This is a genomic window from Sphingobium sp. DEHP117 (assembly GCF_030867385.1).
Taxonomy (GTDB): Bacteria; Pseudomonadota; Alphaproteobacteria; order Sphingomonadales; family Sphingomonadaceae; genus Sphingobium.
Window position 1 is genome coordinate 1,073,013 of record NZ_JAPFBJ010000002.1, and the last position, 42,990, is coordinate 1,116,002.

Here is a 42,990-nt window from a genome sequence, read left to right on the forward strand (position 1 = left end):
CCGGAAAGGACGAAGGCTAGATGGAGACGCGATCCAACCATGTGCTGGTGGGCAGCGTGGTGCTGATCCTGCTGCTGGCGGTGATGGTGGCGGCGTTCTGGTTCTCGCGCATCGCCGATGGCGAGGACGAGTTCTATGACATCTATTTCAAACAGTCCGTAACCGGGCTGGCCAAGGGGTCGGGCGTATCCTACTCGGGCGTGCCCTCAGGCCAGGTCAAGGAAATCGAGCTGTGGGACAAGGATCCCGGCTTCGTGCGCGTGCGCATCGCAGTGAAGGATGACACGCCCATTTTGCAGGGCACCACTGCAACCATTCAGGGCGTTGGGTTCACGGGCGTTTCGGAAATCGTGCTTGATGGCGCGGTCAAGGGTGCGCCGCCGATCGCCTGCCCTGAGGAGAACCCGCTCGCCTCCTGCCCCAATGGCGTGCCCGTGATCCCGACCAAGCCGGGCGCGCTGGGCGAACTGCTGACCAACGCGCCGCAGCTGATCGAGCGGCTCTCGACCCTGACCGAGCGGCTGACGGAGCTGCTCAACGATCAGAACCAGAAAAGCGTTTCCGGCATCCTCAGGAATGTCGACAGCCTGACCGGCACGCTGGCGGCGAGCGGGCCGGAAATCCGCGCGAGCATAGCCGAAACGCGCACCACCATGCAGAAGGCCGGGCTGGCGGCGGACGAGATCGCCAAGCTCGTCGGCACCACCAACACGCTGCTGGATGAGCAGGGGCGGCCGATGATTGCTGACCTGCGCAAGACGCTGCAGTCCGCGAACCGCAGCCTCGATTCTTTCGACAAGGCCGTGTCCGAGGCGCAGCCGGGCGTCCGCAGCTTCTCGCGCGATACGATGCCGGAACTCAACCTGCTGATCCGCGATTTGCGCGAAATGTCGCGCGCTTTGCGGGGGATTTCTGAAAAGCTCGACCAACAGGGGGGTGGGGCGCTGCTCGGCGCGCCTGCTCTGCCGGACTACAAGGGCAATTGACCATGAGAGCGCACCGCCGCACCACCGCCCGCCTCCTCCCCCTTCTCGCGCTGAGCCTTGCGCTTGGCGGGTGCGTGAAGTTTGGAGCCAAGCCCCCGCCGCAGCTGCTTACCATCGCCGCAACGACCGCGCCGACTGCGGGTCAGGTCATGAACAGCACAGGCAAGCCGGTGATCAGCGTTTTCGCGCCCGATGTGCCGCGCTCGCTCGAAAGCCTGCGTGTGGCGGTGCTTGAGGATGCCACCAGCATCGCCTATGTGAAGAAGGCGCAATGGGCGGAGACCCCCCGGCAGATGTTTCGCCGTGTGCTGGCTGAGACGATAGCGGCGGATGGCGCTGTGTTCGTCGCCGAAGGGGAGCAGGGCGTGGTGCTGGGAGCACGGCGCCTGTCCGGCACGCTTGTCGAGTTTGGGCTGGATGCGCGGACCAGGGAGGCGGTGGTCACCTTTGATGCGACGATGACGAGCGCGACCCCAGGCGAAGCGACCCGCCAACGCTTTACGGCGCGCGTGCCGGTGCGCAAGATCGAGGCGGATCGGGTTGCGGCACCAATCAACGAAGCGGCGAACAAGGTCGCTGCTGACGTGGCCGCCTGGGTGAAGAGCTAGTCTCGGGTCGCAGGCTTCACCGGCGCATCAGCGGGCCGATAGCGCGGCTCGGTTCATCTTTCGCTTCCCCTTTTGCGCCCGTCTCTCTATACACTCGCCATGAGTGACGAAGCCCCAGAAAACACCCCAAACACCAACGAATATGGCGCGGATAGCATCAAGGTCCTGAAGGGGCTGGATGCTGTGCGCAAGCGGCCCGGCATGTACATCGGCGATACCGATGACGGCTCGGGCCTGCACCACATGGTGTTTGAAGTTTCGGACAATGCGATCGACGAGGCGCTGGCCGGGCATTGCGACAAGATCGTCATCACGCTCAATCCCGATGGATCGGTTTCGGTTGAGGACAATGGCCGGGGCATCCCCACCGACATCCACAAGGAAGAGGGCGTTTCCGCCGCCGAGGTCATCATGACCCAGCTGCACGCGGGCGGAAAGTTCGAGAATACGTCGGATGACAATGCCTACAAGGTCTCCGGGGGTCTCCACGGGGTGGGCGTCTCGGTGGTGAACGCGCTATCGGAGTTTCTGGACCTCACGATCTGGCGCGAAGGCAAGGAGCATTATATGCGTTTTGCCCATGGCGACGCGGTTGCGCCCCTCAAAGTGATGGGTGATGCGCCTGCGGGCAAGAAGGGGACCAAGGTCACGTTCCTGCCCAGCCCCGCCACGTTCAAGATCACCGAGTTCGATTTCGAGAAGCTGGAGCACCGCTATCGCGAGCTGGCGTTCCTCAATTCCGGCGTGCGGCTGTTCCTCGTCGACGCGCGGCATGAGGAGAAAAAGGAGATCGAGCTGTTCTACGAGGGCGGCATCGCCGCGTTCGTCAGCTGGCTGGATCGCAACAAGACGCCGCTGATGCCCGCGCCTATCGCGATCAATGGCCAGCGGGATTCCATCGGCATCGACGTCGCGCTGGAATGGAACGACAGCTATTACGAGAATGTGCTGTGCTTCACCAACAACATCCCGCAGCGGGATGGCGGCACGCACCTGGCCGCGTTCCGCGCGGCGCTGACCCGCACGCTCAACAACTATGCCGAGAAGTCCGGTCAGCTCAAGAAAGAGAAGGTGGCGCTCACCGGCGAGGATATGCGCGAGGGGCTGACCGCGATCGTCTCGGTCAAACTGCCCGATCCGAAGTTCTCTTCACAGACCAAGGACAAGCTGGTCAGTTCCGAAGTTCGCCAGCCGCTGGAAAGCCTGATGGCGGACAAGATGGCCGAGTGGCTGGAGGAAAACCCCGCCAACGCCAAGATGATCGTGCAGAAGGTGATCGACGCCGCCGCCGCGCGCGAGGCGGCGAAACGGGCGCGCGAGCTGACCCGGCGCAAGGGCGCGATGGACATCGCCTCGCTGCCCGGCAAGCTCGCCGACTGCCAAGAGCGCGACCCCGCCAAGTCCGAGCTGTTTCTGGTCGAGGGTGACTCGGCAGGCGGTTCGGCCAAACAGGGGCGCGACCGGCATTTTCAGGCGATCCTGCCCCTGCGTGGCAAGATTCTGAATGTCGAGCGCGCCCGGTTCGACCGCATGCTCGGGAGCCGCGAGATCGGCACGCTGATCCAAGCGATGGGCACCGGTATCCGCGATGATTTCAATGTAGAAAAGCTGCGCTATCACAAGATCGTGATCATGACGGACGCGGACGTGGACGGCGCGCATATTCGCACGCTGTTGCTCACCTTCTTCTACCGTCAGATGCCGCAAATAATTGAAAACGGACATCTTTTTATCGCTCAGCCGCCGCTGTACAAGGCGACGCGCGGGCGCAGCGAGGTGTATCTGAAAGACGATGCCGCGCTCGACCAGTATCTTGTCGACAACGGCGTGGACACTATGGCGCTGGAGACGCATCAGGGCACGCGGCTGGGCGAGGACCTGCGCGGCCTGATCGATCATGCGCGCAGGATGCGCACGGTGATGCGCTATGTGCCCCGCCGCTATGACCCGCGCATCATCGAAGCGCTGGCGCTGAACGGGGCGCTCGATGTCGAGCTTACGGAAGCCGCGCGCACGGCTGCGCTGGCGGATGCCGTCCGCTGGATGGACACGCACGACGCGGAAGGCGCGTGGAGCGGCAGCATGAGCGAGGAAGGCGGCTATCATTTCCAGCGCAACTGGCGGGGCGTGACCGACCATATGGTGGTCGAGGCGGCATTCCTGGTAAGCGCGGAGGCGCGCAAGTTGCACGCCACCGTGGCGGAGCAGGTTGAGACCTATCGCCAGCCAAGCCGCCTGATCACCGCGAAGGCAATGGCAGCAGAAGATGCCGCTAATGCTGCCGCTGCGTCAGAGGATGGAGAAGATCTGCCTGCAGCGCCCGCAAAAGGTGTGACGGTTATCAGCCGCCCGAGCGAGCTGCTCGACGCGATTCTTGCCGCCGGGCGCAAGGGGCTGGCGATCCAGCGCTACAAAGGACTGGGCGAAATGAACGCGGAGCAGCTGTGGGAGACCACGCTGGACCCCGGAGCGCGGTCGATGCTGCGTGTGGGCATCGAGCAGGCGGACGTGGCGGACGAAATCTTCACGCGCCTGATGGGCGATGTAGTGGAGCCACGCCGCGAGTTCATTCAGGACAATGCGCTGAATGTCGCCAATCTGGATGTGTGATGGGCGAGGGCCGAGCTACTCGTAAATCGGCCCGCCTTCATATTGATCCAGAACCCAGCTTTCCGCTTTTGCGCCTTCGAACCATTCGACCATCCATGGGTGCGCGAGCATCGCGTCGACATAAGCCTGCGCCGTTTCGCTTACCGGCAGCTGATAGCCCTGAATTCGGAACACCACCGGCGCGAACATGATGTCAGCCGCGCCGAACTCTCCGAACAGATAAGGCCCCCCCGCGCCGAAGCGAGACCGCGCCTCGCTCCACAGCGCATCGATCCGCGCGATGTTTTCTGCCACGGCATCGCTCATGGGCTGGGCGTCGAAAACCTTGCGCACGTTCATGCTGCATGCCTTGCGCAGCGGCACATATCCGCTGTGCATCTCTGCCGCCATTGACCGCGCCAACGCCAGCGCCGCCTTGTCCTTCGGCCAGAAGCGCGTGCCGCCGGTGATATCGTTGAGGTAATCGACAATGGCTATGCTGTCCCACACCGCGATATCGCCATCCCACAGGGTAGGCACCTTGCCCGCAGACACCGCGAGATCAGCCTGCGTCTTGCGCTGAGGCCAGTCGGCATCATACATCGGCACCACCACCTCTTCGTAAGGCAGGCCGGTCTGCTTGACCGCAAGCCAGCCGCGCAGCGACCAGCTGGAATAGGCCTTGTTGCCGATGATGATTTTCAGCATGTTTGCTCCTTCACTCCACCGCCTCGATAACCGCCGCGCGCAGCTCCGCCAGCCCCATGCCCTTTTCCGATGAGGTGGCGATGATCTCCGGATGGGCGGCGGGGCGGGTGCGCGCTTCGGCCAGGGTGCGCGCGGTTACATCCGCCAGCGCCGACGCCTTGATCTTGTCCGCCTTGGTCAGCACGATGCGATAGCTGACTGCCGCATCGTCCAGCATTTTCATGATGTCGCGATCAACATCCTTGATGCCATGGCGCGCGTCGATCAGCAGCAGCGTGCGCTTCAGCACTGCCCGCCCGCGCAGGTAATCGTTCACGAGGAAGCGCCACTTTTTCACGACATCCTTGGGCGCTTTGGCATAGCCATAGCCGGGCATATCGACGAGGCGGAACAGCAATGGCTCGCCTACGTCGAAGAAATTGAGCTCCTGCGTGCGGCCCGGCGTGTTGGAGGTGCGCGCCAGGCCGTTGCGGTTGGTAAGTGCGTTCAGCAGCGAGGACTTGCCGACATTGGAGCGGCCCGCGAACGCGACCTCCCTGACATCAGGTTCGGGCAGAAAGTTCAGCGACGGGGCGGAACGCAGAAAGGCGATCGGCCCGGCGAAGATGCGCCGCGCCTGTTCTTTCCGGTCAGCCCCAGAGTCGTCAGTCATTATTCTTCCCCGTTCGCTTCGAGCCTGCCGAGGACACGTGTCGAGAAGCCAGTTCTCGACTTGCTTTCCCGGCTTCGCTCGAAAGCGGCTCGAACCGAACGGAGGGAAGAAACGCCATTACTGGGCCGGAGCCTGTTGCAGCTGTGGATGGCGGCTGTAGAGCCATTTCTGCTGCGCGATGGTGAGGATGTTGGAGGTGATCCAGTAGATCAGCAACCCGGCAGCAAACGGCGCCATGATGAACATCATCATCCACGGCATAAGCGCAAAGATCTGTTTTTGCACCTCGTCCATCGGAGCGGGGTTGAGCTTGAACTGGAGCCACATGGTGATGCCAAGGATGATCGCAAGCACGCCAACGCCAAGGAAGGCTGGAACCTCGAAAGGCAGCAGGCCGAACAGATTGAGTACATGCAGTGGATCGGGCGCGGAGAGATCCTTGATCCACAGCGCGAATGGCTGATGCCGCATCTCGATGGTCAGCTGGAGCACCTTGTAGAGCGCGAAGAAGATCGGGATCTGAAGGAAGATCGGCATACAGCCGGAGAACGGGTTGACCTTCTCCTTCTTGTAGAGGTCCATCAGTTCCTGCTGAAGCTTGGGCTTGTCGTCCTTGTGCTTCTCCTGCAGCGCCTTCATTTTGGGCTGGATCGCGCGCATCGCCGCCATCGAGGCGAACTGCTTTTGCGCAATGGGGAACATCAGCGCGCGCACGACGAACGTGAGGCAAATGATCGCCACGCCGAAGTTGCCGATCTGCGTGAAGAGCCAATGGAGCAGCGCGAAGATCGGCTTCTCGAACCAATAGAACCAGCCCCAGTCAATGGCACGGTCGAACAGCGTGACCCCGCTGTCCTGATAGGCTTCGAGGACCTTCACTTCCTTGGCGCCGACGAACAGACGGTTGGACTGGCTGAGCGACCTGCCGGGGGCGAGCACAACCGGCGGCAGGCTCATGTCGGCCTGATAGGTTTCGCCAGCGCCCTTGCGGAACTGCCCCTCGAACCGCGCCTTCTGGTCCGGCACCAGCGCGGAGAGCCAGTAATGATCGGTGAAGCCGATCCAGCCGCCGGAGGAGGGCAGGCGGGCGGAATCGCCGCTTTCGTCCAGATCCTTGAACTCGATGTCATAATTTGCCGCGCCGTCAAACACGCCGATCGGCCCGGTATGGATCGTCCAGGTCGAGGGATCCTTGGAGTGACCCACGCGGCTGATGAAACCATAGCTGCGCACCGCAACCGCGCCTGGCCCGCGATTGGTCACGCTCTGGCGCGCGGTGATCATGTAGTTCGCGTCCACCGAGAGCGCGATCTCGAACAGCTGGCCTGCACCATTGTCCCACCGCAAGGTGACAGGGGTCGTGGGCGTGAGCTTGCTGCCCGAGGCCTGCCATACTGTGTTGGCGTCCGGCCCCTTCAGGCCTTCGCCTGCCCAGCCGAAGCCCGCAAACTGCGCGTCCGTCGTTCCAGCCGGGGAGAAAAGGGTGATCGGCGGCGAATCCTTTTTGATCGTCTGGCGATAGGTCGGCAGCGTGATGTCGTCGATCCGCGCGCCTTTCAGCGCAATCGAACCGGTGAGCTTGGGCGTTTCGATGATGACGCGCGGGCTTTGGCGCAGGGCGCTGGCGCGGTCCTGCGGCGCGGCGGGCAGCGCGATGCCGGGCGTAGGCGCGCCGGGTGCGGAGGGCGCCGGCTGGGCGCTTTGCTGGGCCGATTGCGCAGGCTTCATCGAGCCGGGGAACAGCCGCTCCGCCACATACGGCCAACCAAACAGGATCAGACCCGTCAGCAACACGGCCAGTATCAGATTGCGCTTGTCGTCCACCTGTCAATGCTCCCCGCCGCTCGGCGTGTGTAGTTTGGTCCTTCAGGGGACGGGGTCATACCCCGATCCGCCCCACGGATGGCAGCGCAATAGCCGTTTCAGCGCCAGCCAGCTACCCTTGATTGGCCCATATTTTCGGATCGCTCCGACGGCGTAGTGAGAGCAGCTCGGGTGATATCGGCAGGTAGGCGGCATCAGCCGCGATGGCCCCCATTGCCACAGCCGCGCGATGCCGATGAGGAGACGGGAGATCATGCCTTGCGCACTTTGCGCAGCGCCTTCGCCAGCTCAGCCTCCAGCAGCGCGAAGTCCCGCTCTATCCCTCCCTCGCGGCCGATGAGCACGTGATCCGCGCCGGTGATTCCGCTCGTCGGCAGGATCGCGCGGGCGAGCGCGCGGAAGCGGCGCTTCATGCGGTTGCGCACCACGGCATTGCCGATTTTCTTGGTTACCGTGATGCCCAGCCGCATGGCGGGGTCTCCATCATGGCGTTCGCGCACCAGCAGGACGAAGCCGGGCATGGGCGCGCGCCTGCCCTTGTTGCACGCGAGAAAATCGGCGCGCTTGCGAATCGTGGAAACGGGCGGCACCCCCGTGGGGGCGTCGGCAGAGGCTTGGCTCAGGCCGAGAGGCTCTTGCGGCCGCGTGCACGGCGGGCGCGCAGCACCGCGCGGCCTCCGACGGTCGCCATGCGGGCGCGGAAGCCGTGCCGCCGCTTGCGGACCAGGTTGCTCGGCTGAAAGGTGCGCTTCATCGCTCATTCCTCAAAAATCGAATCATCAAAGGCGAAGCCGCCAGAACGGGGATTCCCGCCAGCCGCCGCCAAACAGACGCGTGCCGATAGGGAAAGCCGGGTGAAAAGTCAACGGGCGGGCGGCATGATTGACCCGAACGCGCTTTGGAGCGATGCAGTGCGGACAAGCCGGGGGGTGGGGGATGGAGCTCGCAAGTCAGTTCTTTGCGCTGATCATGGTTGCCGCGCCTTTGATTGCAGGCGCGGCGGCGATCGTCTGGCGCATGCACGGGCGCAGGCAAAAGATCTATCTGCTGGTGCTGGCGCTCTTTCCGCTGCTGTTGATGGCCGCCGTGCTGATGCTGGGAGCGATATTTTCGCCCAGCCATGATTCGGGTTTTGGCAATGTTGCCTTCGGGATAATGCTTATTGGCATGGTTGCAGTGCTGCCGTGGATGGCAGCATGTACTTTCGGGTTTTTCATAGGCGCGCTGCTGAGGCGCCGCTATCCGCCGCCAGAGCCTGTGCCGGTCGATACGGAGGTGGCTGCCGATGTTGCCGCGCTGCCACCGCCACAGACTGTCCTGTCCCGCCCGGCGCCTGCCCTCGTGCCGCCAGAGATGTCTCAACCAGCGCATCAGGAGTTTTCGCCGGACGGCGCCATCCGGGTCGACATTCAGCCGGTCGAGTGGGCGCAGAGCCAGTTTGCGGCGACTCCGCGCGTGGTACGGACGTCAGATGGGCAGGTGCTGTGCGATCTGCTGGGGTCGGACTGGGACGCGCATGTCGCCTATCCGCGCGATGCCTATGTCTGGCTCGGCCTGCGCCGCTATCGCGCGCCGGGGTATATGTTTGTGGAGTTCGATCTCGCGGCCGATCGCTACGCCATCGCGCTGGATGCGCTGGAGGAGCCGGATGAGGTGGGCCCGCTTCAGGACGTGAGCGGCCGGCTGGAAGTGTGGTGGGAGAAGGCGAGTGCGCGCGCGAGCACGCTTTATCGGGGGGACAAGGAGCATCCCGTTTCGGTGCAGGTTACGGGGAAGTTTGCCGCGTGGCGTTCGGCGCTCGTGATACTCATCGGGGCGATAGTGGCGATCGCGCTACTCACCTGGCTGTCGGTCACATATAATATCGACCCGCCGCACGTGCCGCTTGGGGTGCCGCATATCCCGCATGTGCCGCACTGAGGCAGCGGGGTTTAGCGCCTGTCCGTCACCTTGATCCCTGTGGTGATGCGGTTGCCGATGATCTGGGGGCGGTCATTGGTCCAGTTCGCCACGAAGGTGCTGGTGCGGCCGTAATCGCCGCCGAAGCTCGCCTGATTGTCACGGATCTGGAGGCTGTTGCTGTCCCACTCCCGCCCCTCGGGCGCAATGGTGATGAACGCGGAGTAATTGTCCTTGTCGCGCCCCTGCACCATGATGTTGTTGGCGATGAGGCCGGATGCGCCGTTCGAGAGGTCGATCATATAATTTGTGAGGTGGCCGGCGCGGTCATCGAACACGTTGCCGGTGATGGTGACGCGGGCGGCGCGGCTCTTTACGTAATGCCCGCCTTGCCCCGCCTCGAAGCGGGTCGCGGTGACGATGAGGTGGCCATAATGCCCCACATAGAGGCTGTGCGCGCAATCGAGATCGCGGTCGCAGCGGCCGAGCTTGCCGAAGATGCTGTGGTCGATGCGGATCGTCGACTGCGGGTCGTCATGGGTGAGGATGCCTTCCTCGCTGGTGCGAAACAGGCTGGCCGAGACGGTGAGGTTGCCGCGCTCCAGCCGGATTCCCGCGCCATTGCCATCGGGCACGCGCATGTTCTGGAAGATGATCGCCTCCACGCTGGCCGCGCGGCCGCGCAGCACCAGCGCCGCCTTGCCCTCGCAGGTGACGCCATCGAACACCACGCTGCCCGGCCGCTGCGCGCGGTAGGTGATGCTGCCCGCCTGCTGCACCGCGCACTGGCGATAGGTGCCCGGAGCTATGACGATGGTGCCGGAGCGATCCCCTACCGCCGCGACCGCGTCGGCCAGCGTGCGATAGGTGCGGCCCGTTTCCATGATCGAGAAGGGGTTGGGCTGGTTCGGTGCGGCGCCGAGCAAGGCGGGCACGGCGGCAAGCAGCAGAGCAGGGCGGATATGACGCATCGCTCGAGCGTAGCAGCTTGGCGGACCTGAATCATCCCAGCGTGAAATTTTTCTTCTGCACTTGCAAATCGGATCGAATCGGTCATATTATAGCACTGCGGGCCGGGCCCCTCTGGCGATCATGCTCCCATGATCGTGATGTCGGACCGCATCGGGTGACCGGTGCGATGTTTGGCATTCCTCTTCCCCCCTCAGCCATGCCGCATCGCTCCGGGCACCCGATTTGGATCAATTCCAATCGAGGAGTGCCATTAGAATGAAGGACAGTTTCTGTCGATTGCTGGTCAGGCATCAGCGGCTCGATGAAGCCTTGCGCGCCGAGCAGCGGCGCCCGTTTCCCGACTTTGCCCAGCTCCAGCGGCTGAAGCGCCTCAAACTGCGCATCAAGGACCGGCTGGCTGCTGCTGTGCGGGGCAGACGCATATTGCGGCCTTTGTAAGCGCGCGCACCGAAACTTCGGGAAACCGGGGTTTCGGTGTTCCGCCTTTGGCTCTTGGTGCACAGGATATTTCATGGATTTCAGCTTTATTTTTCAGGATTGGCTAGGCACGCCGATCTGGCTCTGGAGCGCGTTTCTTACGCTCGTCATCGTTCTGCTCGTTGCTGATCTTGGCCTGTTTCACCGCGGCGCCCGCGTTATCGGCGTCAAGGAAAGCCTTGCTCTATCGGCCTTCTATATCAGTGTTGGCGTGGCTTTCGGCGCGTGGGTCTGGTGGTATCTCGGGCAGGAAACGGGCCTTGCGTACCTCACCGGCTTCGTCATCGAGAAAAGCCTGGCGATGGACAACATCTTCGTCATCGCCATGATCTTCACCGCGCTCGCCATCCCCGCGCATCTGCAGCATCGGGTGCTGTTCTGGGGCGTGCTGGGCGTCGTGGTGCTGCGCGGCATCATGATCGGCATGGGCGCGGCGCTGGTGTCCAACTATGCGTGGGTGCTTTATGTGTTCGCCGCGTTCCTGGTATGGACCGGCATCGGTATGTGGCGCGCGTCGGGCAAGGCCTATGATGTCGAAGGCAGCCCGATCCTGCGGTTCCTGCGCGCGCGGCTGCCAATAACGGACGGGCTGCACGGCGAACGCTTCTGGGTGCGTCAGGCAGACCCCCGCACCGGGCAGTTGCGCACCTTTGCGACGCCGCTGTTGCTGGCGCTGCTGATGATCGAATTTGTCGACGTCGTCTTTGCTGTAGACAGCATTCCCGCCATCTTCGCGATCACGACCGATCCGTTCGTGGTCTATACGTCCAACATATTCGCGATATTGGGCCTGCGCGCGCTCTACTTCGCGCTGGCGGCGATGGTCGATCGCTTCGCCTATCTCAAGCAGGCGCTTGCGGTGCTGCTGATCTTCATCGGCTCGAAGATCTTCGTGGCGGACATGCTGGGGCTGGCGAAGTTCCCGCCGATGCTTTCGCTCGGCATTACCTTCGCGATCCTCGCGACAGGCATCGGCTGGTCGCTGTGGAAGACACGGGAGGGCGGGCGTGCGCCGGCCCTCCCGAACGCCAGCTAGTCGAGGTTCGGACGCAACCACCGCTCCGCCGTCGCGATATCCACGTCGCGGCGGCGGGCATAGTCTTCCAGCTGATCCCGCCCGATCCGCGCCACACCGAAATATTCGGACTGCGGGTGGCCGAAATAGAAGCCTGAGACGGAGGCCGTCGGCCACATGGCGAGGCTGTCGGTCAGGGTGATGCCGGTGTGATGCGGCGCATCTAGCATGGGGAAGAGCAGCTGCTTCTGGCTGTGATCCGGGCAGGCGGGATAGCCCGGCGCCGGACGGATGCCGCGATACTCCTCCTTGATCAGCGCCTCGTTTGTGAGCTGTTCGCCTTCTGCATAGCCCCACAATTCCGTGCGGACATGATGGTGCAGCCGCTCTGCAAAGGCCTCGGCAAGGCGATCTGCCAGCGCTTTGAGCAAAATGTCGTTATAATCGTCGTGCCGCGCCTTGAACTGCGCCAGATGGGTCTCGATGCCATGGCCCGCTGTTACCGCGAAGCCGCCGATCCAGTCGCCGTCGTGGCTTATGAAATCCGCGAGGCACATGTTCGCGCGGCCCTCGCGCTTCGCGATCTGCTGGCGCAGGAAGGGCATGCGGATGTGATAAAGCTCCCCCTCCTCGTCAGGGGAGGGGGCCGGGGCGTGGGGTTGACTGTTCACGCCATCCCCCACCCCAACCCCTCCCCTGAAGGGGAGGGGCTTATTAAGGTGGATAATTACATCATCACCTTCGCGGCGGCAGGGCCAGAGGGCGGCGACGCCCTTGGCGACGATCCACTTCTCGGCGATGATCTGATCGAGCATCTTCTGCGCGTCCTCGAACAGGTTGGATGCGCTTTCGCCCACCACTGGGTCGGTCAGGATTGCGGGATAGTTACCCGCCAGCTCCCACGCGCGGAAGAATGGGGTCCAATCGATATACTGCCGCAGGTCCGCAAGATCCCAGTCCGGGAACACATGAAGGCCGGGCTGTTTCGGGGCGTGGGGCTTCATCGTCTCATCGATGGTGAAGGCGTTGGCGCGTGCGTCCTCGATTGAAATGAGCGCGCTCTGGCCCTTGCCGGCGCGGACCTCGCGAATATGCTCATATTCCGCCGCCGTCTGGCCGACGAAGCCGTCTTTCTGCGTATCCGAAACCAGCGCCGTCGCGACGCCGACAGCACGGCTCGCGTCGAGTACATGCACGACCGGGCCGTCATAGGCCTGATCGATCTTCAGCGCGGTGTGCACCTTGGATGTGGTCGCGCCGCCGATGAGCAGCGGCATCGTCATGCCCGCCCGCTGCATCTCCTCAGCCACCGTCACCATCTCGTCCAGCGAGGGCGTGATAAGGCCGGAGAGGCCGATCATGTCCGCGTCATTCTCGTTCGCCGCTTCCAAAATCGTCGCCCATGGCACCATCACGCCAAGGTCGATCACCTCGAAGCCATTGCACTGCATGACGACGCCGACGATGTTCTTGCCGATGTCGTGCACGTCGCCCTTGACGGTCGCCATGACGATGCGGCCTTTGCCTTTCGCGTTCGCGTCCTTCTCCGCCTCGATATAGGGGAAGAGGTGGGCGACCGCCTGCTTCATCACGCGCGCGGATTTCACCACCTGCGGCAGGAACATCTTGCCGGAGCCGAACAGATCGCCCACCACGTTCATGCCGTCCATCAGCGGTCCTTCGATAACCTCGATGGGCCTGCCGCCGCGCGCGGCGATGGCGAGGCGGGCTTCCTCAGTGTCGGCGATTACGTGGGCATCGATGCCCTTGACCAGCGCGTGCTCGATCCGCTTTTCGACCGGCCAGCCGCGCCATTCCTCGGCTGCCTTCTCGGCGGCGGCATCCTTGCCCTTGTACTTCTCCGCGAGATTGACCAGCCGCTCGCCCGCATCGGGATCGCGGTTCAGCACCACATCTTCGCACGCCTGACGCAATTCGGGGTCTATCGTGTCATAGACATCGAGCTGGCCTGCGTTGACGATCGCCATATCGAGCCCGGCGGGAATCGCGTGATAGAGGAACACGCTGTGCATCGCGCGGCGCACCGTCTCGTTGCCGCGAAAGGAAAAGCTGAGGTTCGAGAGGCCGCCCGAAATATGCACATAGGGGCAGCGCGCGCGGATTTCCCTGCAGGCCTCGATGAAATCGACGGCGTAGTTGTTGTGCTCCTCGATCCCGGTCGCCACCGCGAAGATATTGGGATCGAAGATGATATCCTCTGGCGGAAAGCCGATGCCGACGAGCAGCTTGTAGGCGCGCTCGCAGATCTCGACCTTGCGCGCCTTGGTGTCCGCCTGGCCGACCTCATCGAACGCCATGACGACGACGGCGGCGCCATAGGCCATGCATTTGCGCGCTTGCTCCAGAAACTGTGCCTCGCCCTCCTTCATGCTGATCGAGTTGACGATCGGCTTGCCGGAAACGCATTTCAGCCCCGCCTCGATCACGCTCCATTTCGAGCTGTCGATCATCACCGGCACACGGCTGATGTCCGGCTCGGCGGTGATGAGCTTCAGGAACTGCTCCATCGCGGCCTGACTGTCGAGCAGCCCCTCGTCCATATTGACGTCGATGATCTGCGCGCCGTTCTCGACCTGCTGCCGCGCGACCTCCACGGCCTTGGCATAGTCGCCCGCCATGATGAGCTTCTTGAACGCGGCGGAGCCGGTGACGTTGGTGCGCTCGCCGATGTTGACGAAGGTGGCGGAGGATTGGGTGGTCATATTCATTCTTTCCAAAAACCCCTCCTCTTCAGAGGAGGGTTGGGAGGGTGGATCGAGGCGCTGGCCTGCGGCGGTCTTCACCACCCCCACCCCCGGCCCCTCCCCAGAAGGGGAGGGGAGTTTCAGGTTATGCCGCTATATGCATTGGTTCCAGGCCTGCAAGCCGGGTGATTACGGGCAGGGTGGGGATGGCGCGCGGAGCCGCACCCTCCAGCGCCTTCGCAATCGCGCCGATATGGGCCGGTGTGGTGCCGCAGCAGCCGCCGACCATGTTGACCAGTCCTTCCTCGATCCACACCTTGATCAGCGCGGCGGTCTGCTCCGGCAGCTCGTCATATTGCCCCAGCTCGTTGGGCAGGCCCGCATTGGGATAGGCGAGGATCAGCGTGTCAGCGATTTTGGAGAGCTCCGAGAGATAGGGCCGCAGCCTGTCTGCTCCGAACGCGCAATTGACGCCGATGGTCAGCGGCTTCAAGTGCCGCAGCGAATACCAGAACGCCGCGATGGTGTGGCCAGAGAGGTTGCGGCCTGACATGTCGGTGATCGTGAAGCTCATCATCAGCGGCACGGAGCGGCCGCTTGCCACTTCGGCTTCCTTCGCCGCCATGCCCGCCGCCTTGGCGTTCAAGGTATCGAAGCAGGTTTCGACGAGCAGGAAATCGACGCCGCCCTCGATCAGCGCGGCGCACTGCTCGCGATATTGCTCCTTCAGCGTGTCGTAATCGACCTCGCGGAAGGCGGGGTCGTTGACCTGCGGCGAGATGGAGAGCGTCTTGTTGGTGGGGCCGATGGAGCCGGCGACGAAGCGCTTGATGCCGTCCTTCGCCTCGGCCGCGTCACAGCACTCGCGCGCCAGCCGGGCTGCGGTCACGTTCAGCTCATGCACCAGATGCTCGCAGCCATAATCCGCCATCGCGATGCGCGTGCCGGAGAATGTGTTCGTCTCGATCATGTCCGCGCCATTATCGAGATAGGCGGTGTGGATCGCCTTCACGATGTCCGGCCGGGTGAGGCACAGCAGGTCGTTGTTGCCCTTCTGGTCCTTTTCCAGCGGGAGGTCGCCGCGATAGTCGGCTTCGCTCAGGCCATATTTCTGGATCGAGGTGCCATAGCCGCCATCGAAGATCATCACCTTTTGCGCAGCGCGCTGGCGGAACAGGGTTTCGGCATTAGTCATGCGGCATGTCCTTGCGGGCGCAGGCCGAGCAGGTGGCAGATCGCATAGCTCAGCTCGGCGCGGTTCAACGTGTAGAAGTGAAAGCTGCGCACGCCACCGGCATAGAGCTTGCGGCACAGCTCCGCGGTGATGGTGGCGGCGATGAGCTGGCGCGCAGGGGGGTGATCGTCCAGCCCCTCGAACAGGCGCGCCATCCATGCCGGGACCTCGGTGTTGCACATGGCGGACATCTTTAGGATGCCCGCGAAATTGGTGACCGGCATGATGCCGGGCAGGATTTCAGCTTCGATTCCCGCCGCGCGCGCTTTGTCGACGAAGCGGAAATAGGCTTCGGGCGAAAAGAAGAACTGTGTGATCGCGCGGGCCGCCCCGGCGTCGAGCTTGCGCTTAAGATTATCCAGGTCGGCCTGTGCGGACTGCGCCTCCGGGTGTGTCTCGGGATAGGCGGCGACGGAAATCTCGAAATCATGCAGCGCGCGCAGGCCCGCCACCAGCTCCGCCGCGCTGGCATAGCCGTCTGGATGCGGTTCGAACTTCGCGCCCATCTCCGGCGGATCGCCCCGTAATGCTACGATGTGGCGCACTCCGGCCTGCCAATAGGCATCGGCCACCTCGGCAATATCGTCCTTGCTGGCATCGACGCAGGTCAAGTGCGCGGCGGCGGGGATGGAGGTGTCCTTCGCGATGCGCGCGACCGTGCTGTGCGTGCGCTCGCGGGTGGATCCGCCCGCGCCATAGGTGACCGAGACAAAACGGGGCGCAAGCGGCGCCAGCGTCTCGATGCTCTCCCACAGCTGGGCCTCCATCTTTTCCGTCTTGGGCGGAAAGAATTCGAAGCTCACTTCGGCGTCTCCGCCCAGATCGGCGTAGAGCGGGGTGTCAAGGATGCGGCGCGCTTCTTCGAGCGCTCTACGTTCGGCATTCATGATATCTGTCGTTCCCTGATAGGCGTGACATTGGCGGATTTGCGCCGCCCCAGCCATAGTTTTACCGTGAGCTCACCACCGGGCAGCGTGTCGGTCCGCTCCAGCGCAATCCCCGCCTCGGCAAACCAGTCTGCGATCTGGTCATCCGAAAAGCCGAGGCGCTCATGCTGATCGCGCGTGCGCAGTTCTTCGCGGTCATGCGCCTCGAAATCCACGATCAACAGGCGACCGTTATCTTTCAGCACCCGCGCGGCCTCGGCAATCGCGCGCTGGGGCGTGGCGCTATAGTGCAAGATCTGGTGCGCGGTGACGAGGTCTGCGGCAGCGTCGCCAAAGGGTAGGGCGCAGAAATCGCCGAGCAGCAGGTTGTATTTGTCGGCTCCCTCCTGCGGCAGCTTGGCGCGGGCGAGGCGGAGCATGTCGGGGCTGCGGTCGATCGCGTCGACATGGCGCGCGCGTTCGCCCAGCAGCGCAATCATCCGCCCGGTACCGGTGCCGAGATCGAGCAGATGGCTGAACGGCTCGGCCCCCAGCGCGCGAACGATGGCCTGCTCGACCTCCGCCTCAGGCACATAGAGCGAGCCAAGCGCGTCCCACTGTTCGGCATGGGCGGCGAAATAGTCGTCGGCAGCGCGCATGCGGTCCGCACGGATCGCGGCGAGGCGGGCGAGATCGGCCTTGAGCCAGAGGCCCTCGCTGGCCTCGGCGGGAATATCGGCAAACATTTCCATCAACTGGCGGCAACTTGGAGACGGTGCGAGGCGCAGAAACACCCAGTTTCCTTCCTTGCGCCGGTCGATGAGATCGGCTTCGGCCAGAATTTTCACATGGCGTGAGACGCGCGGCTGGCTCTGGCCCACGGCCTGCGCGAGCTCGCCCACGGAAAGCTCCATCGCACCCAAAAGGTGCATGATGCGCATCCGCGTCGGGTCCGCCATAGCGCGGAAAATGTCGAGCAATTCTGCCATTGCGTGATCGTATATAAAGAATTCTTTATATAGGTCAACCCGGCTTGCCATGATATTCTGGCCCGGCTTTTCGGGGCACTAACCGACAATTCCGACAATCAGGCGCTTGCGTTCGCCGAATCATGACAGTATTTATGCGCGCAGCAGGCTCAATAGGGGGTGAGCTTTTCTCCGAGAGAAGCCTGCTTTGTCAGTATCTCAGAGAAGGGTTTACCCATGACCAAGACTATCGCACTTTCGCTCGTAATTGCTTCCTCGCTTGGCCTCGCCGCATGCTCCAAGAGCGAAGAAGGCAACGCCATGAACAACGCTGCCGAAAACGTCACCAACGCAGCCGAGAACACCATGAATGCCGCGATGAACGCGTCGAACGCGACCGAGAACGCCGCGAACGCGACCGAGAACGCTGCGAACGCTCAGTAATTTCTGGCATTTCAGCAAAAAGAATGGGGGTGCGACCTTTGGGTGCGCGCCCCTTTTCTGTTTTAGGGCGAGGGTATGAAGCATGAGCGGCGTGACAGCGGTTCTCTTCCATAAGCGGTTATTGGCCGTTTTGATGACGGGTCTTGCGCTGACGGGCTGTGGCGACAATGACAGCGCGGAGGGGCCGGGCGGCGTGACCGCCGGTGAAGCCCGTGCCCTCAACGAGGCGGCAGAGATGCTTGACGCCCGCGCCGCCAACGCAGCGTCCGCATTGACAGATAACGCTCAGAACGCAGTTTCTGAATAAATGCCCATTTATTGTGCACTGCACGGTGGCTGCCTAATTTTGTAGCGGCTCAGCATGAGCGGTCGCCCTTGAGCCCCGCATTAACCCGTTCTTAAGAAGTTGGCACGGCTTTTGCGTATTGCTCCCCGCACACCAGAATAAGGGGGTAGCATGAAACTAGTCATGGCAATCATCAAGCCGTTCAAGCTGGACGACGTGCGGGACGCTTTGTCCTCACTCGGCGTAGCGGGCATGACGGTCAGCGAAGTCAAGGGCTTCGGACGTCAGAAGGGGCAGACCGAGATTTATCGCGGCGCCGAATACAGCACCAACATGGTTCCGAAGATCAAGGTCGAGGTCGTGTGCGATGACGCGCTCGCTCCGCGCGTGGTCGAGGCCGTTCAGCAGGCCGCGAACAGCGGCGCCATCGGTGATGGCAAGATCTTCGTTCTCGATGTCGGCGAAGCGGTGCGGATCCGCACCGGCGAAACCGGCGACACCGCGCTGTGATGAAAGGGGAAATAATGAGCATTTCCAGAAAACTCTGCGGTGTGGCCGGGGCGATGGCCGCCCTTGCCGCCGCGACGCCCGTGTGGGCGCAGGATATGGTGAAAAATCCTACCGTCGAACAGATGGCGACGATGATGAACAAGGGCGACATCGCGTGGATGCTCGTCTCGGCCGCCCTCGTGCTGATGATGTCGATTCCCGGCCTCGCACTGTTTTACGGCGGCCTCGTGCGTACCAAGAACATGCTGTCCGTGCTGATGCAGGTGTTCATGATCGTTTCGGTCGCTGGCATTCTCTGGTGCCTCTATGGCTATTCGATGGCTTTCACCAGCGGTGGGGACAACCACTTCTTCGGTGGTTTCTCCAAGGCGTTCCTCACCGGTGTGACCAGCGGCACCTACGCCGCAACATTCAGCAACAATCTCTATTTGCCTGAACTGGTGTTCGTTGTCTTCCAGATGACCTTCGCGATGATTACCCCCGCGCTGATCGTCGGCGCATTTGCCGAGCGCATCAAGTTCTCGGCGCTGATCGTGTTCGTCATCGCCTGGTCGACGATCGTCTATTATCCCATCGCGCACATGGTGTGGTACTGGGCCGGACCAGACTTCCTGGCCGACGCGCCGACCGATTACGGTTTTCTCTGGGGCATGGGCGCTCTGGACTTCGCCGGCGGCACCGTGGTTCACATCAATGCGGGTGTTGCCGGGCTTATCGGCTGCCTCATGGTCGGCAAGCGCATCGGCTTCCCCAAGGAAGCGATGGCTCCGCACTCGCTGACCATGACCATGATTGGTGCCTCGCTGCTGTGGGTCGGCTGGTTCGGTTTCAACGCCGGTTCCAACCTGGAAGCCAATGGCGTGACCGCAGTTGCGTTCATCAACACCATGGTCGCCACCTGTGCGGCGGCGGTCTCCTGGGCGCTTATCGAGCAGGTTCATCACGGCAAGGCCTCCATGCTGGGTGCCGCAACGGGTGCGGTGGCCGGTCTGGTCGCCATCACCCCGGCTTCGGGCTTCGCAGCGCCGATGACTTCGATCCTGCTGGGCTTCGTCGTTTCGCCGATCTGCTATCTCTTCGTCACCAAGGTGAAGAGCATGTTCGGTTATGACGATAGCCTCGACGTGTTCGGCGTGCACTGCATCGGCGGTATCGTAGGCGCGATCGCCACCGGCATCGTCGCCGATCCGGCGCTGGGCGGTCAGGGCTTCTTCGACTACACCCAGTTCCCAGCCGCTGTCGGCGTCTATGACATGGGTGCGCAGGTCATCACGCAGATCAAGGCAGTGGTGGTCACGATCCTGTGGTCCGGTATCGGCTCCGCAGTGCTCTACTTCGTCATCGACAAGACCATCGGTCTGCGTCCGAGCGCCGATGCCGAGCAGCAGGGCCTGGACCTCACCAGCCACGGCGAGCGCGCCTACAACATGTAAGAATTGGCAGGGCGGCGCGGGGGAAACCTCAAGCGCCGCCCGCCTCGGTTATCTGGCCATTTTCCGAGCCAGAGGCTTCGCCTCCTCGAAAATGGCTGAACGATGTTCCTCCTGCGAACACACCTGGGGCCGGTGCAGCAATGTACCGGCCCGATTTTGTTTACTTGGGGGCGGCGGCCAATGTGTCCATGATCTGGCGGACAGGCGAGAGGTCGTAGCCCGCCGCCGAGGCGACGTCGGCGAGCTGATCGGGATCCTCGCCCGCGCGGGCGCGGGACAGCGCCCAAAGCAGGGTGGAGCGGGTGCCGGAGCGGCAATAGGCGAGCAATTTGCCGCCCGTGCTGAGCTGGCCCAGTGCCTCGTCCATCCCGTCAAGCTGCCAGGGGGCAAAGCCGCTATGGTTCACTGGCACGGCGGCATAGCCGATGCCCGCAGCCTCCGCAGCGCGTGCGACTTCATCTCCGGGCGTCTGATCGGGCGACTCTCCCTCGGGCCGGTTGTTGAGGATGAAGCTGACGCCCATGCTCTTCGCCAGTGCCACGTCCTCCACGCTGATTTGCGGCGATACGAGGACTGTCTCGGTGAGCTGGCGGAACATGACTTATCTCCTTTGCGAGCCGCCTTTCATAGGCTGTGCGTGCGCAAGTTCAAGCGTCGAGCGGTTCCGGCGTGTCGTCCCCATCACGCTCCTGTGCCTGTTGCGTCCACATTTGGGCATAGAGGCCGCCCCGCGCGACCAGAGCGCCATGGGTGCCACGTTCCGCTATACGGCCCTGATCGAGCACGATGATCTCGTCGGCATCGATCACGGTAGAGAGGCGGTGCGCGACGATGATCGTGGTGCGCATCTGCGCCATATCACGCAGCACTTGCTGGATCGAGGCTTCGGTGCGGCTGTCTAGCGCGCTGGTGGCTTCGTCGAGGATCAGAATCGGCGGATCCTTCACCAGCGTGCGCGCGATAGCGACGCGCTGTTTCTCCCCACCGGACAGCTTCAGGCCGCGTTCGCCGACGCGCGTGTCATACCCTTTGGGCAAAGACACAATGAAATCATGGATAGCCGCGCCGCGCGCCGCCGCCTCGATCTCTGACTGGGATGCGCCTTCTCGGCCATAGGCGATATTATACCCGATCGTGTCGTTGAACAGCACCATATCCTGCGGCACGATGCCGATCTGCGCACGCAGCGAGGCCTGCGTCACCCGAGCGATGTCCTGGCCGTCGATAAGGATTCGTCCGGCCTGCACATCATAGAAGCGATAGAGCAGGCGAGCGATTGTCGATTTGCCCGCGCCGGTCGGGCCGACGATGGCGAGCGTATGCCCGGGAGGGATTGTCAGGCTAAGGCCATGCAATATCTCCCGGTCGGCGTCGTACCCGAACCGCACATCTTCGAACTGCACATGGCCGGTACGAACCTGAAGCGGCTGGGCGCCGGGTGCGTCCTTTATCTCCGCCGGCGTGTCCACCAGTGCGAACATCGCCTCCATATCGATCACACCCTGGCGGATCGTGCGATAGACCATGCCGAGCATGTCCAGCGGCCTGAACAGCTGAGCCAGCAGCGTATTCACCAGCACGACATCGCCGGTGGTGAACTGCCCCCGGCTCCAGCCCCACACCGTGTAGCCCATCGCACCCGCCATCATCAGGTTGGTGATCAGCGACTGGCCAATGTTGAGCGCGGCGAGGCTGTTTTCGGATTTGACGGCCGCGCGCGCATAGCTCTGCATCGCATCGGCGTAGCGCCTCGCCTCCCGGTCCTCGGCGCTGAAATATTTTACCGTTTCGAAGTTCAGCAGGCTGTCCACCGCATGCGCCATAGCCCCGGTGTCGAGGTCCACCATGTCGCGGCGAAGCTGGTTGCGCCATTCCGTGACGGTGCGGGTGAACCAGATATAGAGCGCGACCATCATCAGTGTCGCAACGACCAGACCCGCGCCGAATTTCGCGAAGAAGATGATGCAGACGGCTGTCAGTTCGATGATCGTCGGCGCTATGTTGAACAGCAGGAAATAGAGCATCGTGTCGATGCTTTTGGTACCGCGCTCGATAACCTTGGTGACCGCACCTGTCTTGCGGTTGAGATGAAAACGCAGCGAAAGGCGGTGGAGGTGCACGAACACATGTTCGGCCAGCCTGCGCGTCGCCTCCTGACCCACACGTTCGAATGTGACGTTGCGCAGATTGTCGAATAGCACGCCGCCAAAACGCGCTCCAGCATAAGCGCAGACCAGCGCGACGGCGAGCATGGCGCCGCTCTGCAGGCCGGGGGCCATCCGGTCGATCACCCCCTTGTAGGCGAAGGGCATCACGAGCGTGACCGCCTTGCTGGCGAGCACCAGCAGCATGGCGATGACCACGCGCGCGCGCAGCGCGGGCGCGTCTGCGGGCCAGAGATAAGGCAGGAAGCGCCTCAGCGTAGCCCAGAGGGGCGGGGTGGGCGCATCTGGGGCGGCGGGAGTATCGGGTGGCATCGGTGGCCATTTAGGCGCTGGAACGATGAATGCCAAGCCAGCGGTTCGCCCGGACCGGACATGGCTGCTGTGGGGTTCACCATATCCGGCCCAGGCAGGCAGCCGAGGCCGCCCAGCGACTCAGCCCCCGAGTGGGGTTGGAGGCTGCGCCGTGGGCCATTCGATGTCATGCCAGCGAGTTTGCCGCAAGACTGAAAATTACAAAAAAAGCAATTATTTTAGTTAATTACCATGACGCGTCAGTACTACTGCACCGACGGCAAGTTAATCCCGCAATAGATCGTTGATTGCGGTTTTTGCCCGAGTCTGGGCGTCGACGCGCTTGACGATGACGGCACAGGCGAGATTTGGCCCCTCACTTCCGTCGGGCAAGGGCTTGCCAGGCAGGGAACCAGGAACCACGACTGCATAGGGCGGAACCTCTCCAACGAAGACCTCGCCCGTGGTCCGGTCGACGATCTTGGTGGTGGCGGAAAGGAATACGCCCATCGCAAGCACGGCTCCACGCCCCACACGCACGCCCTCCACCACTTCGGACCGCGCGCCGATGAAGCAGTCGTCCTCGATGATCACGGGATCGGCCTGAAGTGGTTCGAGCACGCCGCCGATGCCTACGCCGCCTGAGAGGTGAACATTCTTGCCTATCTGCGCGCAGCTGCCGACCGTAACCCAGGTGTCGACCATCGTACCTTCATCCACAAAAGCGCCGATGTTGACGAAGCTGGGCATCAGAATCACATTCTTCGCAATATGTGCCCCCGCGCGTGCGACGCTGCCCGGCACAGCGCGAAAGCCTGCCGCGCGATACTCAGCCTCGCCCCAGCCTGCGAACTTGCTCGGCACCTTGTCCCACCAGAAGCTGGCGCCCGGCCCACCGGGGATCAACTGGTTGTCGTTGAGTCGAAACGACAGCAGCACCGCCTTCTTGGCCCATTGGTTGACCTGCCATCCGCCGCCCTTCGGCTCGGCCACGCGGATCTGACCGGCATCGAGCAAGGATAGCGCGCGTTCCACGGCCGAGCGCACCTCGCCGGTGGTGGCTGTAGAGATGTTGGCGCGGTCTTCCCACGCGGCGTCTAGCGTGGCGATCAGGTTTGCATGGTCATTCATGAAGCTATTCCCCGGATTGGCGTCAGTCGCCGGGCATATCCCCTATGCTCGCCGCCGACGCAAGAGGGACACTTTATTTGAGGCAGCTATCCAGCCCCTGATCACGCACGACACCCACCCTGCGGCTGATGCTGTTGCCGTAGCGCCGGGTAAAGCCGGAGGGGGCGACCGCCTCGCGCTTTTTTGGCAAAGGCAGCACGGCAGCAATGCGCGCTGCCTCCGCGCGCGAAAGGGTGCTGGCATCATGGTTGAAATAGCGCATCGCGCCTGCGTTTGCGCCGTAAGTGCCGATGCCCGTCTCCGCGACGTTCAGATAGACTTCCATGATTCGGTGCTTGCCCCACAGCGCCTCGATCAACAGAGTGAAGTAGGCCTCAAGCCCTTTTCTGAAGAAACCTCCATTCTGCCAGAGGAACACATTCTTGGCGGTCTGCTGGCTGATAGTGGAGCCACCGCGAATGCGCCCGCCGCGCGCGTTGTGCTTGAAGGCCTTTTCGATCGCCTCGGCGTCAAAGCCATGATGGAGGCAGAACTTGCTGTCTTCCGCGGCTATCGCGGCCCGCGCCATGTCCGGGTCCATGTCGTCGAGGCTCATCCAGTCTTTGGTGATGCCGTTCTTGTCGAACAGCATGGTCAGCGTCACCGGCGGCGGCACGAAGCGGTAGATCACCACCATCACCACCGAGAGGATGAGGAACCCGCCGATGATCCGCACCGGCCAGCGAATGAGATCGCGCAGCGACAAGGTGGAACGGGTTTTTGCGATAGTCCGGTTACGAGCCATGACGGAAGGAATAAACTCACCCGGGCGTTATAGTCCAGATGTCGCGCGCAGCTCCCTGAGATCCGCCTCCGGGCGCGCTCCATAATGGGAGATAATTTCCGCCGCGCACAGCGCGCCGAGGCTGAGGCAGGCGGTGAGATCCTGCCCCTCGACCAAACCCGCGAGGAAGCCGGCGGCGAACAGATCGCCCGCGCCGGTGGTGTCGATCACTTCCTCGACCGGCGCGGCGGGAACCGCATAGCGTTGCCCGCCCGCCACAGCTATCGCGCCCTGCTCGCTACGCGTTGACACCAGCACCGGCACCTTGGGCGCTATCGCCGCCACGGCCTGCTCGAAATCCTGGACCTGGGCCAGCGCCTGAATTTCCGCTTCGTTTGAGAAAAGAATGTCAATCACTCCGCCGTCGATCAGCGCCATGAAGTCTGCGCGGTGCCGCTCGATCACAAAGCCATCTGACAGAGTGAAGGCAACCTTGCGCCCCGCCGCCCGCGCCAGCTCTATCGCGCTGCGCATCGCCTTGCGCGGCTCTTCCGGATCCCAGAGATAGCCTTCGAGATAAAGGATGCCCGCGCCACGGATCATCTCGGGATCGAGCGCGCTGGCGGGCAGATGCTGGGATGCGCCGAGGAAGGTATTCATCGTCCGCTGCGCATCTGGCGTCACCATCACGAGGCAGCGCGCGGTTGGCATGCCTCCGCCTGACGCTGGCGTGTGATAGTCAACCCCCAGCGCCTTGATGTCATGCGCGAAGATCTTGCCGAGCTGGTCGTCTGCCACCTGCCCGATAAAGCCGCAGGCCTTGCCCAGCGCGGCGAGGCCCGCCAGCGTATTGGCCGCCGAACCGCCGCTCGTCTCGCGGCCTGCGCCCATCTCGGCATACAGGAAATCGGCCGTTTCCGCGTCGATCAGCTGCATGCCGCCCTTGGGCAGCGCGTGGAGAGCGAGGAAGGCATCGTCGCTCGGCGCGATCACGTCGACGATCGCATTGCCAATGGCGACGACATCATACTGGGGCTGGGTCAAGCAGGGTTCCTTGGCGGCTGGCGGTAAACACTTTTTGGCGCACCCGAGAGGAGTGCCTTCGAACGAATTATTCGAAATTTTAGCCCAATGGAATGATATTCTCAAAACTACGTCCCTAGGGACGGGAGTGCCCTCCAACAGCAACGAGGCGGACATAACACCCCGCCGCAAACAGAAGCCGCGCCAATCCCCCCGATCCAAGCGAGCCTCCCGAATAGGAAGCTGACATGGAGAGAGTGCCGCCGACAAAACATATTTCATTCCGCGTTACTTTCGCGGAAGCGGCGCACATAAAGGCGAAGGCGGAAGCGGCAAGTATCCCGGTATCGGATCATATTCGATCCCGTATGCTAGATGACGAGAATGCAAGGGCAACTCCGCGCCGTCGGAGCAAGAATCCAGTCAAGGATCACAAAGCTCTGGCCCAAGCCATCGGCCTGCTGGGCCAATCGCGCATATCTTCAAATCTGAACCAGCTCGCCCGTGCGGCGAATACGGGCAGTTTGCCCGTGACGCCGGACACGGAAGCCGCGTTGCTGGAAGCTCTGGACGAAATTCACGAAATCCGCCGCCTCCTGATTGCCGCCCTGAACCTTGAGGTCGAGCCGTGATACTCAAGGCTTCCCAACGCAGCGGCGCGAAACAGCTTGGCCTTCACCTGATGAAGACCGATGAAAACGAACACGTCGAAATCCACGAAGTCAGCGGCTTCGTGTCCGACGATCTCATGGCGGCAATGAAGGAAGCCCATGCGCTATCGCTTGGAACGAAGTGCAAGCAGTTCCTGTTTTCCGTGTCGCTCAATCCGCCATCCACCGAGTCCGTCCGCGCGGAAGTTTTCGAACGAGCGTGCGACGTGATCGAAGAACGGCTGGGCCTGAAAGGCCAGCCGCGCATGATCGTCTTCCACGAGAAGGAAGGGCGTCGCCATGCCCATGTCGTGTGGTCGCGTATCGACGCGGAAACCATGACGGCAAAGCCGCTGCCATTCTTCAAGCGGACGTTGAACGCCATCGCCAAAGAACTCTATCTCGAAAACGGTTGGAAGATGCCGGACGGTTTTCGGGATGCGAATCTGCGTGATCCGCGCAATTTCACGCTCGACGAATGGCAGCAGGCCAAGCGGACGGGCCTTGATGCGCGGGAAGTCAGGGCCACGATACAGGAATGCTGGGAGATGTCGGACAACGGACCCGCATTCGCCAAGGCGCTCGAAGATCGCGGGCTGTTTCTGGCGCAAGGCGATAGACGCGGCCATGTCGCCGTATCCATTGAAGGCGAGGTCTTTGCCATCGCGCGGATGGTGGATAAGAAATCGAAAGAGGTCGCGGCAAGGCTCGGCGATCCGAAGTCATTGCGCTCGGTTTCTGATACAGTGCGCTACATTGGCGAAGCAGTTGCACCGCGCCTTTCGCGCTATATTTCCGAGGCCAAGCGTATTGCCCACAATGCGATGAAGCCGCTCAACGAGCGGAAGCAGACCATGAAAAATTCCCACGCGCAAGAGCGGAAGCTGCTCGCCGAAAAGCAGCGCGAGCGGCACTTGTCGGAACAAAAAGCGCGTTCCGCGCGGGTCCGTGGTGGCGCGAAAGGCGTCTGGGACATTATGACCGGACGCTATTTCAAGGTGCGGAAACAGAATGAGATTGAAGCCTTCTTCGGCGTTCAGCGTGACAGGGCACAGCGACACGATCTCGTGCAAGCGCAGTTGAAAGAACGGCAAGCCCTGCAACGGGAAATTATACGCTTGCGCGAAAGAAGCGCATATCAGGTGTTGGGCTTGTATCGCGATGCAGCCCAATATCGTCGCATGGTGCGTGAAGGTCAGTTCGAGCGTGACGGTTCGGAACGGGTGCGTCCCGTTACACCACGCGGTCCTGAGCTTGGGCGATAAAGGTCATTGCTTGCTGGCGCGGCAATCGACATCGGCTTGGCCATCGCTTCATCATTCTTCTGAATTCTCGTGCTGATTTCCGCCGCCCGCTGGGCGCGGTTGTGATCGGTGTATCTGTCCGATGATTGCGATCCGGTGCAAGGCGTTGTCAGCCTTCTCCATTCCATTGCGATTGGGGCAATGCACCCCATTCATGCGGGACTGATTCCTCGTCCTCAACGCGGCCCATCGGGGGCGGCGCAAAACAACAGGAGGAATCCATGTTCAAAATGACCAAAGGCGATCTGGCGAAGAAATCCGACGCGCAGCTTGCCGCGCTGTTTCAGCAAACAACGCTCGGCCTTTCAGCCGCCAAGTCGGACCTCGCGACGGTGCAGTCGCTGCTCGCGATGATCCAAGCCGAACGCGCGAACCGTCGTCCATCGCCATAGCGACGATAAAGGAGCGCTATCCGCGCCCCTTCTTTTCTTCCTTGCTGTCGTTGACGCGCATGACGACGCGACCGTTGAGCGGAAGAGCATTGAGGCTCATCGTGAAGCCTTTCCCGTCGCGGGTGGCCCATGCAACGCCGATATCGGTCCAGCGGGCGTTCTCGCCGTCGCCGTTCACGGTGAAGAGGCGATGGCTGGGGCGGTTCTGATTGATATCTGACATGATGTTCTCCTTCATGTTTTCCGAAGGACCATTCCCTCGGTTCATGGGGAGAGTGCGGAACGGACGAAAAAGACGGAGATCAAAGGCTCGTGCGCAGCACGACCATTGGCGCGGAGCTGCACGAAGGAAGCGAGCGGGCTTGAACCTTGGCGCGTCCGGTCCAAAACCCATGACAAAAACCGACGAATGATCCTGCCAGAAATCATTGAGAACCACGGCACCAATCAGAACCGCGCCTGCCTATGCCCCCGATTGACGATGGCGATGCTGGCACACGCTGGACATGACCAGCTTTTTCAGTCGCACAGCCGCAACCCGCGATGATTGGCAAACGCCCCGGCATATCATTTCCGCACTCGGTCATTTCGATCTCGACCCATGCGCCAATAATGACGATCCGACGCGCTGCGGCTCAACGGGATTCACCATCGAACAGGACGGCCTGTCGCGAGAATGGCACGGCAGAGTATGGCTGAATCCGCCCTATGGCGGCGCGACTCCCGCGAAAGTCTGGCTGATGAAGCTGGCGCGACACGGCAATGGCGTTGCTCTTGTTCCGCCGCGTGTCGGTGCGCGTTGGTTCCATGATGTCGTTCTCTCGACAGCCCATGCGATCCTGTTTCTGAAAGGTCGCGTGTCCTTCATTGATCCGGTCGCGCAACGGCCCGCGCGGGGCAACAATGCCGACAGCATTCTGATTGCTTACGGGTTGGAAAATGTCGTGGCGTTTGAAAAATGCGGCCTCGAAGGCAGGCTTTGGCGATTGCTGCCGTAATCCAGCGACACCGTTCGACCTTCGCAAAAGTCGAAATGAAGGCGGCCATCAGGCCGCCTCTCTGCGTTCAGAGATAGACAAAGATGCCAGATATTCGGCGGCCTTGTTCGCGGCACTTGCAGCAGTGAAGATCGCCTTGCGGTCGGATTTCAGGATGCGAAGTAATCGCGAGGTGTCGATAATGTGAAGGAACGCAGTTTCAGTGTCTGAAATGCGCAGAATTGCGACGTTATCTGACGGGCTTTGCTCCGCATTATTTCTCGACGAACCTCTGCGGTCGTTTGACCAGCAGAGGAGCCGTCAATGCCGAATACCGATTGCGAACTGATCTCCGAACTCAGATCCGTACTGACCAGCCAACGATACAGCCCGGTGGTGGCCGGGAACTACTGCGCCTATGCGCGCGGGTTCCTCGACTATCTTGCCCGGCGCAGCATCCCGATCGCGGAGGTGACCGAGGCGCAGGTGGGGTACTATTTGCACCATGCGATCACGATGTTCCGCAAACGTCATGGCCGACCACCAGGGCCGTGTTGGCACTCCATTCCGCGTTCTGGAATCCACGCCCTACTGCGGCTTGCACAGGGCCGTTGGCCACCCGCGCCCAAAGCGACATGTGCTGCTGACACGCTGCGCTTTACGATTTGCGACGAATACGAGATCTGGCTGCGCGAGGAGCGGGGCCTTGCGGAGCGCAGCATCTACGCATTGATGTGGGAAGGTCGGAACTTCCTGACCTGGCAGCTTGATCGATGCGGCGTCGACAGCCTGGTGGAAATGAGCGTCGGCGACATCGACCGTTACATGGATATGCGCAGCCCGCACCAAACGCGCAAATCGGTGAAGGACGTGGCGGAGCGTCTTCGCTCGCTGTTGCGTTATCTGCACCGTACGCGCCGCACCGCAATCGACTTGTCGCCGCACGTCATCGCCCCGCTATTGTATGCCTATGAAGGGGTGCCCTCGATCCTGGAGCGCGATCAGATCGCCGCCGTTCTGGAAACCGCGAGCAAAGACACAACGCCTATCGGGCTCAGAGATCAGGCGATCCTGCAACTGCTGGCGACTTATGGTCTGAGGTCCGGCGAAATCCGCAATCTGAAGATCGAGGATATTGACTGGCGGACGGAATCGATCCGCATCCTCCACACCAAGACCCGTGCCTGTTCCTATCTGCCGTTGATGGCTCCGGTGGGCGAAGCCATCCTCAGCTATCTGCGCTCGGGACGACCGCAGACCGACGCCCGCGAAGTGTTCGTGCGGACCCGTGCACCCTATGGAAGGCTCCGGGTGCTGCATAGTGCCGTCTTCCGGCGAATCCGGGATGCCGGGGTCAAGCCACCGGGGAAGTGTGGGCCACACATCTTCAGACATGCCCGCGCGGTCGAGATGCTGCGCGCCTCGGTCCCGCAAAAGGTGATCGGCGATATGCTGGGTCATCGTTCGACGGAATCTACCGCTCCGTATCTCAAGCTGGCAACCGAAGACCTGCGGGCCATCGCGCTCGACGTTCCGGGATCGGAGGTGCTGTCATGACGCCATGGCCCGATCCCGAACGACTGTTGATCGCGCGCTATCTCGCGGACCTTGGCCTGCGCAGCAAGAACAGCCGCACCTATTACAAACAGGTGCTCTACAGCTTCCAGGACGTCGCCGCGCGCCACACCGAACTCGGCCAAGATGTGCTGGTAGCCTGGTTGCGGGCGTGGTCCGACCGTTGGACAGCGACGACGCTGCTCCACCGCACCCGCATTATCGACCGGTTCCTCGATCACCTTGTGCAAACCGGGGCGATCCACCGCAATCCCGTCGTCGTCCTGCGCAAGGAGTGCAACGTCAAGCAGTGCATGCCGGTCTGGCGCGCTCTGGCTTCACGCGATCCAGAACAAGCCCTTGCCGAACTGCATCAGCCCAAACCGTTCGGCAGCGTGCTGGGCGCGATCATGGCCGAGCACGTTACGCTGATGCGCAACAGGGGGTACAAATATACCACGCAGCCTGTGTGGCTTTTGCGGTTCGACCGGTTCCTACAGCTGAACCCGGCGCTGCAGGATGAACCGATCGGGGTGATGCTCGAACACTGGGCGGCGGCGAAGGCCACGCGCAATCATCCTGCCGAATGCGAAAAGCTGAAGCGCGTCCTTGCGAAGATACTCCGCCACCGGGATCCGTCGATCCCACCGCGCCGACCGGACCCACGTCCGGGGAAGGAAGTGGCCAAACAATGGCGCAAACCTCATATCTATACGCCCGCCGACGTGCAGCATATGCTCGACATTGCTCGCTCTTACCCCTCTCCGCGAGCGTCGCTTCGCCCGTTGAGTGTCTACACGATGCTTCTGCTCGCCTATTGCGCGGGCCTGCGGCGCAGCGAGGTTGCCCGCCTTGATCTGGGGGATGTTGATCTTCAGGGCGGCACGATCACTATACGGCAGACCAAGTTCTACAAGACAAGGATACTGCCGCTGCCCGACACTGTGATGGCCGAACTTCGGGCGTACATCGATGTGCGGCGTCGCGCGGGTGCCCCGCAGGATCCGAGGTCAGGTCTGTTCTGGCACGAGCAGCGGAGCGGCCGCTATACGAAGCAAGCCGTCGCCTGGCTGCTCGTTGACGTCATACGCCGTGCCGGGCTGAAGCCACCGCAGGGGCGAACGGGACCGCGTTTGCACGACCTGCGCCACTCGATGGTCGTGAACCGGATCCTCGAATGGTACAGGACGGGCATCAACCCGCAGGACCGTCTGCCATTCCTCGCGACCTACCTCGGCCACCGGGATATCAACTCTACGCTGGTCTACATCACGGTCACCCAGGATCTGCTGCATTACGCAAACGAGCGGTTCCGCATGGTGGGCGCACCTTGCCTCAGCATGGAGCGGGAGGTGCAGACATGAGCAAGGCCAACCCGTTCCCGGTACTGATGCGCGCGTTCTTCTACGAATGGCTGGTCGAGCAGCGCAACGCATCCATCCATACAGTCCGATCATACCGCGATACCTGGCGGCTGTTCTTGCGGTTCGTCGCACAGCGGGCTGGAAGGAAGGTGGCTATGATTACGATGACTGATCTGGCCGCAAGCGAGGTCTCCGCGTTCCTCAGTTACGCTGAACATGAGCGCGGCGGCACGATCGGCACGCGCAACTGCAGGCTTGCCGCAATCCGCAGCTTCTTCCACTTCGTGGCGACCAGGGATCCTGCATCGATCGCGCAATGCGTCGAAATCCTCAACATACCCGTCAAGCGCACGCCGGTATCGGAGCCCTGCTATCTGGATCCGGCGGAAGTGACGGCAATTCTTGCCCAGCCTGACCGTTCGACGCTCGAAGGCATGCGCGATCATGTGCTGCTCTCGTTCCTCTACAACAGCGGCGCACGAATACAGGAAGCGCTCGACTTGTGCCCCGAAGCAATCCGGTTCGAAAGTCCGAGCTGCGTGCGCTTGACCGGCAAGGGACGGAAGGAACGCATCTGCCCGCTCTGGCCTGAAACAGCCTTGCTGCTGAAGAAGCTGCTCGAACGGCAACCACGGGCGCCTGACCAACGGCTGTTCGTTAACCGCTATGGCGAACCGCTCAGCGCGTCGGGCGTCCGATTCAAGCTTGCCGCCTACGTAAAGGCGGCGACCGAAGCCACACCAACGCTGCGTACCAAGCACGTGACGCCGCACGCCTTCCGGCACGCCACCGCCGTGCACCTCATATCTGCGGGCGTCGATGTTACAGTCATCCGCAGTTGGCTCGGCCACGTGAGCCTCGACACGACCAACCACTATGCCAGGGCCAATCTTGAAACGAAGCGAAAGGCCCTGGAACAGGTCGCCGTTCCGACAACACCCGGCGGTCAGCCTTCGTGGAAGCGCGATACAAGCGTGCTCGCCTGGCTCGACACGCTTTGAAATAATGTGAAGGAACGTTGGCAGGAAACCCCAGAACTCGGCCAATCTGGCCGCGTTCCTTCACATTATCGACACCTCGCGATTAGCCAGGTTATGGCGAGGTGAGCATAACGCCAGCCAGTTATCGATATAGGCGGCGTGATCGGGACGCGGCTCGGCAGATATGCCAAGATCGCCACACAGGAACGCAGCGCCCAGCTCGGCGACATATCCTGACAGTCCAGCCCCAATCCGGGGTTCGAGGAAGAAAACCATCGGCTGCCTCCAGCACTGCCCAAAAACCGCATCGGCCTCCCCCGAGGCGGGGGTGGGCGGCGAGAGCGACCGAAGAGGCCCGTTCGAGCGGCGGGCTGCACCCGCAGGGGCGAAATGAAATGGAGCAGCCCGGCGAAGCCGGGGCTTGCAGCCCGCCGTGGCGGGCCTAGCAGGGAGCGCCGACCACCTCCGCGTCGGAAGGGAGGCCCAAAAAGTAGCGCCGCCGCGTCAGCGGCGTCCGCAGATCAGGCGGGCGACAGCCCGCTATCGTCTTTCGCGACAGGCTGCCGCCCGCCCGCGGGCGAGCACTGGTGACGGATCGTGCGCGGCGTCGCCTAGAGCATGTAGCCGATATCCGAGGCGCCGGTCGGATAGGCAAACATGGTGGAGCGTAGATCGGCCGCGGTGAGGCCGTGGCGGATGGCCAGGCCGAAAAGGTTGATCACCTCGTCGGCGTTCGGCCCGACGAGATGCGCGCCGAGGACGAGGTCCGTCCGCTCGTCGATCAGAACTTTGTGGCCATAGACCGGCTCGGCGAGCCGGCGGGCGGTGAACCAGTCCGGCGTCGAGGCCGCGTTAACCCGGAACTTGAGGCCGCTGCGGCGCGCCGCCTCTTCCGAAAGCCCGACGGCGGCGATCGGCGGCACGGTGAAGGCGACGCTCGGAACACCGCGATAGTCGGGCTCGCGCGATGGACCTTGCAGGAGGTTCGCGGCGACGATCTTCGCGTCGTGGCTCGACACCGGGGTCAGGGGCGGCCCGACGCCGGCGGCGTCACCGGCGGCATAGACCCGCGGGTTGGAAATGCTGCGCAGATGCGCATCGAGCTGCAGTCGTCCGTCTTGCACCGCGACCTGCCCGGTGGACAGGTCGAGGCTGCCGAGATCGGGACGACGCCCGGCAGCATGAATGACGAGATCGCAGGCGACCTCCAGGTCCGGCGCTCCCTGGCGAGAGGCACGCACCTGCAGGCCGTCCCCGTTCCGCTCGACCCGTGTGACCGCGGTGCCGGTCTCGATGCGAATGCCGAGCGCCGTGAACCGCGGTGTGAGCCAGCCCACCAGGTCGGGATCGAAATGCGGCAGCAGCCGGCTAGCGCGCTGCAGGATCGTGACTTCGGCGCCGGCACGTGCGGCCAGATGCGAGAACTCCGCGGCGACATAGCCGCCGCCGATCAGCACGATCCGGCGCGGCAGCGTCTCCAGCTCGAGGAAAGCGTCGCTCGTGCTGACCAGCTCCTCGCCTGGAATGCCGAGCGGGATCGGCCCCGCGCCGGTTGCGATCAGGATATGCTGGGCCTGCAACGTCCGACCGTCGACCGCGACCGCGTCCGGGCTTGCGAAGCGCGCTAGCCCGTGGAAGGCGTCGACGCCCAGCTTGGCGTAGCGGCGTTCCTGCTTGGCGGGGACCGGATCGGTAAAGCTGCGCTTGAACGCCATCAGGCTCGGCCAATCGATCGCCAGGTCGCCGCCGACACCATGTCCGGCCATGCGAGCGGCGGCATCGATCGCCTCTTCGCCGCTGACCAGCATCTTCTTGGGATCGCAGCCCCGTAGCGCACAGGTGCCGCCGAACGGGCGGTGGTCGATGACGGCGACGGACCATCCGGCGGCGCGGACCTGGCCGATCGCGACCTGGGCGGCTGTTCCGCTGCCGATGACGATCAGGTCGTAATGGGCCATGGCAATATCCCTCCGAGCATCGGTGCAAAGATCGCGCGGCCGACCTGGAGGGCCTCGCGCAGGGTCAGGCGAATGCCGTCGCGGGCGGTCACGGAACCGTCCATACGCCAGGCTTCAAGATGATCGGCATGGCAGAAGAAAGCCTGCTGAGTGCAGAGCGAAGACGCTGCACAGCCGCCGGTGTAGCGATGACCGGACCAGACGAGAATCCCCTCGGGCACGACGTCGCCCAAGGTGCAGCCCCGGTCGTGGACATGGATCGCAAGCGAGCGCCGGCATTGGCGGCATGACGAGCGGATGAGGCTGGCGTGCGGTGCGATCGTGCAGATCCCCAGCGCGTCGAGGGCGCACATGGCTCCCATCGTGATACCCGCGGCCTCCACCTGATGCTCACTGGGAGCATCGGTGAAAGGATAGGCGCCGCTCACTCGGCCGTCGCCGTCGAGGACCACGAGATCGCGTCCGGCGAGCCGGTGGAGCGCTGCGGCCACGTCGCCGGGCGGGAGCGCAACCGCGGCAGCGATCTCCACCGGCGCCGGCGCGTGGCCCTGGGTGACATAGGCCCGGAGGATGGCACGCCGCACCTCGTCCTCGGTGCTGTCGATGCCATGCCACCTGCGGCCGATAAATGCCGCGAACAGCGCTGTCAGGGCCGAATGGGCGCTTGGCGCGGTGACCGCAGTCCAGTCCGGGACGACGGTGCCGTCGGGGAATGCAACCGTCGGTTCAGGGGCAGCGTCAGCGGGGGTGGCAAGCGTCACGGCTTGTCTTCAGCCGCAGCAGGACGCGCCCTTGCCCTCGATCTGGATCGGCGGACACGGAACGTCGCCATAGGAACAAAAGACGCAGCAATCGCCCTGCTTGGGCTTGAGGACCGCGCCGCAGCCCCGGCAGTCATAGAAAAACTGGCATGCGTTGGTCGGCATCGTCTCGGTCGCCTGATGTCCGCAGTGCGGACAGGTCAGGGTCGAGTGCAGCTCCGGAACGACGTCAGACATAGCTATAACCCGCCCAGAGCAGTGCCGCGCCGACCAATAGGCCGGCGAGAGTGAGGATGCGCGTCCAGCGCGGCGTGCACACGCCGTCCGGGCCGCAGCGCATGGCGGCGAGTTGCTGGCGCAATAGCAGCGCGGCGCCGGCGACGAGGCATAATGCGCCGATCACGAGGAGCGGCGTGCGATAGGGCGCGGAGACGACGGCCACGCCGCTGAGCCAGGCCGCGCCGATGCCGGCGGATGCCAAGAGGATCGGCAGTGCGCAGCAGGCAGCGACGCCGAACGCGGCGGCGATCCCCGCCAGGGTAAGCGCGGCGGTACTTATCCCCTTGGGCGGGCTTGGTGTCTGGGTCACGGGCGACTCCTTGTGGCGGGCATGCAGCTATCCTACCATCTGTAGCGACTACAGACTCAAGAGGTATTTTGAAGATGGCCGCAACCGCCGCGATCCAGATCGGCGAACTCTCGCGCCGTACCAGCTGCAACATCGAGACGATCCGCTATTACGAGCGGATCGGGCTGCTGCCCGTTCCGCCGCGGCGGGGCCGTTACCGCAGCTACGGTCGGGAGGACGTGGCTCGCCTGGGCTTCGTGCGCCGTGCGAGGGAGCTGGGCTTCACCCTTGACGAGGTGCGCGCCTTGCTCGGACTCGCGGCCGGCGGCCAGGCCTCCTGCACCGAAGTCCGCGAGCTCGCGGCGTCGCATCTGCAGGATGTGCGCGCGCGGATCGCGGACCTCAGGCGGATGGAACGGGTTCTGGCAGACTCGGTGCGAGCCTGCGATGCCGGTCAGGATCCGGGCTGTCCGCTGCTTGATGCGCTCGGCGCCGAGGTGCGGGCCGCGTGAGCGTCACGGCTGCTGGGCGTGCATCCAATCGGCCGCCGCCTGCGCCTTGCTGGCCGCAGTGAAGATCGCGCGGCTGTCGTTCTTCAGCACCTGAAGTAATCGCGAGGTGTCGATAATGTGAAGGAACGCAGTTTCAGTGTCTGAAATGCGCAGAATTGCGACGTTATCTGACGGGCTTTGCTCCGCATTATTTCTCGACGAACCTCTGCGGTCGTTTGACCAGCAGAGGAGCCGTCAATGCCGAATACCGATTGCGAACTGATCTCCGAACTCAGATCCGTACTGACCAGCCAACGATACAGCCCGGTGGTGGCCGGGAACTACTGCGCCTATGCGCGCGGGTTCCTCGACTATCTTGCCCGGCGCAGCATCCCGATCGCGGAGGTGACCGAGGCGCAGGTGGGGTACTATTTGCACCATGCGATCACGATGTTCCGCAAACGTCATGGCCGACCACCAGGGCCGTGTTGGCACTCCATTCCGCGTTCTGGAATCCACGCCCTACTGCGGCTTGCACAGGGCCGTTGGCCACCCGCGCCCAAAGCGACATGTGCTGCTGACACGCTGCGCTTTACGATTTGCGACGAATACGAGATCTGGCTGCGCGAGGAGCGGGGCCTTGCGGAGCGCAGCATCTACGCATTGATGTGGGAAGGTCGGAACTTCCTGACCTGGCAGCTTGATCGATGCGGCGTCGACAGCCTGGTGGAAATGAGCGTCGGCGACATCGACCGTTACATGGATATGCGCAGCCCGCACCAAACGCGCAAATCGGTGAAGGACGTGGCGGAGCGTCTTCGCTCGCTGTTGCGTTATCTGCACCGTACGCGCCGCACCGCAATCGACTTGTCGCCGCACGTCATCGCCCCCGCTATTGTATGCCTATGAAGGGGTGCCCTCGATCCTGGAGCGCGATCAGATCGCCGCCGTTCTGGAAACCGCGAGCAAAGACACAACGCCTATCGGGCTCAGAGATCAGGCGATCCTGCAACTGCTGGCGACTTATGGTCTGAGGTCCGGCGAAATCCGCAATCTGAAGATCGAGGATATTGACTGGCGGACGGAATCGATCCGCATCCTCCACACCAAGACCCGTGCCTGTTCCTATCTGCCGTTGATGGCTCCGGTGGGCGAAGCCATCCTCAGCTATCTGCGCTCGGGACGACCGCAGACCGACGCCCGCGAAGTGTTCGTGCGGACCCGTGCACCCTATGGAAGGCTCCGGGTGCTGCATAGTGCCGTCTTCCGGCGAATCCGGGATGCCGGGGTCAAGCCACCGGGGAAGTGTGGGCCACACATCTTCAGACATGCCCGCGCGGTCGAGATGCTGCGCGCCTCGGTCCCGCAAAAGGTGATCGGCGATATGCTGGGGTCATCGTTCGACGGAATCTACCGCTCCGTATCTCAAGCTGGCAACCGAAGACCTGCGGGCCATCGCGCTCGACGTTTCCGGGATCGGAGGTGCTGTCATGACGCCATGGCCCGATCCCGAACGACTGTTGATCGCGCGCTATCTCGCGGACCTTGGCCTGCGCAGCAAGAACAGCCGCACCTATTACAAACAGGTGCTCTACAGCTTCCAGGACGTCGCCGCGCGCCACACCGAACTCGGCCAAGATGTGCTGGTAGCCTGGTTGCGGGCGTGGTCCGACCGTTGGACAGCGACGACGCTGCTCCACCGCACCCGCATTATCGACCGGTTCCTCGATCACCTTGTGCAAACCGGGGCGATCCACCGCAATCCCGTCGTCGTCCTGCGCAAGGAGTGCAACGTCAAGCAGTGCATGCCGGTCTGGCGCGCTCTGGCTTCACGCGATCCAGAACAAGCCCTTGCCGAACTGCATCAGCCCAAACCGTTCGGCAGCGTGCTGGGCGCGATCATGGCCGAGCACGTTACGCTGATGCGCAACAGGGGGTACAAATATACCACGCAGCCTGTGTGGCTTTTGCGGTTCGACCGGTTCCTACAGCTGAACCCGGCGCTGCAGGATGAACCGATCGGGGTGATGCTCGAACACTGGGCGGCGGCGAAGGCCACGCGCAATCATCCTGCCGAATGCGAAAAGCTGAAGCGCGTCCTTGCGAAGATACTCCGCCACCGGGATCCGTCGATCCCACCGCGCCGACCGGACCCACGTCCGGGGAAGGAAGTGGCAAACAATGGCGCAAACCTCATATCTATACGCCCGCCGACGTGCAGCATATGCTCGACATTGCTCGCTCTTACCCCTCTCCGCGAGCGTCGCTTCGCCCGTTGAGTGTCTACACGATGCTTCTGCTCGCCTATTGCGCGGGCCTGCGGCGCAGCGAGGTTGCCCGCCTTGATCTGGGGGATGTTGATCTTCAGGGCGGCACGATCACTATACGGCAGACCAAGTTCTACAAGACAAGGATACTGCCGCTGCCCGACACTGTGATGGCCGAACTTCGGGCGTACATCGATGTGCGGCGTCGCGCGGGTGCCCCGCAGGATCCGAGGTCAGGTCTGTTCTGGCACGAGCAGCGGAGCGGCCGCTATACGAAGCAAGCCGTCGCCTGGCTGCTCGTTGACGTCATACGCCGTGCCGGCTGAAGCCACCGCAGGGGCGAACGGGACCGCGTTTGCACGACCTGCGCCACTCGATGGTCGTGAACCGGATCCTCGAATGGTACAGGACGGGCATCAACCCGCAGGACCGTCTGCCATTCCTCGCGACCTACCTCGGCCACCGGGATATCAACTCTACGCTGGTCTACATCACGGTCACCCAGGATCTGCTGCATTACGCAAACGAGCGGTTCCGCATGGTGGGCGCACCTTGCCTCAGCATGGAGCGGGAGGTGCAGACATGAGCAAGGCCAACCCGTTCCCGGTACTGATGCGCGCGTTCTTCTACGAATGGCTGGTCGAGCCAGCGCAACGAATCCATCCATACAGTCCGATCATACCGCGATACCTGGCGGCTGTTCTTGCGGTTCGTCGCACAGCGGGCTGGAAGGAAGGTGGCTATGATTACGATGACTGATCTGGCCGCAAGCGAGGTCTCCGCGTTCCTCAGTTACGCTGAACATGAGCGCGGCGGCACGATCGGCACGCGCAACTGCAGGCTTTGCCGCAATCCGCAGCTTCTTCCACTTCGTGGCGACCAGGGATCCTGCATCGATCGCGCAATGCGTCGAAATCCTCAACATACCCGTCAAGCGCACGCCGGTTATCGGAGCCCTGCTATCTGGATCCGGCGGAAGTGACGGCAATTCTTGCCCAGCCTGACCGTTCGACGCTCGAAGGCATGCGCGATCATGTGCTGCTCTCGTTCCTCTACAACAGCGGCGCACGAATACAGGAAGCGCTCGACTTGTGCCCCGAAGCAATCCGGTTCGAAAGTCCGAGCTGCGTGCGCTTGACCGGCAAGGGACGGAAGGAACGCATCTGCCCGCTCTGGCCTGAAACAGCCTTGCTGCTGAAGAAGCTGCTCGAACGGCAACCACGGGCGCCTGACCAACGGCTGTTCGTTAACCGCTATGGCGAACCGCTCAGCGCGTCGGGCGTCCGATTCAAGCTTGCCGCCTACGTAAAGGCGGCGACCGAAGCCACACCAACGCTGCGTACCAAGCACGTGACGCCGCACGCCTTCCGGCACGCCACCGCCGTGCACCTCATATCTGCGGGCGTCGATGTTACAGTCATCCGCAGTTGGCTCGGCCACGTGAGCCTCGACACGACAACCACTATGCCAGGGCAATCTTGAAACGAAGCGAAGGGCCCCTGGAACAGGTCGCCGTTCCGACAACACCCGGCGGTCAGCCTTCGTGGAAGCGCGATACAAGCTGTGCTCGCCTGGCTCGACACGCTTTGAAATAATGTGAAGGAACGTTTGCAGGAAACCCCAAGAACTCGGCCAATCTGGCCGCGTTCCTTCACATTATCGACACCTCGCGATTAGCCAGGTTATGGCGAGTGAGCATAACGCCAGCCAGGAGGCGATATAGTCGGCATGATCGGGACGCGGAATCGTGCGCGATGCCGAGGTCGGCAAGCAGGAACGAGGCGGTCAGCTCGCGGTCGCTTCCTCCATCGCGAGCGCGTCCTTGGTCCACCTGGCGCTGAAATCCCGGTCGAGCCGATGCGGCCCGCGCCGCTGGCATGGGCACACTCGTGGATATGGGTGCCGTAGAATCCATGCGCGCTAAGGAAGGTTGCGAATTGCGCATGTAGATTGCGGTCTTCGCCGAGATGGTAATAGGCGCTGCTCGACCCGTAGGACCGTGTCGATTACCGAGCGCGGCGATGAAGGCCTCGGCGGCCGCAAGGCGCTCGCTCTCGGTGCAGGACCGGCCCGGGCTCGGGCGCGTAGCCGTCGACCTGATCGGCGTTGAAACAGGCTGAACGCCCGGGCGAAGAGCCGCCGTCCCTTGCCGCCATCTTCGTCAATCCTGCCTCGTCGTCCGCGCCGGCTGATCTCCTTTCCCCCAGGGGAGGACGCTCGAGGCTGGCATGCTCGCCCCTTGCGGACCTGGGGCGCCGCGGTCCTGCCACTGACCGATAAGTGCCCAGACCCGCTCGCATAGCCGCCGCCATAGGCCGCCGCCCAGAGCGACACCGTGTTGATTGCCTGCGATAGGGCTTGCCGCTGGCGATGTTGGTCGGCCGGGTGACATCGGCGCCGCTGTGATGCCATGGCATGCGCCCAGTTCGCCCGTACCGGCTTCGATCGCTGCAAGATCGCCTCGGTGACCCGAGTATAGACGTCGGCTCGTACCTGAGTTGGCATGATCTGAACTCCGCTTGCCCGTCGGGGGCCATCCCCGGCGGCGGAGCTCGACTAGCGCCGGGCACAAGCGCGGTTGCGCACCCGTAGGGCCGCAGCGAAGCGGAGGACGGCAACGCCGTTGCGCCAGCGCGCCGACCGGCGCAGAAGCTTCCGCCGTCAGCCGGGGTTGGCCTCCGGCGGCGCGGGGCCGATGGCGTCGATCACGGTAGTGAGCCGGTTGATCTCGGTGGCGAGTGCATGGCGTTGAAGATCCGACAGACGTCGTTCGCGCAGCAATGCCCTGGCATCATCGGCCGCGCGTTCCCAAGCTGGCCTGTGACGGGCGGTGATGCAGGCGTTGGGACAGCGGGTCGGCTCGCACAGCGCCGTGAGCGGCTGCTTGGGATCGGGGTGGTCACGCGCTTGAGGCAGAGCGCGGTGGCGGGATCGAAGAAGCAATTCCGCGAGGAGGCCGACATGGAGGGTTCGGCGCGACGCTGGCGAGCATGACACGTAGCCGGGAGCGGTCGGCGATCATGGCGGGCAAGGGCCCGAGCTGCACGGCCGCATCGTCGAGCGTCCGCGCGATGCGTGGTCCCGCCGGCCCCGCGAGTGAGGCACCGCCCTGCCGCCGGTCGAAATAGTCCAGCAGGTCGCCCTGCTGACCGAGCCGGCGCTGCGCCTCGACTCGGCGCGAAACCCGATGCGCTGGTTCCGGCATAGCCCTCGAAAGCGGCGACCGAGGCGTGCTTATACTGGATCATGCCGGCGATGGTGCCGAACGGACGGTTGGCGATGTGCCATGCGATGGTGCGGCGGAAACTGCCGCGTCGTTATGCGCCACGGCTTGCCACCGGGTCCGGACGGGATGACCGGACACATCAGGGCTGCCGAAGGGCAGCGGTGAGGTGGTCGCGGAAGGACGTGAGTTGGCGGACCACCTCGCTCGACAGATGCGTCTGGTGGCGGCGCCGGGGCGTAGCACCGGCCAGAGGCGTATCGCTGCCGCTGGCGCGCGTCGGTCTTGCCGACAGGCGTTTCAAGCACCGCTATCGCGTCTGCGACCGGCTCGATCGTCACCCAGCTCGCCGCCTCGCCCATGGTCGACCGACGCTTGTAGATGGTCGATCGAATGCGATGCCGCTCGACCAGGCCATCCTCGCTGCGCGCGATCGAGAGGCACCCCCGCCGCATCGCCTGCACCTCGCAGTCGCGCATGCCGGTGAGGTAAGCGCACACTATAGGCGGCCGCCTGAAGCATCCGTTCCTCTTGTGCGAGCGTCTTCGCATCGAAGCGTGCGCGCCATGGCCGACCGCTATCGGGATCAATCGAGATCGGCGTGTCCATGCCGCCCACTTCGACGCCCAGGTCGGCGGCAGCGGCTTCGATCAGGGCGGAGACGCCCTTGGCGAGTCCGAAATGCATGGCCGGTTCCGCCTCAGCATCGACACCGGCATGAAGATGGAGAAGATGGACGTTGATCGGCGGCGTCGCTTCTCCGGTGCGGGGATCGGTGCGCGTGACGCCGTTATGCGCGGTCGTCCAGATCGGCACGCCGCGGCCTTGCCGGGCTCGACGCGCGATATGGCGCTCGAGGCCGCGCGCTGCCGCAGGCGGCGCCTGCGCCAGGCAGTCCGCGCTCGGGCAAGCAGCCGGGCGCGGCGCGCCTCGAGCCGATCCAGCGCGGCCC

46 protein-coding genes and 3 pseudogenes (1 of these 49 cut by a window edge) are annotated in these 42,990 nt (G+C 63.1%); 25 read left to right on the top strand and 24 right to left on the bottom strand.

Features of this window, described 5'->3' with window-relative positions; translation table 11 throughout:
- The 4 genes from OOT33_RS12215 to gyrB all read left to right on the top strand — a co-directional run.
- Positions 1–20, top strand: the end of a protein-coding gene (locus tag OOT33_RS12215) for an ABC transporter ATP-binding protein (RefSeq protein WP_373690560.1). It extends 802 nt beyond the left edge of the window; only the last 20 of its 822 coding nucleotides appear in the window; the start codon falls outside the window, past its left edge; the stop codon is at positions 18–20.
- Positions 21–986, top strand: coding sequence for an MlaD family protein (locus OOT33_RS12220; protein WP_307750296.1), 966 nt, complete (start codon positions 21–23; stop codon positions 984–986).
- Between the two features lie 2 nt (positions 987–988).
- Positions 989–1,594: an ABC-type transport auxiliary lipoprotein family protein gene (locus OOT33_RS12225; protein WP_307750297.1), complete on the top strand. Its 606-nt coding sequence runs from the start codon at positions 989–991 to the stop codon at positions 1,592–1,594.
- Positions 1,595–1,693: 99 nt separating this feature from the next.
- Complete coding sequence (gene gyrB, locus OOT33_RS12230) at positions 1,694–4,204, top strand: DNA topoisomerase (ATP-hydrolyzing) subunit B (RefSeq protein ID WP_307750298.1); 2,511 nt, start codon at positions 1,694–1,696, stop codon at positions 4,202–4,204.
- Positions 4,205–4,219: 15 nt separating this feature from the next.
- Here the strand turns inward: gyrB and OOT33_RS12235 are convergent, their stop codons facing one another.
- From OOT33_RS12235 to rpmH, 6 genes are all read right to left on the bottom strand, one after another.
- The gene (locus OOT33_RS12235) at positions 4,220–4,891 is read right to left on the bottom strand and encodes a glutathione S-transferase N-terminal domain-containing protein (RefSeq protein WP_307750299.1); all 672 of its coding nucleotides are present in this window, start codon (positions 4,889–4,891) and stop codon (positions 4,220–4,222) included.
- Between the two features lie 10 nt (positions 4,892–4,901).
- Positions 4,902–5,543, bottom strand: a complete 642-nt coding sequence (gene yihA, locus OOT33_RS12240; RefSeq protein WP_307750300.1) for a ribosome biogenesis GTP-binding protein YihA/YsxC — start codon at positions 5,541–5,543, stop codon at positions 4,902–4,904.
- A 117-nt stretch (positions 5,544–5,660) separates the two neighbouring features.
- Entirely contained in the window at positions 5,661–7,367 is a 1,707-nt protein-coding gene (gene yidC / locus OOT33_RS12245) for a membrane protein insertase YidC (RefSeq protein WP_307750301.1), read from the bottom strand.
- Positions 7,368–7,409: 42 nt separating this feature from the next.
- On the bottom strand, positions 7,410–7,622 hold the full coding sequence (yidD, locus tag OOT33_RS12250; protein WP_307750302.1) for a membrane protein insertion efficiency factor YidD: 213 nt from the start codon (positions 7,620–7,622) through the stop codon (positions 7,410–7,412).
- Positions 7,619–7,957: a ribonuclease P protein component gene (gene rnpA / locus OOT33_RS12255; RefSeq protein WP_307750303.1), complete on the bottom strand. Its 339-nt coding sequence runs from the start codon at positions 7,955–7,957 to the stop codon at positions 7,619–7,621. The genes yidD and rnpA overlap by 4 nt, the downstream gene beginning before the upstream one ends.
- 29 nt (positions 7,958–7,986) lie before the next feature.
- Positions 7,987–8,121, bottom strand: a complete 135-nt coding sequence (rpmH, locus tag OOT33_RS12260; RefSeq protein WP_307750304.1) for a 50S ribosomal protein L34 — start codon at positions 8,119–8,121, stop codon at positions 7,987–7,989.
- Between the two features lie 182 nt (positions 8,122–8,303).
- On the opposite strand from rpmH, the gene OOT33_RS12265 reads away from it, so the two are divergent.
- On the top strand, positions 8,304–9,287 hold the full coding sequence (locus tag OOT33_RS12265) for a hypothetical protein (RefSeq protein WP_307750305.1): 984 nt from the start codon (positions 8,304–8,306) through the stop codon (positions 9,285–9,287).
- Positions 9,288–9,298: 11 nt separating this feature from the next.
- Here the strand turns inward: OOT33_RS12265 and OOT33_RS12270 are convergent, their stop codons facing one another.
- Positions 9,299–10,237 (bottom strand): right-handed parallel beta-helix repeat-containing protein, encoded by a 939-nt coding sequence (locus tag OOT33_RS12270; RefSeq protein WP_307750306.1) that lies wholly within the window; start codon positions 10,235–10,237, stop codon positions 9,299–9,301.
- Between the two features lie 256 nt (positions 10,238–10,493).
- Between OOT33_RS12270 and OOT33_RS12275 the strand changes: the two genes are divergently transcribed.
- Together OOT33_RS12275 and OOT33_RS12280 are read left to right on the top strand one after the other, a co-directional pair.
- Entirely contained in the window at positions 10,494–10,676 is a 183-nt protein-coding gene (locus OOT33_RS12275) for a DUF465 domain-containing protein (protein ID WP_307750307.1), read from the top strand.
- Positions 10,677–10,749: 73 nt separating this feature from the next.
- Positions 10,750–11,751: a TerC/Alx family metal homeostasis membrane protein gene (locus tag OOT33_RS12280; protein WP_307750308.1), complete on the top strand. Its 1,002-nt coding sequence runs from the start codon at positions 10,750–10,752 to the stop codon at positions 11,749–11,751.
- Here OOT33_RS12280 and metH read toward each other — a convergent pair.
- The 4 genes from metH to OOT33_RS12300 all read right to left on the bottom strand — a co-directional run bounded on the left by metH (position 11,748) and on the right by OOT33_RS12300 (position 17,524).
- Positions 11,748–14,453 carry a methionine synthase gene (metH, locus tag OOT33_RS12285; protein ID WP_373690561.1) on the bottom strand — a complete coding sequence of 902 codons (2,706 nt, stop codon included), beginning with the start codon at positions 14,451–14,453 and terminating at the stop codon, positions 11,748–11,750. The genes OOT33_RS12280 and metH overlap by 4 nt on opposite strands.
- Before the next feature lie 127 nt (positions 14,454–14,580).
- Positions 14,581–15,630, bottom strand: coding sequence for a homocysteine S-methyltransferase family protein (locus tag OOT33_RS12290; RefSeq protein ID WP_307750310.1), 1,050 nt, complete (start codon positions 15,628–15,630; stop codon positions 14,581–14,583).
- Positions 15,627–16,556, bottom strand: a complete 930-nt coding sequence (metF, locus tag OOT33_RS12295; RefSeq protein ID WP_307750311.1) for a methylenetetrahydrofolate reductase — start codon at positions 16,554–16,556, stop codon at positions 15,627–15,629. The genes OOT33_RS12290 and metF overlap by 4 nt, the downstream gene beginning before the upstream one ends.
- Entirely contained in the window at positions 16,553–17,524 is a 972-nt protein-coding gene (locus OOT33_RS12300; protein ID WP_307750312.1) for a metalloregulator ArsR/SmtB family transcription factor, read from the bottom strand. The genes metF and OOT33_RS12300 overlap by 4 nt, the downstream gene beginning before the upstream one ends.
- 216 nt (positions 17,525–17,740) lie before the next feature.
- Here OOT33_RS12300 and OOT33_RS12305 point away from each other — a divergent pair, with 216 nt between their 5' ends.
- The 4 genes from OOT33_RS12305 (at position 17,741) to OOT33_RS12320 (ending at position 20,176) form a co-directional block, all read left to right on the top strand.
- Positions 17,741–17,947, top strand: a complete 207-nt coding sequence (locus OOT33_RS12305) for a circumsporozoite protein (protein ID WP_307750313.1) — start codon at positions 17,741–17,743, stop codon at positions 17,945–17,947.
- Between the two features lie 82 nt (positions 17,948–18,029).
- Entirely contained in the window at positions 18,030–18,254 is a 225-nt protein-coding gene (locus OOT33_RS12310) for a hypothetical protein (RefSeq protein WP_307750314.1), read from the top strand.
- 150 nt (positions 18,255–18,404) lie between these two features.
- On the top strand, positions 18,405–18,743 hold the full coding sequence (locus tag OOT33_RS12315; RefSeq protein ID WP_129404203.1) for a P-II family nitrogen regulator: 339 nt from the start codon (positions 18,405–18,407) through the stop codon (positions 18,741–18,743).
- 14 nt (positions 18,744–18,757) lie between these two features.
- Positions 18,758–20,176: an ammonium transporter gene (locus OOT33_RS12320; RefSeq protein ID WP_307750315.1), complete on the top strand. Its 1,419-nt coding sequence runs from the start codon at positions 18,758–18,760 to the stop codon at positions 20,174–20,176.
- 160 nt (positions 20,177–20,336) lie between these two features.
- Here OOT33_RS12320 and OOT33_RS12325 read toward each other — a convergent pair whose 3' ends face one another.
- The 5 genes from OOT33_RS12325 to OOT33_RS12345 form a co-directional block, all read right to left on the bottom strand.
- Entirely contained in the window at positions 20,337–20,774 is a 438-nt protein-coding gene (locus OOT33_RS12325; RefSeq protein WP_307750316.1) for a TIGR01244 family sulfur transferase, read from the bottom strand.
- Positions 20,775–20,823: 49 nt separating this feature from the next.
- Positions 20,824–22,653, bottom strand: a complete 1,830-nt coding sequence (locus tag OOT33_RS12330) for an ABC transporter transmembrane domain-containing protein (RefSeq protein ID WP_307750317.1) — start codon at positions 22,651–22,653, stop codon at positions 20,824–20,826.
- A gap of 264 nt (positions 22,654–22,917) precedes the next feature.
- Positions 22,918–23,763 (bottom strand): 2,3,4,5-tetrahydropyridine-2,6-dicarboxylate N-succinyltransferase, encoded by an 846-nt coding sequence (gene dapD / locus OOT33_RS12335; RefSeq protein ID WP_307750318.1) that lies wholly within the window; start codon positions 23,761–23,763, stop codon positions 22,918–22,920.
- Positions 23,764–23,836: 73 nt separating this feature from the next.
- Positions 23,837–24,547, bottom strand: coding sequence for a monofunctional biosynthetic peptidoglycan transglycosylase (mtgA, locus tag OOT33_RS12340; protein ID WP_307750319.1), 711 nt, complete (start codon positions 24,545–24,547; stop codon positions 23,837–23,839).
- A 27-nt stretch (positions 24,548–24,574) separates the two neighbouring features.
- On the bottom strand, positions 24,575–25,570 hold the full coding sequence (locus OOT33_RS12345) for a PfkB family carbohydrate kinase (RefSeq protein WP_307750320.1): 996 nt from the start codon (positions 25,568–25,570) through the stop codon (positions 24,575–24,577).
- Between the two features lie 227 nt (positions 25,571–25,797).
- On the opposite strand from OOT33_RS12345, the gene mobC reads away from it, so the two are divergent.
- The 3 genes from mobC to OOT33_RS12360 all read left to right on the top strand — a co-directional run bounded on the left by mobC (position 25,798) and on the right by OOT33_RS12360 (position 27,895).
- Positions 25,798–26,181: a plasmid mobilization relaxosome protein MobC gene (gene mobC, locus OOT33_RS12350; RefSeq protein ID WP_307750321.1), complete on the top strand. Its 384-nt coding sequence runs from the start codon at positions 25,798–25,800 to the stop codon at positions 26,179–26,181.
- Positions 26,178–27,464: a relaxase/mobilization nuclease domain-containing protein gene (locus tag OOT33_RS12355; RefSeq protein WP_307750322.1), complete on the top strand. Its 1,287-nt coding sequence runs from the start codon at positions 26,178–26,180 to the stop codon at positions 27,462–27,464. The genes mobC and OOT33_RS12355 overlap by 4 nt, the downstream gene beginning before the upstream one ends.
- Before the next feature lie 269 nt (positions 27,465–27,733).
- A complete protein-coding gene (locus tag OOT33_RS12360; protein WP_307750323.1) occupies positions 27,734–27,895 on the top strand; it encodes a hypothetical protein in 162 nt (53 codons plus the stop codon).
- Between the two features lie 16 nt (positions 27,896–27,911).
- On the opposite strand, the gene OOT33_RS12365 is transcribed toward OOT33_RS12360, so the two are convergent.
- The gene (locus OOT33_RS12365; protein WP_307750324.1) at positions 27,912–28,118 is read right to left on the bottom strand and encodes a hypothetical protein; all 207 of its coding nucleotides are present in this window, start codon (positions 28,116–28,118) and stop codon (positions 27,912–27,914) included.
- A gap of 283 nt (positions 28,119–28,401) precedes the next feature.
- On the opposite strand from OOT33_RS12365, the gene OOT33_RS12370 reads away from it, so the two are divergent.
- The 4 genes from OOT33_RS12370 to OOT33_RS12385 all read left to right on the top strand — a co-directional run bounded on the left by OOT33_RS12370 (position 28,402) and on the right by OOT33_RS12385 (position 32,791).
- A complete protein-coding gene (locus tag OOT33_RS12370; RefSeq protein ID WP_307750325.1) occupies positions 28,402–28,893 on the top strand; it encodes a DNA N-6-adenine-methyltransferase in 492 nt (163 codons plus the stop codon).
- Positions 28,894–29,196: 303 nt separating this feature from the next.
- A complete protein-coding gene (locus OOT33_RS12375) occupies positions 29,197–30,429 on the top strand; it encodes a tyrosine-type recombinase/integrase (protein ID WP_307749248.1) in 1,233 nt (410 codons plus the stop codon).
- Positions 30,426–31,790, top strand: coding sequence for a tyrosine-type recombinase/integrase (locus OOT33_RS12380; RefSeq protein WP_307749247.1), 1,365 nt, complete (start codon positions 30,426–30,428; stop codon positions 31,788–31,790). Before OOT33_RS12375 ends, OOT33_RS12380 begins: the two co-directional genes overlap by 4 nt.
- On the top strand, positions 31,787–32,791 hold the full coding sequence (locus tag OOT33_RS12385) for a tyrosine-type recombinase/integrase (RefSeq protein ID WP_307749246.1): 1,005 nt from the start codon (positions 31,787–31,789) through the stop codon (positions 32,789–32,791). Before OOT33_RS12380 ends, OOT33_RS12385 begins: the two co-directional genes overlap by 4 nt.
- A gap of 60 nt (positions 32,792–32,851) precedes the next feature.
- Here the strand turns inward: OOT33_RS12385 and OOT33_RS12390 are convergent, their stop codons facing one another.
- From OOT33_RS12390 to OOT33_RS12410, 5 genes are all read right to left on the bottom strand, one after another.
- The gene (locus OOT33_RS12390; protein WP_307750326.1) at positions 32,852–33,046 is read right to left on the bottom strand and encodes a zincin-like metallopeptidase domain-containing protein; all 195 of its coding nucleotides are present in this window, start codon (positions 33,044–33,046) and stop codon (positions 32,852–32,854) included.
- A gap of 335 nt (positions 33,047–33,381) precedes the next feature.
- Positions 33,382–34,728, bottom strand: a complete 1,347-nt coding sequence (locus tag OOT33_RS12395; RefSeq protein WP_039574902.1) for an NAD(P)/FAD-dependent oxidoreductase — start codon at positions 34,726–34,728, stop codon at positions 33,382–33,384.
- Complete coding sequence (merB, locus tag OOT33_RS12400; RefSeq protein ID WP_025549114.1) at positions 34,710–35,489, bottom strand: mercuric reductase; 780 nt, start codon at positions 35,487–35,489, stop codon at positions 34,710–34,712. The genes OOT33_RS12395 and merB overlap by 19 nt, the downstream gene beginning before the upstream one ends.
- A gap of 9 nt (positions 35,490–35,498) precedes the next feature.
- A complete protein-coding gene (locus OOT33_RS12405; protein ID WP_025549113.1) occupies positions 35,499–35,726 on the bottom strand; it encodes a GDCCVxC domain-containing (seleno)protein in 228 nt (75 codons plus the stop codon).
- Positions 35,719–36,078, bottom strand: a complete 360-nt coding sequence (locus OOT33_RS12410) for a hypothetical protein (RefSeq protein WP_017184393.1) — start codon at positions 36,076–36,078, stop codon at positions 35,719–35,721. Before OOT33_RS12410 ends, OOT33_RS12405 begins: the two co-directional genes overlap by 8 nt.
- Positions 36,079–36,152: 74 nt before the next feature.
- Between OOT33_RS12410 and OOT33_RS12415 the strand changes: the two genes are divergently transcribed.
- The 7 genes and pseudogenes from OOT33_RS12415 (at position 36,153) to OOT33_RS12445 (ending at position 40,405) form a co-directional block, all read left to right on the top strand.
- Complete coding sequence (locus OOT33_RS12415; RefSeq protein ID WP_017184392.1) at positions 36,153–36,569, top strand: helix-turn-helix domain-containing protein; 417 nt, start codon at positions 36,153–36,155, stop codon at positions 36,567–36,569.
- A 237-nt stretch (positions 36,570–36,806) separates the two neighbouring features.
- Positions 36,807–37,457, top strand: coding sequence for an integrase (locus OOT33_RS12420; protein ID WP_307750327.1), 651 nt, complete (start codon positions 36,807–36,809; stop codon positions 37,455–37,457).
- A gap of 4 nt (positions 37,458–37,461) precedes the next feature.
- Positions 37,462–37,881 (top strand): annotated as a pseudogene (locus OOT33_RS12425) (tyrosine-type recombinase/integrase); the annotation flags it as partial.
- A 157-nt stretch (positions 37,882–38,038) separates the two neighbouring features.
- Positions 38,039–38,827, top strand: a complete 789-nt coding sequence (locus OOT33_RS12430) for a hypothetical protein (protein WP_307750377.1) — start codon at positions 38,039–38,041, stop codon at positions 38,825–38,827.
- Positions 38,773–39,141, top strand: coding sequence for a tyrosine-type recombinase/integrase (locus tag OOT33_RS12435; protein ID WP_307750328.1), 369 nt, complete (start codon positions 38,773–38,775; stop codon positions 39,139–39,141). Before OOT33_RS12430 ends, OOT33_RS12435 begins: the two co-directional genes overlap by 55 nt.
- A gap of 29 nt (positions 39,142–39,170) precedes the next feature.
- Positions 39,171–39,401, top strand: coding sequence for a hypothetical protein (locus OOT33_RS12440; RefSeq protein ID WP_307749328.1), 231 nt, complete (start codon positions 39,171–39,173; stop codon positions 39,399–39,401).
- Positions 39,398–40,405 (top strand): annotated as a pseudogene (locus tag OOT33_RS12445) (tyrosine-type recombinase/integrase). Before OOT33_RS12440 ends, OOT33_RS12445 begins: the two are co-directional and overlap by 4 nt.
- A gap of 1,071 nt (positions 40,406–41,476) precedes the next feature.
- On the opposite strand, the gene OOT33_RS17905 reads toward OOT33_RS12445, so the two are convergent.
- Together OOT33_RS17905 and OOT33_RS17910 are read right to left on the bottom strand one after the other, a co-directional pair.
- Positions 41,477–41,758 carry a hypothetical protein gene (locus OOT33_RS17905; protein WP_373690562.1) on the bottom strand — a complete coding sequence of 94 codons (282 nt, stop codon included), beginning with the start codon at positions 41,756–41,758 and terminating at the stop codon, positions 41,477–41,479.
- A gap of 580 nt (positions 41,759–42,338) precedes the next feature.
- A pseudogene (locus OOT33_RS17910) lies at positions 42,339–42,990 on the bottom strand (hypothetical protein); the annotation flags it as partial.

What these genes read in the sequence shown, in the direction of transcription:
- mobC (WP_307750321.1), top strand. Translation starts at nt 25,798, where the DNA reads ATGGAGAGAGTGCCGCCGACAAAACATATTTCATTCCGCGTTACTTTC.
- OOT33_RS12430 (WP_307750377.1), top strand. Translation starts at nt 38,039, where the DNA reads ATGACGCCATGGCCCGATCCCGAACGACTGTTGATCGCGCGCTATCTC.
- OOT33_RS12315 (WP_129404203.1), top strand. Translation starts at nt 18,405, where the DNA reads ATGAAACTAGTCATGGCAATCATCAAGCCGTTCAAGCTGGACGACGTG.
- OOT33_RS12415 (WP_017184392.1), top strand. Translation starts at nt 36,153, where the DNA reads ATGGCCGCAACCGCCGCGATCCAGATCGGCGAACTCTCGCGCCGTACC.
- OOT33_RS12320 (WP_307750315.1), top strand. Translation starts at nt 18,758, where the DNA reads ATGAGCATTTCCAGAAAACTCTGCGGTGTGGCCGGGGCGATGGCCGCC.
- OOT33_RS12235 (WP_307750299.1), bottom strand. Translation starts at nt 4,891, where the DNA reads ATGCTGAAAATCATCATCGGCAACAAGGCCTATTCCAGCTGGTCGCTG.
- OOT33_RS12385 (WP_307749246.1), top strand. Translation starts at nt 31,787, where the DNA reads ATGAGCAAGGCCAACCCGTTCCCGGTACTGATGCGCGCGTTCTTCTAC.
- OOT33_RS12220 (WP_307750296.1), top strand. Translation starts at nt 21, where the DNA reads ATGGAGACGCGATCCAACCATGTGCTGGTGGGCAGCGTGGTGCTGATC.
- yidD (WP_307750302.1), bottom strand. Translation starts at nt 7,622, where the DNA reads ATGATCTCCCGTCTCCTCATCGGCATCGCGCGGCTGTGGCAATGGGGG.
- OOT33_RS12420 (WP_307750327.1), top strand. Translation starts at nt 36,807, where the DNA reads ATGCCGAATACCGATTGCGAACTGATCTCCGAACTCAGATCCGTACTG.
- OOT33_RS12300 (WP_307750312.1), bottom strand. Translation starts at nt 17,524, where the DNA reads ATGGCAGAATTGCTCGACATTTTCCGCGCTATGGCGGACCCGACGCGG.
- OOT33_RS12325 (WP_307750316.1), bottom strand. Translation starts at nt 20,774, where the DNA reads ATGTTCCGCCAGCTCACCGAGACAGTCCTCGTATCGCCGCAAATCAGC.
- OOT33_RS12390 (WP_307750326.1), bottom strand. Translation starts at nt 33,046, where the DNA reads ATGGTTTTCTTCCTCGAACCCCGGATTGGGGCTGGACTGTCAGGATAT.
- OOT33_RS12225 (WP_307750297.1), top strand. Translation starts at nt 989, where the DNA reads ATGAGAGCGCACCGCCGCACCACCGCCCGCCTCCTCCCCCTTCTCGCG.
- OOT33_RS12280 (WP_307750308.1), top strand. Translation starts at nt 10,750, where the DNA reads ATGGATTTCAGCTTTATTTTTCAGGATTGGCTAGGCACGCCGATCTGG.
- OOT33_RS12275 (WP_307750307.1), top strand. Translation starts at nt 10,494, where the DNA reads ATGAAGGACAGTTTCTGTCGATTGCTGGTCAGGCATCAGCGGCTCGAT.
- OOT33_RS12265 (WP_307750305.1), top strand. Translation starts at nt 8,304, where the DNA reads ATGGAGCTCGCAAGTCAGTTCTTTGCGCTGATCATGGTTGCCGCGCCT.
- OOT33_RS12365 (WP_307750324.1), bottom strand. Translation starts at nt 28,118, where the DNA reads ATGTCAGATATCAATCAGAACCGCCCCAGCCATCGCCTCTTCACCGTG.
- OOT33_RS12290 (WP_307750310.1), bottom strand. Translation starts at nt 15,630, where the DNA reads ATGACTAATGCCGAAACCCTGTTCCGCCAGCGCGCTGCGCAAAAGGTG.
- OOT33_RS12405 (WP_025549113.1), bottom strand. Translation starts at nt 35,726, where the DNA reads ATGTCTGACGTCGTTCCGGAGCTGCACTCGACCCTGACCTGTCCGCAC.
- OOT33_RS12360 (WP_307750323.1), top strand. Translation starts at nt 27,734, where the DNA reads ATGACCAAAGGCGATCTGGCGAAGAAATCCGACGCGCAGCTTGCCGCG.
- mtgA (WP_307750319.1), bottom strand. Translation starts at nt 24,547, where the DNA reads ATGGCTCGTAACCGGACTATCGCAAAAACCCGTTCCACCTTGTCGCTG.
- OOT33_RS12305 (WP_307750313.1), top strand. Translation starts at nt 17,741, where the DNA reads ATGACCAAGACTATCGCACTTTCGCTCGTAATTGCTTCCTCGCTTGGC.
- OOT33_RS12330 (WP_307750317.1), bottom strand. Translation starts at nt 22,653, where the DNA reads ATGCCACCCGATACTCCCGCCGCCCCAGATGCGCCCACCCCGCCCCTC.
- OOT33_RS12395 (WP_039574902.1), bottom strand. Translation starts at nt 34,728, where the DNA reads ATGGCCCATTACGACCTGATCGTCATCGGCAGCGGAACAGCCGCCCAG.
- OOT33_RS12435 (WP_307750328.1), top strand. Translation starts at nt 38,773, where the DNA reads ATGCTCGACATTGCTCGCTCTTACCCCTCTCCGCGAGCGTCGCTTCGC.
- dapD (WP_307750318.1), bottom strand. Translation starts at nt 23,763, where the DNA reads ATGAATGACCATGCAAACCTGATCGCCACGCTAGACGCCGCGTGGGAA.
- yihA (WP_307750300.1), bottom strand. Translation starts at nt 5,543, where the DNA reads ATGACTGACGACTCTGGGGCTGACCGGAAAGAACAGGCGCGGCGCATC.
- OOT33_RS12380 (WP_307749247.1), top strand. Translation starts at nt 30,426, where the DNA reads ATGACGCCATGGCCCGATCCCGAACGACTGTTGATCGCGCGCTATCTC.
- gyrB (WP_307750298.1), top strand. Translation starts at nt 1,694, where the DNA reads ATGAGTGACGAAGCCCCAGAAAACACCCCAAACACCAACGAATATGGC.
- OOT33_RS12270 (WP_307750306.1), bottom strand. Translation starts at nt 10,237, where the DNA reads ATGCGTCATATCCGCCCTGCTCTGCTGCTTGCCGCCGTGCCCGCCTTG.
- OOT33_RS12375 (WP_307749248.1), top strand. Translation starts at nt 29,197, where the DNA reads ATGCCGAATACCGATTGCGAACTGATCTCCGAACTCAGATCCGTACTG.
- OOT33_RS12310 (WP_307750314.1), top strand. Translation starts at nt 18,030, where the DNA reads ATGAGCGGCGTGACAGCGGTTCTCTTCCATAAGCGGTTATTGGCCGTT.
- metH (WP_373690561.1), bottom strand. Translation starts at nt 14,453, where the DNA reads ATGACCACCCAATCCTCCGCCACCTTCGTCAACATCGGCGAGCGCACC.
- OOT33_RS12370 (WP_307750325.1), top strand. Translation starts at nt 28,402, where the DNA reads ATGACCAGCTTTTTCAGTCGCACAGCCGCAACCCGCGATGATTGGCAA.
- metF (WP_307750311.1), bottom strand. Translation starts at nt 16,556, where the DNA reads ATGAATGCCGAACGTAGAGCGCTCGAAGAAGCGCGCCGCATCCTTGAC.
- rpmH (WP_307750304.1), bottom strand. Translation starts at nt 8,121, where the DNA reads ATGAAGCGCACCTTTCAGCCGAGCAACCTGGTCCGCAAGCGGCGGCAC.